Annotated in this window: 46 protein-coding genes and 2 pseudogenes (1 of these 48 running past the window's edge); 22 read left to right on the plus strand and 26 right to left on the minus strand. The window is 60.4% G+C overall.

The features are described from left to right. The 3 genes from BLV67_RS26875 to BLV67_RS26885 all read right to left on the minus strand — a co-directional run. On the minus strand, window positions 1-5,448 hold a 5,448-nt coding region (locus BLV67_RS26875; RefSeq protein WP_167365894.1), incomplete at its 3' end, for a non-ribosomal peptide synthetase. Further along, complete coding sequence (locus BLV67_RS26880; protein WP_069787457.1) at window positions 5,445-15,104, minus strand: non-ribosomal peptide synthetase; 9,660 nt, start codon at window positions 15,102-15,104, stop codon at window positions 5,445-5,447. The genes BLV67_RS26875 and BLV67_RS26880, both read right to left, overlap by 4 nt. A gap of 470 nt (window positions 15,105-15,574) precedes the next feature. Continuing rightward, the gene (locus BLV67_RS26885; RefSeq protein WP_065931235.1) at window positions 15,575-17,272 is read right to left on the minus strand and encodes a cyclic peptide export ABC transporter; all 1,698 of its coding nucleotides are present in this window, start codon (window positions 17,270-17,272) and stop codon (window positions 15,575-15,577) included. Window positions 17,273-17,593: 321 nt separating this feature from the next. On the opposite strand from BLV67_RS26885, the gene BLV67_RS26890 reads away from it, so the two are divergent. The 4 genes from BLV67_RS26890 to BLV67_RS26905 all read left to right on the plus strand — a co-directional run bounded on the left by BLV67_RS26890 (window position 17,594) and on the right by BLV67_RS26905 (window position 20,707). Continuing rightward, window positions 17,594-18,406, plus strand: a complete 813-nt coding sequence (locus BLV67_RS26890; protein ID WP_065931240.1) for a helix-turn-helix domain-containing protein — start codon at window positions 17,594-17,596, stop codon at window positions 18,404-18,406. 54 nt (window positions 18,407-18,460) lie between these two features. Continuing rightward, on the plus strand, window positions 18,461-19,900 hold the full coding sequence (adeC, locus tag BLV67_RS26895; protein WP_065931234.1) for an AdeC/AdeK/OprM family multidrug efflux complex outer membrane factor: 1,440 nt from the start codon (window positions 18,461-18,463) through the stop codon (window positions 19,898-19,900). Then, the gene (locus BLV67_RS26900; protein ID WP_065931233.1) at window positions 19,897-20,142 is read left to right on the plus strand and encodes a hypothetical protein; all 246 of its coding nucleotides are present in this window, start codon (window positions 19,897-19,899) and stop codon (window positions 20,140-20,142) included. The genes adeC and BLV67_RS26900 overlap by 4 nt, the downstream gene beginning before the upstream one ends. Before the next feature lie 133 nt (window positions 20,143-20,275). Beyond that, the gene (locus BLV67_RS26905) at window positions 20,276-20,707 is read left to right on the plus strand and encodes a MarR family winged helix-turn-helix transcriptional regulator (RefSeq protein ID WP_065931232.1); all 432 of its coding nucleotides are present in this window, start codon (window positions 20,276-20,278) and stop codon (window positions 20,705-20,707) included. On the opposite strand, the gene surE is transcribed toward BLV67_RS26905, so the two are convergent. The 3 genes from surE to BLV67_RS26920 form a co-directional block, all read right to left on the minus strand. Then, window positions 20,683-21,480: a 5'/3'-nucleotidase SurE gene (gene surE / locus BLV67_RS26910; RefSeq protein WP_069787456.1), complete on the minus strand. Its 798-nt coding sequence runs from the start codon at window positions 21,478-21,480 to the stop codon at window positions 20,683-20,685. The genes BLV67_RS26905 and surE overlap by 25 nt on opposite strands. Before the next feature lie 99 nt (window positions 21,481-21,579). Then, on the minus strand, window positions 21,580-22,755 hold the full coding sequence (locus BLV67_RS26915) for a sensor histidine kinase (protein WP_069787455.1): 1,176 nt from the start codon (window positions 22,753-22,755) through the stop codon (window positions 21,580-21,582). Between the two features lie 5 nt (window positions 22,756-22,760). Further along, on the minus strand, window positions 22,761-23,450 hold the full coding sequence (locus BLV67_RS26920) for a response regulator (RefSeq protein ID WP_069787454.1): 690 nt from the start codon (window positions 23,448-23,450) through the stop codon (window positions 22,761-22,763). Between the two features lie 97 nt (window positions 23,451-23,547). Here BLV67_RS26920 and BLV67_RS26925 point away from each other — a divergent pair, with 97 nt between their 5' ends. The 6 genes from BLV67_RS26925 to BLV67_RS26950 all read left to right on the plus strand — a co-directional run bounded on the left by BLV67_RS26925 (window position 23,548) and on the right by BLV67_RS26950 (window position 32,285). Next, entirely contained in the window at window positions 23,548-25,029 is a 1,482-nt protein-coding gene (locus BLV67_RS26925) for an efflux transporter outer membrane subunit (RefSeq protein ID WP_069787453.1), read from the plus strand. Further along, window positions 25,026-25,835: a MipA/OmpV family protein gene (locus BLV67_RS26930; protein WP_069787452.1), complete on the plus strand. Its 810-nt coding sequence runs from the start codon at window positions 25,026-25,028 to the stop codon at window positions 25,833-25,835. Before BLV67_RS26925 ends, BLV67_RS26930 begins: the two co-directional genes overlap by 4 nt. A gap of 16 nt (window positions 25,836-25,851) precedes the next feature. Continuing rightward, entirely contained in the window at window positions 25,852-26,970 is a 1,119-nt protein-coding gene (locus BLV67_RS26935) for an efflux RND transporter periplasmic adaptor subunit (RefSeq protein WP_069787451.1), read from the plus strand. Then, entirely contained in the window at window positions 26,967-30,035 is a 3,069-nt protein-coding gene (locus BLV67_RS26940) for an efflux RND transporter permease subunit (protein WP_069787450.1), read from the plus strand. Before BLV67_RS26935 ends, BLV67_RS26940 begins: the two co-directional genes overlap by 4 nt. After that, window positions 30,032-31,261: an alginate lyase family protein gene (locus BLV67_RS26945; protein WP_069787449.1), complete on the plus strand. Its 1,230-nt coding sequence runs from the start codon at window positions 30,032-30,034 to the stop codon at window positions 31,259-31,261. The genes BLV67_RS26940 and BLV67_RS26945 overlap by 4 nt, the downstream gene beginning before the upstream one ends. Window positions 31,262-31,565: 304 nt before the next feature. After that, window positions 31,566-32,285, plus strand: a complete 720-nt coding sequence (locus BLV67_RS26950) for a type 1 glutamine amidotransferase (RefSeq protein ID WP_069787448.1) — start codon at window positions 31,566-31,568, stop codon at window positions 32,283-32,285. A gap of 205 nt (window positions 32,286-32,490) precedes the next feature. Here the strand turns inward: BLV67_RS26950 and BLV67_RS33170 are convergent, their stop codons facing one another. From BLV67_RS33170 to BLV67_RS26985, 7 genes are read right to left on the minus strand one after another with little or no spacing between them, the layout of a single operon-like run. Continuing rightward, window positions 32,491-34,464 carry an SDR family NAD(P)-dependent oxidoreductase gene (locus BLV67_RS33170; RefSeq protein WP_069787447.1) on the minus strand — a complete coding sequence of 658 codons (1,974 nt, stop codon included), beginning with the start codon at window positions 34,462-34,464 and terminating at the stop codon, window positions 32,491-32,493. Window positions 34,465-34,488: 24 nt separating this feature from the next. Further along, window positions 34,489-35,109 (minus strand): hypothetical protein, encoded by a 621-nt coding sequence (locus BLV67_RS26960; protein ID WP_065931222.1) that lies wholly within the window; start codon window positions 35,107-35,109, stop codon window positions 34,489-34,491. Between the two features lie 10 nt (window positions 35,110-35,119). Next, window positions 35,120-36,601, minus strand: coding sequence for an aspartate aminotransferase family protein (locus BLV67_RS26965; RefSeq protein ID WP_065931221.1), 1,482 nt, complete (start codon window positions 36,599-36,601; stop codon window positions 35,120-35,122). Then, entirely contained in the window at window positions 36,598-37,275 is a 678-nt protein-coding gene (locus tag BLV67_RS26970; protein WP_069787446.1) for a class II aldolase/adducin family protein, read from the minus strand. The genes BLV67_RS26965 and BLV67_RS26970 overlap by 4 nt, the downstream gene beginning before the upstream one ends. Beyond that, window positions 37,272-38,900 (minus strand): xylulokinase, encoded by a 1,629-nt coding sequence (locus BLV67_RS26975; protein WP_069787445.1) that lies wholly within the window; start codon window positions 38,898-38,900, stop codon window positions 37,272-37,274. Before BLV67_RS26975 ends, BLV67_RS26970 begins: the two co-directional genes overlap by 4 nt. A gap of 10 nt (window positions 38,901-38,910) precedes the next feature. Continuing rightward, window positions 38,911-39,792 (minus strand): TorF family putative porin, encoded by an 882-nt coding sequence (locus BLV67_RS26980; RefSeq protein ID WP_069787444.1) that lies wholly within the window; start codon window positions 39,790-39,792, stop codon window positions 38,911-38,913. A 27-nt stretch (window positions 39,793-39,819) separates the two neighbouring features. Then, window positions 39,820-40,245 carry a DUF2147 domain-containing protein gene (locus BLV67_RS26985; protein ID WP_083269394.1) on the minus strand — a complete coding sequence of 142 codons (426 nt, stop codon included), beginning with the start codon at window positions 40,243-40,245 and terminating at the stop codon, window positions 39,820-39,822. Window positions 40,246-40,407: 162 nt separating this feature from the next. On the opposite strand from BLV67_RS26985, the gene BLV67_RS26990 reads away from it, so the two are divergent. From BLV67_RS26990 to BLV67_RS27000, 3 genes are all read left to right on the plus strand, one after another. Then, entirely contained in the window at window positions 40,408-41,085 is a 678-nt protein-coding gene (locus tag BLV67_RS26990) for a TetR/AcrR family transcriptional regulator (protein WP_069787443.1), read from the plus strand. Window positions 41,086-41,267: 182 nt separating this feature from the next. Next, complete coding sequence (locus BLV67_RS26995) at window positions 41,268-42,521, plus strand: pectate lyase family protein (RefSeq protein WP_069787442.1); 1,254 nt, start codon at window positions 41,268-41,270, stop codon at window positions 42,519-42,521. Continuing rightward, window positions 42,521-44,101: a rhamnogalacturonan lyase B N-terminal domain-containing protein gene (locus tag BLV67_RS27000; protein ID WP_069787441.1), complete on the plus strand. Its 1,581-nt coding sequence runs from the start codon at window positions 42,521-42,523 to the stop codon at window positions 44,099-44,101. Before BLV67_RS26995 ends, BLV67_RS27000 begins: the two co-directional genes overlap by 1 nt. A 112-nt stretch (window positions 44,102-44,213) precedes the next feature. On the opposite strand, the gene BLV67_RS27005 is transcribed toward BLV67_RS27000, so the two are convergent. Further along, window positions 44,214-44,924: a glycosyltransferase family 2 protein gene (locus tag BLV67_RS27005; RefSeq protein ID WP_065931213.1), complete on the minus strand. Its 711-nt coding sequence runs from the start codon at window positions 44,922-44,924 to the stop codon at window positions 44,214-44,216. A 191-nt stretch (window positions 44,925-45,115) separates the two neighbouring features. Between BLV67_RS27005 and BLV67_RS33425 the strand changes: the two are divergent. Both BLV67_RS33425 and BLV67_RS27015 read left to right on the plus strand, forming a co-directional pair. Next, window positions 45,116-45,335, plus strand: a pseudogene (locus BLV67_RS33425) (hypothetical protein). A 15-nt stretch (window positions 45,336-45,350) separates the two neighbouring features. Next, entirely contained in the window at window positions 45,351-45,629 is a 279-nt protein-coding gene (locus BLV67_RS27015; RefSeq protein WP_069787440.1) for a hypothetical protein, read from the plus strand. A 160-nt stretch (window positions 45,630-45,789) separates the two neighbouring features. Here the strand turns inward: BLV67_RS27015 and BLV67_RS27020 are convergent, their stop codons facing one another. Then, complete coding sequence (locus BLV67_RS27020; protein ID WP_256122276.1) at window positions 45,790-46,053, minus strand: CinA family protein; 264 nt, start codon at window positions 46,051-46,053, stop codon at window positions 45,790-45,792. A gap of 187 nt (window positions 46,054-46,240) precedes the next feature. Between BLV67_RS27020 and BLV67_RS27025 the strand changes: the two genes are divergently transcribed. From BLV67_RS27025 to BLV67_RS27040, 4 genes are all read left to right on the plus strand, one after another. Further along, window positions 46,241-47,002 (plus strand): OBAP family protein, encoded by a 762-nt coding sequence (locus BLV67_RS27025; RefSeq protein ID WP_141722741.1) that lies wholly within the window; start codon window positions 46,241-46,243, stop codon window positions 47,000-47,002. Between the two features lie 151 nt (window positions 47,003-47,153). Further along, entirely contained in the window at window positions 47,154-47,435 is a 282-nt protein-coding gene (locus BLV67_RS27030; protein WP_074854553.1) for a hypothetical protein, read from the plus strand. Window positions 47,436-47,535: 100 nt separating this feature from the next. Beyond that, window positions 47,536-47,790 (plus strand): DUF6555 family protein, encoded by a 255-nt coding sequence (locus tag BLV67_RS27035; protein WP_065931210.1) that lies wholly within the window; start codon window positions 47,536-47,538, stop codon window positions 47,788-47,790. Continuing rightward, window positions 47,790-48,029 carry a hypothetical protein gene (locus BLV67_RS27040; RefSeq protein ID WP_069787438.1) on the plus strand — a complete coding sequence of 80 codons (240 nt, stop codon included), beginning with the start codon at window positions 47,790-47,792 and terminating at the stop codon, window positions 48,027-48,029. Before BLV67_RS27035 ends, BLV67_RS27040 begins: the two co-directional genes overlap by 1 nt. A gap of 42 nt (window positions 48,030-48,071) precedes the next feature. Here BLV67_RS27040 and BLV67_RS32740 read toward each other — a convergent pair whose 3' ends face one another. From BLV67_RS32740 to BLV67_RS27055, 4 genes are all read right to left on the minus strand, one after another. Next, window positions 48,072-48,251 carry a hypothetical protein gene (locus tag BLV67_RS32740; RefSeq protein WP_122815505.1) on the minus strand — a complete coding sequence of 60 codons (180 nt, stop codon included), beginning with the start codon at window positions 48,249-48,251 and terminating at the stop codon, window positions 48,072-48,074. Window positions 48,252-48,500: 249 nt separating this feature from the next. Beyond that, entirely contained in the window at window positions 48,501-48,944 is a 444-nt protein-coding gene (locus tag BLV67_RS27045; RefSeq protein ID WP_065931208.1) for a DUF421 domain-containing protein, read from the minus strand. A gap of 9 nt (window positions 48,945-48,953) precedes the next feature. Then, window positions 48,954-49,469 carry a hypothetical protein gene (locus tag BLV67_RS27050; RefSeq protein ID WP_065931207.1) on the minus strand — a complete coding sequence of 172 codons (516 nt, stop codon included), beginning with the start codon at window positions 49,467-49,469 and terminating at the stop codon, window positions 48,954-48,956. Window positions 49,470-49,481: 12 nt separating this feature from the next. Further along, complete coding sequence (locus tag BLV67_RS27055) at window positions 49,482-49,703, minus strand: PLDc N-terminal domain-containing protein (RefSeq protein WP_069787437.1); 222 nt, start codon at window positions 49,701-49,703, stop codon at window positions 49,482-49,484. Window positions 49,704-49,921: 218 nt separating this feature from the next. On the opposite strand from BLV67_RS27055, the gene BLV67_RS27060 reads away from it, so the two are divergent. Beyond that, window positions 49,922-50,140, plus strand: a complete 219-nt coding sequence (locus BLV67_RS27060) for a hypothetical protein (protein WP_069787436.1) — start codon at window positions 49,922-49,924, stop codon at window positions 50,138-50,140. Between the two features lie 165 nt (window positions 50,141-50,305). Here BLV67_RS27060 and BLV67_RS27065 read toward each other — a convergent pair whose 3' ends face one another. After that, window positions 50,306-51,031, minus strand: a complete 726-nt coding sequence (locus BLV67_RS27065; RefSeq protein ID WP_069787435.1) for an SDR family oxidoreductase — start codon at window positions 51,029-51,031, stop codon at window positions 50,306-50,308. A 133-nt stretch (window positions 51,032-51,164) separates the two neighbouring features. On the opposite strand from BLV67_RS27065, the gene BLV67_RS27070 reads away from it, so the two are divergent. Further along, on the plus strand, window positions 51,165-52,076 hold the full coding sequence (locus tag BLV67_RS27070) for a LysR family transcriptional regulator (RefSeq protein ID WP_065931203.1): 912 nt from the start codon (window positions 51,165-51,167) through the stop codon (window positions 52,074-52,076). A 249-nt stretch (window positions 52,077-52,325) separates the two neighbouring features. On the opposite strand, the gene BLV67_RS27075 is transcribed toward BLV67_RS27070, so the two are convergent. After that, a complete protein-coding gene (locus tag BLV67_RS27075) occupies window positions 52,326-52,982 on the minus strand; it encodes a glutathione S-transferase (RefSeq protein WP_122528129.1) in 657 nt (218 codons plus the stop codon). A gap of 185 nt (window positions 52,983-53,167) precedes the next feature. Here BLV67_RS27075 and BLV67_RS27080 point away from each other — a divergent pair, with 185 nt between their 5' ends. Then, window positions 53,168-53,737, plus strand: coding sequence for a TetR/AcrR family transcriptional regulator (locus BLV67_RS27080; protein WP_065931239.1), 570 nt, complete (start codon window positions 53,168-53,170; stop codon window positions 53,735-53,737). Here BLV67_RS27080 and BLV67_RS32135 read toward each other — a convergent pair. The 5 genes and pseudogenes from BLV67_RS32135 to prpF all read right to left on the minus strand — a co-directional run. Beyond that, window positions 53,738-54,207: pseudogene (locus tag BLV67_RS32135) on the minus strand (thiamine pyrophosphate-dependent enzyme); the annotation flags it as partial. Window positions 54,208-54,221: 14 nt separating this feature from the next. After that, the gene (locus BLV67_RS27090; protein ID WP_069787433.1) at window positions 54,222-54,962 is read right to left on the minus strand and encodes a transporter substrate-binding domain-containing protein; all 741 of its coding nucleotides are present in this window, start codon (window positions 54,960-54,962) and stop codon (window positions 54,222-54,224) included. A 2-nt stretch (window positions 54,963-54,964) separates the two neighbouring features. Next, window positions 54,965-55,669 (minus strand): TerC family protein, encoded by a 705-nt coding sequence (locus BLV67_RS27095; RefSeq protein ID WP_083269392.1) that lies wholly within the window; start codon window positions 55,667-55,669, stop codon window positions 54,965-54,967. A gap of 30 nt (window positions 55,670-55,699) precedes the next feature. Beyond that, window positions 55,700-56,788, minus strand: a complete 1,089-nt coding sequence (locus tag BLV67_RS27100) for a lactonase family protein (protein ID WP_074854554.1) — start codon at window positions 56,786-56,788, stop codon at window positions 55,700-55,702. 219 nt (window positions 56,789-57,007) lie between these two features. Continuing rightward, window positions 57,008-57,671, minus strand: partial view of a 2-methylaconitate cis-trans isomerase PrpF gene (gene prpF, locus BLV67_RS27105; RefSeq protein WP_069787431.1) — the 3' portion only. The gene runs 485 nt beyond the window's last position; 664 of the gene's 1,149 nt are visible here — the last part of the coding sequence; its start codon lies off the right edge, out of view — the gene reads right to left on this strand; its stop codon occupies window positions 57,008-57,010.

Here is a 57,671-nt window from a genome sequence, read left to right on the forward strand (position 1 = left end):
GTTGGAGGCAAAGGCCACACGGTCGTGCTGATTGAAATCGGCGTAACCGTTGTTGATCACCAAGCGCGTAATTGCCCGGTGCGGCACCAATACGCCCTTTGGCATGCCGGTGGAGCCGGAGGTGTACATGATGTACACCGCCGTCTCGGCCGATTGCTCCAGCGCCGGGTTGCAGTCGGGGGTGTCAGTGAAATCGAGGCGGTCCAGGTCCAGACGACGGGCGCCCTCGGGCACCTCGATCGACGCCAACGTGAGCAGCCACTGTGAACCGCTGTCCGCAACCATAAAGCCCTGACGGTCCAGCGGCGCGTTGATGTCCAGCGGCACATACACCGCGGCGCACTTGCTGATGGCCAACTGGCTCACCAGCAGGTCCAGCGAGCGCTCCAACAGGATCGCCACACGCTCGCCGGGTGCCACACCCAGGCCGAGCAAATGGTGGGCCAGTTGGTTGGCACGCCGGTTCAACTGCGCATAGTTCAATGACTGCTCGCCCTGCACCGCTGCCAGTGCCAGCGGCTGCGCAGCAGCATGCTCTTCGAAACGCGCATGCAGGGTCTGCGTGCGCGGGTAGTCCCTGGCAGTGGCATTGAACCCCTGTAGCACTTGCTCACGCTCGGCCCCAGGCAGCATGGAAATGCGGTTCAGTGGCGCGAACGGCGAGTGTTCCAGGGCGTCGACCAAGCGCTCGATGACCGTATTGAAGTAACCACAGATTTTCTCTGCACCGATCTCGGCCACTGCCAATGCACTCAGGCTGAACTGCTCGCCCAGGTCATTGACGCTGACACTCAACGGGTAATTGGTGCGCTCATGCACGTCAATCACCTCTATGCCACGCCAGGCATGTTGGTATTCGGCCAGCGCGGCCGCTGATGGCTCGGCGCTGTGCCGGTAGTTGAGCAAGGCACTGAATAACGGCGTGGAGTGCGCGACACTGCTGCAGCGCTGCGCCAGGGCCAATGAGGCATGCTCATGGCCAAGCAAGCCACTGAGGCTGGCGTGGGTGGCCTTGACCGCCGCTTGCACCGCTTGCGCGTCAATATCGACGCGCAACGGCAGTGTATTGATAAACATGCCCAGTGCCCGGTCGGCGCCGTCACCGCCCTGCAGGCGGCCCATCATCACTGTACCGAACACCACGCGGTCGTTCTGCGCGACCACGCTCAATACCCGCGCCCAGGCCAGGTGGAACACGCTGGCCGGGCTGACGCCCAGTTGCCGCGCACGCGTGCGCAAGCGCTGACTCACCGTCGCGTCGAGGGTCAGGCTGGCTTCTTCAATGGCCTCCCCGTCCCCCTCGACAGTGTGCAGGCCAAACGGCAGGGTCGGCTCGTCGATGTCCGCCAACATCGCGCAAAAAAACGCCTCGTGTTCCTGCTCACTGACCCCCAGGCGCGCCTGGGCCACATAGTTGCGATACGGCACCGCCGCTCCCAGGCGGTCGGCGTGCCCGAGCAGATAGGCTTGCATCTCATGCTGCACCACCTCCACGGCGGTGTGATCAAGCACCAGGTGGTGGAACAGAAAGAACGCGACGACTTTTGCGTTCGCCGGGTCGTCGGCGTAGACCACGCGCATCAGCGGCGCCTGGTTCAAATCGAGGCGGGTATAACGGCGCTGCACATCCGCGCGCAACTGCTCGACGACCGGCACGTCGGCAAGGGTTGGCTTGAACGCCTCAACTGCCAGCTGGGCGTGACGCAACACCACCTGCATCGGCTGCTCGAGGCCCTCCCAGAGTACGGCCGTACGCAGGATGTCATGGCGCTCGATGACCTGTTGCAATGCTTGGCAAAACGCCTGCAAGCGCGCGAGGTCATCGAAGACGAACAGCGATTTGAGCAGGTAGGGATCACGGTGCGCAGCCGACAAGTGCAGGTAGAGAATGCCTTCCTGCAAGGGTGCCAGGGGGTAGATGTCTTGCACGTTGGCCACGCCACCGGGCACGGCTGCAACGATCAAGTCGATGTTGGCCTGGCTGAGCTGCGCCAGCGGCAACAGGTCCGGGGTGATGTGGCGCAGGCCCGGTACCAGCAGGTTGGCCGGCACCTGCACTTCGTGGCCACTGCCCACTGCCGCCGCGAGCGCTGCCAGGGTGGGTTGGCTGAACAGCACGCGTACGTCGGCATTGAGGCCGGCCTGACGCATGCGCTCCACCAGGTTGACGGCCAACAGCGAATGCCCGCCCAGCTCGAAGAAATGGTCATGGCGCCCTACTTGCTCGACCTTGAGCACCTGCGCCCAAATCTGCGCGAGGGTGGTCTCCACCTCACCCTCAGGTGCGGCATAACCCCGATTGAGCATCGACTCCAGACCCGGCTCCGGCAGGGCCTTGCGGTCAAGCTTGCCGTTCGCGGTCAGCGGCAGGCTGTCCAGGCGCACATAAGCGCTCGGCACCATGTACTCCGGCAACTGTGCCTGCAACGCGCTGCGCAGGGTTTCGATGTCCACGGGTGATGGTTGAGTGGCGTATTCAGTGAAATACGCCACCAGCCGACCGTCGCGCGCCAATACGACCGCTTCGCGGATCTGCGCCTGCTCAGCCAGTCGGCTTTCGATTTCACCCAGTTCAATGCGCACGCCGCGGATTTTCACCTGGTCGTCATTACGCCCCAGGTACTCCAGGGTGCCGTCCTCGCACCAGCGTACCAGGTCGCCGGTGCGGTACATGCGTGCCTGCGGGTCGCGGCTGAACGGGTCTTTGAGGAAGCGTTCGGCAGTCATTTGCACGCGATTCAGGTACCCGCGTGCCACCCCGGCACCGGCCACATACAGCTCACCGGCCACCCCTTGGGGCAGCAGTTGCAGTTGCGCATCCAGCACGTAGACCTGGGCGTTGGCCACCGGTTTGCCGATGTGCAGGGTCTTGCCGGCTTCGATCAGGCCAGAGGTCGCGACCACCGTCGCTTCGGTCGGACCGTAGTTGTTGATCAGCTTGAAGCGCCGTGGCGTATTGAACTGGCGCAAACGATCGCCGCCGATCAGCAGGGTCTTGAGGGTTGGGTGTTCCAGTGACTGGCTGAAAGCGTACTCGGCCACCGGGGTCGGCAAGAAGCTGACGTCCAGCGGCTGATCCAGCCACCATTGCAGCAGCGCATCAAGGTCTTCCTGGGCGTGATGGGCGGGAGGCAGGTGCAGGGTCGCGCCGGCGCACAAGGCCGGCCACACCTCCCAGGCCATCGCGTCAAAACCGAAGCCGGCGACACTGGAGGTATGGCTGCCGACGTGCAGGTCAAACGCATCGCAATGCCAGTTCACCAGGTTTTCCAGGGTCTGGTGTTCGACCATCACGCCTTTGGGTTGGCCGGTGGAGCCGGAGGTGTAGATCACATAAGCCAAGTGCGCCGGGGTCAGGCCGGGCACCTGGGGGTTGTCGGCGCAGGCGGCAAGCCACGCCGGGGCGTCAAGGTCGATGATCGGTACCGAAAGCCCGGCGACGCACGCGGCGGTGGCCGACTGCACCAGCACCGCCACGGGGGCGCTGTCCTGCAACAGATAGGCAATACGTTCCAGTGGGTGTGCCGGGTCCACCGGCACATAGGCGGCGCCAGCCTTGAGGATCGCCACCAGGCCCACCAGGGTGTCGACGCTGCGTCGAGCACAGATGGCGACGCGGTCATCAGGGCCGACACCCAGGTTGATCAAGTGATGGGCCAGTTGGTTGGCCCGCGCGTTAAGGTGCTGGTAACTCAGTCGCTGCTCGCCCTGGCACACCGCCGACGCGTGGGGCAGCGCCAACGCGCGGGCCTCGATCAAGGCGTGAATGGTCTGGCCGCGCGGGTAATTCCTGGCGCTGCGATTGAAACCCGTCACCTGGCGGGCACGCTCATCGTCGGGCACGATCGGCAACGCCTGCATGGATGTGGCATGGCCCTGTTCCAAGGCGTCAACCAGCGTGTGCAACGCGGTGAGCAAATAGCCGAGGATGCGCGGTAACGGCATGCTGGCCACACCTTGCAGCGTCAGGTTGAAGTCTTCACCGACGTCATCCACCGACAGCACCAGGGGATAGTTGCTGCGCCCCTCGCCGCCGAGCAACTCGATACCGTCCCATTGCGCCACGTTCGCCGTCGGCGCCAGGCTCTGGCGGTAGTTGATCAAGGCGCTGAACAACGGTGTAGGCGCGGCCACGCGACTGCAGCGCTGGGCCAGCGCCAACGGTGCGTGCTCGTGCCCCAGCAGGCGCGTCAAGCGCGCATGGGCAGCCTTGGTCGCGGCCTGTACGTCCAGCGCCCCGACGTCCAGCCGCAGCGGCAACGTATTGATAAACAGACCCAGCCCGCGCTCACTGCCTTCACTGCCGCCCATGCGCCCCATCAGCACGGTGCCGAACACCACATCATCGCGCCCGCTGATCCGCCCCAGCACCTGTGCCCAGGCCAAATGATGCAGGCTGGCGACGCTGACCACCTGTTGCCGGGCCTGGGCCCGCAGGCGTCGGCTCAAGTCCGCGTCCAACACGTGAGCCAGCTCATGCACGTGCGCATCGCCCTGGACATCCTGATGGCCGAACGGCAGGGTCGGCTCATCCAGGTCGCCGAGCATGTCGCGAAAGAACCCTTCGTGCTCTTGCACCGTCGTGCCCAGGCGTGCCTGGGCCACATAGTTGCGGTAGGGCACCGGCGCGCCGAGTTGCTCGGCACGGCCGTACAGACAAGCGTGGATCTCCTCGTACACCACCTGCATGGCCACGTGGTCAATGGCGATGTGATGGAACAACAGCATCGCCACCCAGCGCTGGTTGCTCGGGTCTTCGCTGAAAACCACGCGCAGCAGCGGCGCGCGGCCCAAGTGCATGTGCATGGCGCGGGCGTCGAAGCGCTGGTACAACTGCTCGGTAACCGGCCCGTCGGCCGGGTCGAGCGCCACCTCGTCGATCACCAGTTGCGCCTGGCGCCAGACCACTTGCACCGGCTCATCCAGGCCCTCCCAGACAATACTGGTGCGCAGGATATCGTGACGATTGATCACCTGCTGCAAAGCCTGGGCAAACGCCTCCAGGCGTGGCCGCGTGGTGATCGCAAACTGTGAGCGCATCAGGTAAAGGTCACCTTGGCGCGCCGTCACGTGGTGATAGAAGATCCCTTCCTGCAGTGCCGCCAGCGGGTAGATGTCCTGCACATTGGCCACGCCGCCGGGAACCTGGGCGACGATATGGTCGATGCTCGCCTGGCTCAGGTTCACCAGAGGCAGCATCGCCGGGCGAATATGGGTGCAATCGATAGCAATGGCATTGGCCGGCACGTCGACCTGCCCGGCGCGCTGCGCCGAGTAGTCGCCGGCCTTGATCAAGGCGATCAGCGCAGCCTTGTGTTCACGCAGCGAAGCCAGCACGCCCGGCTCGCTCAAGGCCAGCTTGTTGCCCTGCAACACCAGTTGGTCGCCTTTGACGGACAACTGCACGTCCTTTTCTTTCAGTGTCGCCAACAGTTCGATAACACTCACAGGACCATCTCCATTCTTTCCGTAATTGCGGCGTACTCCCACAGCGTGGAGTGTTCGAACAGCGCCTTGACGTTGGCTTCGATGCCTTCCTGGCGTAAGCGTCCGATCAGGCTGACCGCCAGCAATGAATGCCCGCCCAGTTCAAGGAAGTTGTCATGGCGACCGACGCGCTCGACGTTCAACAACTCCGTCCAGAGCCGCGCCAGGGTAGTTTCGATTTCGCCCTCGGGCGCTTCGTAGGCATGGCTGCGTAGCGCGCCCATGTCCGGCGCCGCCAGGGCCTTGCGGTCGAGCTTGCCGTTGGGGCTCAGCGGCAGCGCGTCGAGGTGCACGAACACCTGTGGCACCATGAACTCCGGCAATTGCTCCAATAAATGCGCACGCAAGGCCTCGGTGGCGGCCGGCACGCCGGTGTAATAGGCCACCAGACGCTTGTCGCCCGGCACATCCTCGCGGGCCAGCACCGTGGCCTCCTGGATGCCCGGGAATTGGCCCAGGCGTGCCTGGATTTCGCCCAGTTCGATGCGCACACCGCGGATCTTCACTTGGTCATCATTGCGGCCCAGGTACTCAATGTTGCCGTCCGGCAAATAACGCGCAACGTCACCGGTGCGGTAGATCCGTCCGGCGCTGTGCGGGTCCTTGAGGAAACGTTCGGCGTTCAGCTCGGGGCGGTTCAGGTAGCCACGGGCGACCTGCACGCCGCCAATGAACAGTTCACCGCTGACCCCCAGGGGCACCGGCTGCAAGTGCGCGTCGAGCACGTACATGCGCACGTTGCCTATGGGCTTGCCGATCGGGGTGTTGTCCGGCGTGACGGCGCCGTTGCAATCCCAGGCCGTGACTTCCACTGCGGCTTCGGTCGGGCCGTAGTGATTGAACAACGCACTGCCCGGCAATTGCGCCTTGAAGCGCCGCACCAGGTGGCCTGGCAACGCTTCGCCGCTGCACATGACCCGCACCAACCTGGCCGCCTGGCTGACGTCGCCATGGGCCAGAAATACATCGAGCATCGACGGCACGAAGTGCACCGTGGTGATCTGTTCGGCCTCGATCACCTCACACAGATACGCCGGGTCCTTGTGCCCGCCCGGACGGGCCATCACCAGGCGCGCACCGGTGAACAGCGGCCAGAAGAACTCCCACACCGACACGTCAAAGCTGAAAGGGGTTTTCTGCAGCAGGGCATCCGAGCTGTCCAGGCGATAGGTGTCCTGCATGCACAGCAAGCGGTTGACCACCGGACTGTGCTCGTTGATGACGCCCTTGGGCTTGCCGGTGGAGCCGGAGGTGTAGATCACGTAGGCCTGGTGTTGCGGGGTCAGCTCGGCAATCAACGGGTTGCCGGCAGGCTGGTGTTGCCAGGTGACGCGTTCCAGGTCAATCACCGGCACGTCGATGTCACCCAGCAAGGCGCGGGTGGCGCCCTGGACCAGGACCACGGCCGGCGCGCTGTCTTCCAGCATGTAGGCCAGGCGGTCCAGCGGGTAAGCGGGGTCGAGCGGCACGTAACCGCCACCGGCCTTGAGGATCGCCAGCAGTCCGATGACCATCTCGGCGCTGCGCTCGACGCAGATGCCCACACGCGACTCCAGCACCACACCCTGCTCGCGCAGATGATGGGCCAGGCGATTGGCGCGCTCGTTCAGCTCGCGGTAGGTCAGGCGCTGGGCATCCGCCAGCAACGCAACGGCGTCCGGTGTGCGTTGCACCTGAGCTTCGAACAGGCCGTGAATTGTCTGCTGCAGCGGGTGATGCTTGACGGTGTCGTTGAAGTGCTCCAGCAGGGTTTCACGCTCCGCCGCCGGCAGCACCGAGAGTTGCTCAACGGCGGTGTGCGGCGCGGTCTCCAGCGCCTCCACCAAGTGTTGCAAGGCGGTCTGCATATAGGCCGCCACACGCTGGGCATCCACGCCGCAGGTTTGCACGCTGAGCAGAAAGCCTTCGCCTTGGTCGTCCACCGACAGCATGCACGGATAGTTGGTGCGCTCGCGCACCTCCAGCACTTGGGCACCGGACCAATACTGCGGCCCTTGACTGTCCTGCAACGGGCTGTGACGGTAGTTGAGGATTGAACTGAACAACGGCGACGCCGCCGGCACGGCGCTGCACCGCTGGGCGACCACCAGCGGTGCATGCTCGTGGCCCAGCAGCGCGGAGAGCCGGGCGTGCACGGCGCGTACCCCGGCCCGCACGCCTTGTTCGCCCACGCTGACTCGCAGCGGCAAGGTATTGATGAACATGCCCAGGGCACGGTCGGCGCCATCGCCACTTTGCATGCGGCCGAGCAACACGGTGCCGAACACCACCTCATCACGCCCACTGACGCTGGCCAGCACCCGCGCCCAAGCCAGGTGGTGCAGGCTCGCAGCACTGACGCCCAGATGGCGCGCCTGCGCCCGCAGGCGCCGACACAGCGGCGCATCCAGTTGGAGCTTGGCCTCCTCGGCCGACAGCCCATCGCCTTGCACTTGCTGCAAGCCAAACGGCAGGGTCGGCTCATCGATGTCACTGAGCATCTCGCGGAAGAACTGTTCGTGATCAGCCTGGCTGACGCCCAACAACGCCTGCGCCACGTAATTGCGGTACGGCATCGCCGCGTCCAATTGCGCGAAACCACCGCTGCGGTAGGCGAGCACTTCTTCGCTGATCACATCGAGTGCGGTGTGGTCCATGGCAATGTGGTGGAACAGCAACATTGCCAGCCAGCGCTGGTTGGCTTCATCGTGCACATACGCCAGGTGCAGCAGCGGCGCCTTGCTCAACACCAGGCGCGCCTGGCGCGGATCGAAGCGTGCGTGCAACTGCTCCAGCATACTGCCCTGGGCGGGGTCGAACTGCAGGGCTTCGCGGGGCAGTTCGGCGCGGCGCAGCACGACCTGCACCGGCTGTTCGAGGTCGTCCCAGAGGATCGCCGTGCGGGTGATGTCATGGCGATCAATCACCGCTTGCAGGGCCTGGGCGAAGCTGTCGAGTTGCGCGCGGGTTTCCAGACTGAACGTGGCCTGCAACAAGTAGGGGTCACCCTGCTCGCTGGTGATGTGGTGATACAAAATGCCTTGCTGCAACGGCGCCAGCGGGTAGATGTCCTGCACATTGCGCGCGCCGCCCGGCACCCGTGCGACGATGCGGTCGAGAGTCTCCTGGCTGAGGTCGATCAGGCTGAGCATGTCGGCACGAATGTGCGCGCAGTCAGCCGGGATACGGTTGGCCGGCACCTGGACTTCACTGCCACCGCCCACGGCTGCGGCCAGGGCCGCCAGAGTCGGCTGGCCGAACAGCACGCGTACATCGGCGCTCAGGCCCAATTGACGCATACGCTCGATCAGCTTGACCGCCAGCAGCGAGTGACCGCCCAGTTCGAAGAAGTTGTCCTGGCGCCCTACCCTGGCCACGCCCAACACCTGGCTCCACAACTCGGCCAGGGTGGTTTCGATGGCATTGTGCGGTGCTTCGTATTCACGGCTGGCAAAGGCCTCGACATCCGGCACCGGCAATGCGCGGCGCTCGAGTTTGCCGTTGGGCGACAGCGGCAGCGCGCTCAGTTGCACATAGGCCGCCGGGATCATGTAGTCGGGCAGCAGCGCTTGCAAATGCGCGCGCAGTTCGTCGGCCCCGCTGGGCGCCGCTTCGGCGTGAGCGGTGAAATAGGCCACCAGGCGCTTGTCGCCAGGGCTGTCCTCGCGCACCAGCACCGCCGCATCGCGTATACCCGGGTGCTGAGCCAGGCGCGCTTCGATTTCGCCCAGCTCCACGCGAAAGCCGCGGATCTTGATCTGGCCATCGTTGCGGCCCAGGTAATCGATCTCGCCGTTGCGTTGGTAGCGGCCCAGGTCACCGGTTTTATACAGGCGGCCCTGAGGTACAAACGGATCGGCCAGGAAGCGTTCGGCGGTCAGGTCATCGCGGTGCAAATAGCCACGGGCCACGCAGGCGCCGCCAATGTAGATCTCACCGGCGACACCCAACGGCACCGGCTGCAGGTGTTCGTCGAGCAGGTAGATACGCGTGTTGGCCACAGGCACGCCAATCGATGGCAACACCGGCCAGGACGCCGCATCGCCGTCCAGGGTCAAGGCGGTGGTGACGTGGGATTCGGTCGGCCCATAGTGGTTGTGCAGGCGGCAGTCAGGCAGGCGTTGGAACAGCTCACGCATCGGTTCGCTGATACGCAGTTGCTCACCCGCGGTGATCACATCGCTCAGCGCGCAGGGCAAACGCCAGAGCTCAGGCGTCTGGGCCACGGCTTCGGCCAAGGCTTGCAGGGCGATGCACGGCAGGAACAGACGCTGCACGCCGCGTTCGCAGATATGCCGGAACAGTTCGCGGAAATTGAGCCGCAGGTCGCCCGGAATCAACGACAGTTCACCACCGGCGCACAGGGTGCTGAAGACTTCCTGGAAGGCCACGTCAAAGCCCAGTGCGGCGAACTGCAAGGTGCGTTGGGCCGGGCGGCCATCGGCCAGGGTTTGCGCAATCTGCCAGTGCATCAGGTTAACCAGCGGCCCATGGGGCATGGCGACGCCCTTGGGCTGGCCGGTGGAACCGGAGGTGTAGATCACGTAGGCCAGGGCTTCGGCGCCCAGATCACTCACGTGCGGGTTGTGTGCAGGGTAACCATCGCCAACGTTGGCGGCATCGAGCAGCAAGATCGACACGGCGGACAGGCTGAAGCGCTGCACCAGGCGCTGCTGGGTCAGCAGGGCCTTGGGCGCGCTGTCTTGCAGCATGTACGCCAGGCGCTCATCCGGATAAGCCGGGTCCAGGGGCACGTAGCCGGCGCCAGCCTTGAGTATCGCCAACAGGCCGGCGACCATTTCCACGCTGCGTTCGGCGCAGATGGCCACACGGTCATTGGCACCAATGCCATCGGCAATCAGGCGGTGGGCAATCCGGTTGGCCAGGGTGTTCAACTCGCCATAGCTCAGGGATTGGCCTTCATAGGTGACGGCAACCGCGTCAGGCTGACGCTGCGCCTGCGCTTCGAAGAGCGCGTGCACCGTCGCGGTGGCCGGGTAGTCGACCGCGAAGGCGTTGAAGTGGGCGAGCACTTCCTGGCGCTCGGCATCCGGCAGGATCGCGAGGTGCTGCAGAGGTTGTTCCGGCTGGTGCTCCAAAGCTTCGGCAATGGCTTCCAGCACACGGTGCATGTAGCCGCAGACGCGCTGCGGATCGACACCGGCCACGGCCTGCACGCTCAGGCCAAATGCGTCACCGAGGTCGTCCACCGACAACATCAGCGGGAAGTTGGTGCGCTCTTCGCCACCGGTCATTTCCACCCCGGCCCAGGTCAGCGCCTTGCCGGCGTCCTGCGCCGATTGTGCACCGACCGCGGCATGGCGATAGTTGAGCAATGCGCTGAACAACGGTGTGGGCGCTGCCACACCGCTGCAACGTTGGGCCAAAGACAGCGGCGCATGTTCATGGCCGAGCAAGGCGGCCAACCGTGCATGGGTGGTCTTCAGTGCGTTTTCGACGCCTTGGTCGCCCGCTTCCACCCGCAGCGGCAAGGTATTGATGAACATGCCGAAGGCACGGTCAGCGTCCTCGCCACTGCTCAGGCGGCCCATCAGCACGGTGCCGAACACCACGTCGCGACGCGCGGCCAGATGCCCGACCACCTGGCCCCAGGCCAAGTGATACAGGCTGGCATTGCTCACCCCCAGGCGTCGGGCCTGGGCACGCAGGCGCTGACCGAGCAGTGGCGCCACGGGCAGGCTGGCTTGCGTGACACCCAGCCCGTCACCCTGCACATCCTGCAGGCCAAACGGCAAACTCGGCTCGTCAACATCGCCGAGCATCTCGCGGAAGAACGTCTCGTGAGCGGCCTGGCTGATGCCCAAGCGCGTCTGTGCCACGTAGTTGCGGTACGGCACCGATGGCGCCAGCTGATCACCACGACCTTGCGCCAGCGCCTCGATTTCCTGGCCCAACAGCGCCAGTGAGGTGGCGTCATCGATCAGGTGATGGAACTGCAGCACTGCCACCCAGCCTGCGCCCGGCTGGTCTTCGGCAAAATGCAGGGCCATCAGCGGTGCGCGTGTCAGGTCCATGCGCGTGTGACGCGGGTCCAAGCGTGTGCAGAGTTGCGCGGCAACATCACCCAGTGCCGGGTCGAACTGCATGTGCTGCACCGGTAGCCTTGCTTCGCGCCAGACCACTTGCACAGGTTCGTCCAGCCCCTGCCAAGCCATTGAGGTGCGCAAGATATCGTGGCGGTCGATGACCTGCTGCAGGGCGTCGGCAAAGCCCTGCACGTGCTCGCGACTGTGCATGCGCAACACCACCTGTAGCAGGTAGGGATCGCCTTCGGTGCTGGTCTGGTGATGGAACAGGATGCCTTCCTGCAACGGCACCAGCGCGTAGATGTCCTGTACGTTGGCGACACCGCCGGGGATGCCGGCGACGACGCGGTCGAGCTGTTCCTGTGGCAACTGCGCCAGGGGCAGCATGGCCGGAGTAATCCGCGTGCAACCGGCCGGGATCGCATTGGCAGGCACGTGCACCTGATGTCGGCTGCCGGCGGCGGCGGCCAACGCCACCAGGGTCGGCTGACCGAACAGTACGCCCACATCCGCGTTCAGGCCGACCTGGCGCATGCGCTCGATCAGCTTGACCGCCAACAGCGAATGACCGCCGAGTTCAAAGAACTGGTCGTGGCGCCCTACCCGCTCGACACCCAGCAGTTCACTCCAGAGGCGTGCCAGGGTGGTTTCCAGCTCACCCTGCGGCGCTGCGTACTCGCGCCGCGCATAGGCCTCGGTATCGGGCGCCGGCAAAGCCTTGCGATCCAGCTTGCCGTTGGTGGTCAGCGGCAAGCGCTCCAGCACCACGAACGCGCTGGGCACCATATAGTCGGCCAGCGACGCCAACAACTGCGTGCGTAACTCGCCAGCCGAAGGTTCGGCACCCTCGCAGGCAATGAGGTAGGCCACCAGGCGCTTGTCACCGGGTGCGTCTTCGCGGGCAATCACCACCGCCTCGCGCACGCCGTCACAGGCAGCCAGGCGCGCTTCGATCTCACCCAGTTCGATGCGGAAACCCCGGATCTTCACCTGGTCGTCATTGCGCCCCAGGTAGTCGATGCTGCCGTCTGCCAGCCAGCGGCCAAGGTCACCGGTGCGGTACATGCGCGCGCCCGCAGTGCCATCGAACGGGTCGTTGAGGAAACGCTCGGCATTCAATTCAGGCCGGTTCAGGTAACCGCGAGCCACCCCTGCCCCGCCCACATACAACTCACCTTCCACGCCGTGCGGGACGGGCTGGCCCTGGGCATCGAGGATGTACACGCGCAGGTCCGGAATCCGCCCGCCAATCAGGCTGGTACCGACCCGGCAGGCGTCTGCGGCGGCCAGCGCGCGATAGGTCACGTGCACGGTGGTTTCGGTGATGCCGTACATGTTCACCAGTTGCGTGCCAGCGTTGGCCATGCGCGCATACCAGGGTTTCAGAATGCCCGGCTCCAAGGCTTCGCCACCGAAGATCACCTGACGCAGGGAGTGCTTGAGCTCGCTCTGGCCCTGGGCCGCGATCAACGAACGAAAGGCACTCGGCGTCTGGTTGAGGACGGTGACGCCGGCGCTGCACAGCAGCGCATAACAGGCGTCCGGCGCACGGCTGGTGAGCTGCGGCACTATCAGCAACTGCCCGCCATGGATCAGCGCACCCCAGATTTCCCACACGGAGAAGTCGAAGGCAAACGAGTGGAACAGCGCCCACACGTCCTGATCATTGAAATCGAACCAGGCCTCAGTGGCGCTGAACAAGCGCGCCACGTTGCGATGCTCAATCATCACGCCCTTGGGCTGGCCGGTGGAGCCAGAGGTGTAGATCACGTACGCCAGGCTCGCCGAGGTCAGGCCGGGCACCTGTGGGTTCATCACTGACTCGACTTGCAAGCCCGCCGAATCCAGGTCGATCACCGGCACCGACAACTCGGCCACCAGGGCGTGGGTCGCCTGCTGCACCAGCACCGCCACCGGTGCGCTGTCTTGCAGGGTGTAGCTGATGCGTTCCTGCGGATAGGCCGGGTCAATCGGTACATAACCGGCCCCGGCCTTAAGGATGCCCAGTAAACCAACGATCATTTCCAGGCCACGTTCGACGCAGATCGCCACGCGATCATCCGGGCGCACGCCCAGGCTCAACAGGCGATGCGCAACCTGGTTGGCGCGCCGGTTCAGGTCGCCGTAGCTCAGGCGCAAACCTTCGAACATGAGTGCCGTCGCATCGGGGCGCGAAGCCGCCTGGGCCTCAAACAGCGCATGAATCGTCTCATGGCTGGGGTACGTGCCCGCGCCCGCATTCCAGTGCTGCATCAGCGCGTGGTCCGTCTCGGTGATCAACGAGAACTCACTCACCGTACGCGCGGCGTTCTCCAGCGCTTGCTCCAGCACATAGGTAAAGCGCTCGGCCAGGGCCTCGATTTCATCGGCGTCGAAATACGCTTCGTTATAGACGTAGTGCGCCCACGCCTTGTCCTTGTGGTTGCTCGCCCGCAGGTGAAACGCCAGGGGCATCTGCTCGTGGTTGTTGGTGACTTTGACCGTGTGGCCACGCTGCTCGGCAAACTGGTACAGATGATCGTCCTGTTCGTAGGACAGCGTCAGGTCGAACAGTGAACCCGCTTCGGCGCGCAGGTTCATGCCGCTCAGCGGGAAACGCTGATGGCGGTAGTCCTGCTTGAGCGCATCGCGTACGGCACCGACCAGGGCGCTGAAGGTCAGCTCGCGACCGAGGCTGAAGCGCACGGCGCTGACCTGGGTGAACATGCCCAGGGTGGACTTGAACTTGGCCGAGCGGTTGAGCAACGGCAGGCCCACCACCCACTCATCGCGCTGGGTCACGCGGGTGAAGTAGACATACATCGCCGCCAGCAGCACATGAAACGTCGAGGCTTGGCAGGCTTTCGCCAGTTCGCCCATGCGATCGTGCAACACCACCGGGAACGGCCGAATGTAATGCCGGCCAGGGGCCTTGCCGTTGGCGTGCTGGTCCTGGTGACGCGGGGCAAACAGGGGCTCGGGCAGCGTTTGGTACTTGTGCTGCCAGTATTCGCGGTCCTTTTCATAACGGGCCGACTCGCGGTAGCGCGCGTCGTCATGGATGAAGTCGACGTAGGAGCTGGTCTCCATTTCGGGCTGCCGACCTTCAACCAGGTCGCTGTAGATGTCGCCCAGCGATTGCAGCATTTCGCCGAAGGCCCAGCCGTCGAGAATCAGGTGATGGGCCTGGTTGGCGAAGTAGTAATGCGCCTCGCCCAGCTTGATCAGGAAAAAGCGAAACAGCGGCGCCTGGGTCAGGGAAAACGCCCGGCCCATGTGCTCCTCCATCAATGCCAACGCAGCGCCGACAGGATCGGCCTGTTCAGACACATCAAACAGCGGCACCGCCGTCGGCACGGCAGGCGCAATGCATTGCAGGGGGACGCCATCGGCATCGGTAGCGTCCAGCAGCGTGAGGCGCAAGGTATCATGCTTGGCCACCAGTACTTCGACAGCACGGTGCATCCGCTCCGGGCTCACCGGACCGTTAAGTTCAAGGTAGGTGCCGATGTTGTACAGCGGCGAATCACCCTGGCTGATCTGGTCCAGCCAGATCGCTTTCTGCGCGGCGGTCAGGGGGAAGGTCTGCGGTGGCTGCAGGGACGAATTCATGCGGTCACCTGCGCGACAAAACCGATTAAGGCAAGGTTGCATGACGGGATTTTTTTCGCGACAAAGTCGCCCAGGGCCACTGCAGAAAAACGTTTCATAAATGCCTTCTCAGAGTTTTGTCAGTGCCGCCTGGGTCACAGCGCAGCAGCGAGGGAAGTTGAGGCGAACAAGATCAGGAAGTGTGGAAAAGGTCAGACTTAAAATTAATTAAAGTCCCGCACCCGACAGTTTAATTCCGATAAAAACAGCCGCCCACCCGTCACCTGACGACCTTATTGGCAAATTTAAGCACTGGCACTTTGGACTGTATGTCACCTGAAACCCGGACAATCGGCGGACATTGAATTATTTCGCAATTAAAAATTTAACTAGCTGTTTTATATAATTTTTTTAAGATAAAAAAGCACGAAACCGACAACCAAAAAGGTTGCCGGCGGCGTGCTTGGGGACAGGTTACGGCGATGCCAGGATCAGGCGCGACGGTCTTGGGCGACCAGGTTTACATCGGAGACAATATGGCCATCGACCAACTTCACAACGCGATCAGCCAATTGGAAGTATTGATCGTCATGCGTAATGATCAGCACGGTCTTGCCACGACGTTTTAGTTCCGGCAGCAACTCCTCGTAGAAGAAACGCTTGAACGGTGGGTCTTGATCCGCCGCCCATTCATCGAGGACATACACCGGGCGGTCTTCCATGTAGGCACACACCAGCGCCAGGCGTTTTTGTTGACCGTAGGACAGCTCTTTGGTGGTGGAATACCCCAACCCCTCGATCTTGATTTTGTCGGCCAACCCCAAGGCGGCGAGGTACTTCTGAGCCAGTTCCGGATTAACCTCCTCGCCTTCCGGACCAATGAGCCGGTTAAACAAATGGAAGTCGCTGAACACGGCAGAAAACAGGTCGCGGTAATCACTGCGGGTCTCATCGTTGACGGCGACGCCATCGAGCAGGATCTGCCCGGCCTGGGGCACATATAGACCGCACAACGCCTTGACCAGGGTGCTTTTGCCGCAACCGTTGCCACCGATGATGTAGATCAACTCACCGCTATTGATGGTCAGGTCGACTGGCCCCAGCGCAAAACCGCTCTCGGCATCCGCGCCGCGATAGTTCATCACTACGCCTTTGAGCGCGATCTGGTGCCAGTGCTTCTTGTGTTCCAGGCGCAGCACATTGGTGTTATCCGACTCGCCCTGCTCGGCATGGTGCTCGTTGATAAAGAAGCCAAACTCGGCGAGACGGTTGATCGCCACCCGGCCTTGCGCCATGACCGGCATGGTGCTGATCAACAAGCCCAGCGGTCCGAGGATGTACATGACGGTCAAGACGCTGGCGGTCAGCACCTGGCTGCTGGTGACCATCAACAATGGCAAAACGAAAACCAGGCTGCCAATCAGCAATGACTGGGTGACCAGCCCCATGTTCTCGGCACCGAGGTACCACATGTGCTCGATAAAGTTGAAGCGTGCGACCCGCGTGGACGACTCTTTGATGGCGGAGCGGCCAAACCAGCGCCGGCGAATGCCGTTGAGTTTGAGTTCCTTGAGGCCGAACACCAGGCCGTGGGTGTGCTCGTTGAACGCGGTGAACTCATCACGCACGCGGCCGGTGAACTTGACGCCGCCAAGGAACAGGAAGACGTACAGCATCGCGCCGACCGCCAGCAGTGCCAGGGTCAGCGCAAACACCGTCCATGACAGGTAAGCCAGGTAGGCCAGGCCGAACATGAACACTGTGGACTCCACCAGCATCACCGGCATTACCAGCAGCGTTGCATTGAGCTGCGGAATGTCGGTGGTCAACAGCGTCAGCACGTTGGGCGGGCCGCGCCGATCAACTTCTTCGAGGGGCGACGAGAGGATTTTCTGGCACAACGCAATGCGCAAGCGTGTCATCAACTTCATGTTGGCGTAGGCGGGAAACAAGGTCGCCCCGTTACGGAACGCCAGCGCCACCACACTCAAACCGACGAACCAATACAACAAGTGCACCCGCGACCCTTGCTCGTAGATCGCCAAGTTGATTACGTTGACCACCGCAATTGCCGCCACGCCGCTGATGATGCCAGTGACCAGTGAAAAGAAGGCCAGCCAGGGATGGTTTTGCCAAAGCAGGCGCAAGACCGAGCCCGGCTTGGGCGGCTTCTCATGCTCTTTGTTCATGGATTAACTCCTCAAATACACTCAAGACCGGGTCTGGCCCGTCAGGCAAAACACTGCATCCGGCCGGGGTGCCGGAGCCGCCAAGTGTACGGATTGCCCGCAAATCGGCTGTCCCAGAAAGCCTGTACAAAACACTGACCGAGGCAAATACGCGGTCGCCACGCCGGCGTGGCCTGAATGTCCCCGCTTTCCATTACAGACCGGCACACAATGAATGGGCCTAATACGGACCCGAGCCAGGCCCTTCAGGAGTGAACGATGGCAGCGCTGATCGCCCACCCCCCAACTTATAAAAACGTGGCTATCAAGGATGATTGCACTATGGATTTAAGCAGCATTCGAAATGCGGAAAGCCCGCACTTCTACTTCATCCTCGGTGAGCTGATTTCCAGCACTGATCAGGATCACTTTGCACTCAACATGCTTAAGCTGATCGACAAGCTTGTGCCGGTCACGGCGTTGACGCTCAGCGAATGGACCTTTGATAAGTCAAATACTCACCTGATCGATATCAAGGCCCTGGGCAGCGCCGGCGACCCTGCCGACATTCCCGCGCCCGACGCTTTGCGCCCCACCGCCAACGACTCGCTGCTCAAGGAGATGCTGGACATGGAAGGCTCGCTGCTGATCCGTCAGAAAACACGCACCAGAGGCGCGGCAAGCAAGGCCTCGCGGAATGCCACGCACCAGTGTGCGCTGGTGTCACGCGACGGCAACCGGCGCTGCGTGGTGAACCTGTATCGATCGCACACGCATAAAGACTATTCCCTGAGCCAATTGTCGCAACTCAAGAATCTCTCCGATGCCCTGCTGCCGCTGATTGAAAGCTATGCCCAGTTCAGTCGTCAGAGCACGCTGCGCAAAATGGGCAGTTGGATGGCGACCCCGATTGCCGATCAGGAACCGACGCACATTCAACGCGAGTTTCAAAAGCGCCTGGCCCTCTGCGACATCACGTTGTCGACCCGCGAACAGGAAGTTTGCCTGGGCTTGCTCAACGGCGGAACGGTGCCGGAAATAGCGCAAAAACTGCACCTCAAAAACAGCTCTATCGAAACCTATCTCAAGCGTGCAACCGCAAAGCTTGGGGTGAGCGGCCGACACGGATTGACCAAATGGATGGTCGGCGCCTAGCACCACTCAAGAAACGGGTTGTAACCCGTGCTCCCCTTCAAATGAGGCTGGCCAATGAACAAGTTTGCTTTCTCCCTGGTGACGGTTGCAGTGACGTTGGGGGGATGCTCGCTCATCCCCGATTACCACCAGCCTGCGGCGCCAGTCGCGTCTGAGTACCCACAAGGCCCAGCCTATGCCGCTGGCGCAGGCGCGGTCGGTCAAGACGCTGCACGCCAGGATTGGCGCGCGTTGTTTCACGACCCGGCGTTGCAGCAACTGATTCAGACTGCCCTGACGCAGAACCGCGACCTGCGTGTGGCGGCCCTGAACGTCGAGGCATACCGCGCGCAATACCAGATTCAGCGTGCAGATCTGTTCCCGGCTATTTCTGCGAATGGCAGCGGCAACCGTCAGCGGGTACCGGCGAGCATCACAAAAACAGGCAAGCCGGCGATAACCTCTACCTACTCGGCAACGCTGGGCATCAGTTCGTATGAACTGGATTTCTTCGGGCGCGTGCGCAGCCTCAGTGAACAGGCAATGCAGGAATACCTGGCCACTGAGCAAGCGCAGCGCAGTGCGCAACTGAGCCTGGTGGCCAGCGTCGCCAACGCCTACCTGACCTGGCGTGCCGACCAGGAACTACTGGAACTGACGCGCCAGACCCTGGCCTCCTACGAGGAAAGCCTGCGCCTGACCACGCGCAGCCTGGATCAGGGCGTGGCGTCCTCGCTGGACGCTGCGCAGGCGCAGACCAGCGTCGAGAGTGCCCGCTCCAACATGGCCCGCTATGAACGCCAAGTCGCACAGGACCGCAACAGCTTGACGCTGCTGGTCGGCACCGCGTTGCCCGAGTCCCTGCCGGTCCGGCCGCTGGCCGGCGACCTGATCGCCCAAGTGCCCGCGGGCCTGCCGTCGGATCTACTGCAGCGCCGACCCGATATCCTGCAAGCCGAATATCGGCTCAAAGCCGCCAACGCCAATATCGGCGCCGCCCGCGCGGCGTTTTTCCCCAGTGTCAGCCTGACCGCCAATGCCGGTGCGTCCAGCGCTCAACTGTCCAGCCTGTTCAAGGGCGGCTCGGGCAGTTGGACGTTCCAGCCGCAAATCAACCTGCCGATTTTCAACGCCGGCAGCCTGCGCGCGAGCCTCAACTACGCCAAGCTGCAAAAGGACATCGGCGTCGCCCAGTATGAAAAAGCCATCCAGACGGCGTTCCAGGAAGTGGCCGATGGCCTGGCGGCCCGCCAGACCTATAACGACCAACTGCGCGCGCAGTCTGATCTGGTGCGGGCAAACCAGACATATTACGACCTTGCGCAACGCCGTTATCGTATCGGCGTGGACAGCAACCTGGTATTTCTCGATGCACAACGCTCGTTGTTCTCCTCCAAACAGGCGCTGATCACTGACCGCTTGGCGCAGTTGATAACGGACGTCAATCTGTACACCGCCCTGGGCGGCGCATGGGGAAACCCGACGCAGCTGGCCGTTGCCGAGACGCACCCGTGAGCACCTTCGAGCCTGGGCAATATGTGCGCCTGCGCTCGGGGGGCAAGAGAATGCTGGTCAAACCTGCACTGGACACCTCGCAATTGCCAAACACCGAGCTAGTGCTCTGCGAGTACGAAGAGAAAAAACGTAGGGTCCAGGGGTTCTATATCGCCGCGAACCTGACGTTGGTGAATGCTGCGCCGAACGCTCAAAATGCTGAACGCGAAGCGTCACTGCGGAGCAAGATTGCGCGAGGGTGACCTTAAAATGAGTATGACCCTTGCGCTTCTCATCAAAGCCCTCGACACGTCTAACCGGGCACGCGAAGGCAACCGCAGCGCACCGCGCCCGATTTGGTTACAATCTCATAGGTTTTTTCCACGGTACCGCAGCATGGATATTTCACTGTTTCGCGGGCGCTTGACGCGCTTGAACAAGCGTCTGCGCCAAGAGGCGCAGAATCATCCCGAGACCTGGTCGCAGATGCTGGTGCTGAGCGCGATAGATCAAATGGACGGCACGGCAACGCCGTCAAAAATTGCCGAGGCAGAAAACATTCGTTCGTCCAATCTTGCGGCGCTGTTGAAGGACTTGGAAGCACGAAACCTGATTACTCGCACGCCAGATACCGAAGATCGCAGGCGCACCTGGATCGGGCTGTCGGAACAAGGCCAGACCGTTTTGCAGGCAAGCCGTCAGCGCCGGGATGAGTGGCTGGCTGAAGCAGCGAACGCATGCCTGACGAGCGCGGAACGCAAGCAATTGGACGCGGCCGGGCTGCTGATGGACAAGCTCAGCCACTATGGCCGCGACGAGGAGCGCTGAAGCGTTTTTTCAGATACCACGCTTGCGATCGCGTGCGTGCGCTCGAACTGCAAAGGCGTTGCTGTAATGTGCCCCGCAAGATTTTCCGCCGTTTCGGTGCCTGGCTCATCAGCCCCCTGATGCCGCTCCAATTGAAGCCAATGGTATTCCAGGCCGCGCGGGTCATCTCCCGAGCGCATGGACACTCCCTCCAAGCGCCCCCTGCCCTGGCGCGTGATCTTAAGCGGCAGTACGGCACCGGGTGCACAGCTGGGAAAATTAACGTTCAGGCAAACGTCCTGCGGCCATTCCATCGCCATGAGTTGCTCAATGACGGACGCGCCGTGGGTCAGCGCGTTTCCCCAAGGCACAGCGGTGCGGTCGGTAAACGCCTGGCTCAGCGCGAGGGAGGGAATCCCCGACAGTAACCCGGTCATCGCGGCGCCGACGGTGCCCGAAAACACCGTTTCCGTGCCCAGGTTCGCCCCGCGATTCACACCGGATAAAATCAGGTCCGGCTTGTCATGACTGAGCAGATGCCCGAGCGCTACGGCAATGCAGTCACCGGGTGTGCCGGTGACCGCAAACCGGCGTGTTCCGTGATAGCTCAAGCGCAGGGGGGCGTGCAGGCTCAACGAATGAGAGGTGCCGCTTTGATCAAGCAAGGGCGCGACGACCCAGACCTCATTCGCCAGTTGGCACGCGATACGCTCCAGCACCTTGAGCCCGGGGGCATCGATGCCGTCGTCATTGGTCAGAAGGATTCGCTCGAATCGATGATCACCGTTCGCCATGGCAATACTCCGTCAATGCAGGCGCTCGGATGACCGCCATTAACGGCATAATTACCTATATTTAAATAGTTATCCAGAAATAGCTATAAACCCGAAAAACTACAGCGGAAACTCCGCCCGGATCAGCGTACCCCCTTCGGCGCGGTTGCTGGCGGTAACGGCCCCGCCATGGGCCTGGCAGATTGCACGAGCGATGGACAAGCCCAGCCCGCTGCCGCCCGAATAACGCGCCCTCGAGCGCTCCGCTCGCCAGAAGCGGTCAAATACGCTGTCCAGGTGCTGTGCCTCGATCCCTGGGCCACGGTCACCGATCTCTATCACTACACGGTCTTCGACGCGACGCGCCAGCACACTCAATTCGCCTCCCCCGGCCGCGTAGCGCAGCAGGTTATCCACCAGGATATTGATCACCTGGCCCAGGCGATCGCGATCGGCATGCAGACGAAACCCGTCGGCAATACTGATCTGGGTGCGCACGCCGGCCTCATCCAGCTGCGGCTGGAACCAGGCCAGGCGCTCGGCGACCAGGGCCGCCAGGGAAAAATCGCTGCGCTCCAGCACCAAACGGCCGGCACGGGCCATCGACAACAAGTGCAGGTCATCCACCAGTTTGCGCAGTTGATCGAGCTGCCGTTTGACCATGCCCAACTGCGCGGTATCGCTGGGGAATACCTCATCGAGCATGCCCTGCACGCGGCCCATGGCGGCGTTCAATGGCGTGCGCAGTTCATGGGCGATGACCGCGCTGGACTCGCGTACATCACGCTCATAGCGCTGCAGTTGCGTGGTCATGCTGTTGAAGTCACTGATCAGGCGCTGCAGCTCATCGGGTGCGTCGCGGTGAACCGGCAGGCGCGTCAGGAAATCACCGCCGGCGACCCGCCTTGCGCCCTGGGCAATCGCCGAGAACTGGCTGGACAAGGGTCGCGAAAACCACAAACCACAGACGATGATGATCGGAATAGCCGCCAGCACCAGGCACGCCAGAATCAGCCAGTCTCGGTTGGCCATGTCCGGTTGGAAGAATTCCACCGGATAATATTCGGCAACCAGTTGACGCAGACGTTTTTCGTTTAGCTGCGGTTCGGCGCGCAGCTGCAGCAATTCCTCGCGCGCCGCTGGCGGCAGGTGCTGCAAAAAATACCGGTCCGACAGCCTGAAGTTGATCCACATGCAAATGGCAATCACCACCACCGCGCCAATCGCCAGCAGGCTCATGCGCATGCCGACCCAGCGCCACAAGGGTTTGTCGTTGACCCGTGAGTTCTCAAGCATAGTGTTCACCTGAACCGATAGCCGATGGAGCGCACCGTCACCAGTACCCCGGCGACGCCATGGGTTTCGAGCTTGCGCCGCAGGTTGTGCACATGGGTGTCGACGACGCGAGCCAGGGCTTCGCTTTCCGGCAGGCAGATTTCCAGCAGCTCATCACGGGTGAACGCCTTGGAGGGTGTCTTCAGCAAGGTGACTAACAATTTGAACTCCGTGGGCGTCAGGTCCAGCAGCTGCGAGGGTGCATCCCGATGTTCAATGGCCGCGGTAAAGGCGACGAGGTCCACTCGCAGGTTTTCATGGCGCAACAGCTGTTCCACCGGCTGGCTGCCCATGGTGCGCCGCAACACCGCGTGCACCCGCGCCACCACCTCGCGCGGGCTGTAGGGCTTGACCACATAGTCGTCGGCGCCATAGCGCAAGGCGCCGAGTTTTTCCGGCTCGTCGCCCATGGCCGTGACCATGATCACGGGCGTGTCACTGCTGCGCCTTACCGCAGACAACACCTCAGTGCCACTCAAGCGCGGCAGCATCACGTCCAGCAGGATCAGATCGGGACGCCAACTTTTGTGCAGGTCCAGACCGCGCTGGCCGTCTTCGGCCAGGGCCACCTCAAAACCGTCCCGCAGCAGATAGGCTTCGAGAATGTTGGCGCTGTCAGCGTCGTCTTCGACGATGAGGATACGTTTTCCTGACACAAAGAAGCCTCTTGATGAAACCTTGATAATTCGCGAACGGTTTATTGAGAGTCCACGGGCAGTATTGCCCTACGCCCGACTTTCGCGAACCGATCCTATGCCGACCACCGCCCCGCTGTCCAAGCCTATCCAGCCGCCCGAACGCCTCGGCGCGGTTTTGCTGCTGGTCGGCATGCTGACCGGCTGTTCGCTGGCGCCGATGTACCAGACGCCCGCGTTGCCGGTGCCGGACAACCTGCAAGGCACACGGGTAACGGGCACGCCCTCCTCCACGATCAACAGCGTAGAAGCGCTTAGCGAAGAGGAAAAACAACTGCTGGCCGGCCTGGACCCATCGGCGCAGTTGCAGGCGATGGTTGAACAAGCCTTGGACTACAACCGTGACCTGCGCCTGGCGTTGCTGCGCGTAGAGCAAGCCCGCGCCCGGTACGGCATTTCCCGCGCCGATCGTCTGCCCACCGTGGCCCTGGGGCTGCAACGCAACCGCCAGCACTTGCACGACAAGGCTGCCGACGAGCGTTATGGGCAGGACATCGCGGTGGCCTCCGTGGGGATCTCGGACTTCGAGCTGGATTTTTTCGGCCGGGTGCGCAGCCTGTCCGAAGCGGCGCAGCATGACTACCTGGCCACGCGCTACGGCGCCCTCGCCGCGCGCAAGGCGCTGATCGTTGAAGTGGCGCGCCTGTATTTGCAGGAGCGCTTGCAGGCAGGCGTGCAGGCCGACACGCAGTCCATGCTCGACAATCAGAACCAGTTGCTGAGCGTTTTCGTCGGCCAGCAAACGCAGGGCCTCATCGCCCAGGACATGGTCGACAGCCAGCGCATGGAAGTTCGGCGTGCCACCCAGCAATGGCAGAACGCAAGCGCCGATCACGCCAGTGCACGACAGGCGTTGGCGTGGGTCAGCGGCTATCAGGCCGCGCCTTCGACCGCTACCGCGACAGACCCCGCAATTGACTTGGAGACTCCGCCCTGGCTGATCGAGCTCTCATCCCAGCGGCTGTTGCAGCGCTTTGATGTGCGCCAGTGCGAACAAGCGCTGCGCGCCGCGAACGCCAACATCGGCGCCGCGCGTGCGGCGTTCTTCCCCTCGATTACCTTGAGCACCGGCGCGGGCATCGCCAGCCCGCGCTTGAACACCTTGTTTTCATCCGGCAGCGGCGCCTGGCTGTTCACCCCGCAACTGAACCTGCCGCTGTTCGACGGTGGCCGCAACCAGGCCAACCTGGACCTCGCCACCGCGCGCCAACAGTCCGCCGTCGCCCAATACGAAAAGACCGTGCAGGACGCCTTCCGCGAAATCGCCGACCTGTTGACTCAACGTCAGCAAGCGTTGGCCAACGCCGCCACGCAAATTGATCTGGCGGCATTGAGCGCATTGAAGACCAAGCGTCTTGACCAACAGATTGTCGCCGGTGCGGCGGCACGGTCGGAGCACCCGGCGGCGGCCATTCGCCTGACTGAATCGGCCATCGAATTACGCAAGGCCACCTACCAGTTGTTGTTCAACCGCCTGGCGCTGTATCGCGCGCTGTCCGGCGCACCGTTATTTTCCTCCGTTGAAAGGGCTTCACCATGAACTTGAACACTCCCCCTACCCGCACCGTGCTGTGGGGCGCCGTCTTGATGGCCTGCACGCTGGCGGCCCCGGCACAGGCGGCCGACGCCAGCCCGGCAGCCGACAAGACCACCGCCACCCTGGGCCTTGGCATGGGTGTCACGCCGCGCTACATGGGTGCCGACCGTTACCGCGCGCTTGTGCTGCCGATGTTCAGCATCCAGCACGGCGTGTTGTTCGCCGACACCACCCGTGGTGTGGGCCTGCAATTTCAATCCGACAGCGGCTTTGGCGCCAGCGCGGCGATCAACTACGACCTGGGCCGTAAGGAAAAGGACAGCACCAGCCGCCCGGGCGACCGCGAACTGAACGGCATGGGCGATGTCAACGGCGCCACCGTCGCCGACTTCACCCTCAGCCAGCAACTGCTTGACTGGCTGTCGGCCAGTGGCGAAGCCGAACTGCGCATGGCCGGCGAACATCGCGGCAACCGTTACCGATTCGGCCTGGAAGGCATTTTATTCCACACAGGCAGCGACACCCTGGCCCTGGACATCGACGCCCATGCCGGTGATGGCCGCTACAACCAGACCTTCTTTGGCGTCACCCAGGCGCAGAGCCAACGTTCACTCTATGGGCGCTACGACGCCGATGCCGGGATTTACGCCTACTCCGCCGCCTTGAACTGGCAGCACAGCCTGGACGCGCATTGGTCGACGCTGGCCAGCCTGACGCTGACCCAGTACGCCGACCAGGCGCGTAACAGCCCGCTGGTCCGACGTGAAAGCGCCGGCCTGGGCATGTTCGCCATCAACTACACCTTCTGATAACGAGGCGCCAGGCATGCAGGGTTTTGCTCAGTTGTTCCGTCCTTGGGGCCGTCCCCTGTTGCTTGGCGTTGCCTGCCTGATGGTGGCGGCCTGTTCGCGCGAGGAACCGATGCCGGAGCCGGCCGTAAGGTCGGTGAAAGTCACCAGCGTGCATGCGGCAGAGGCCGACGTTGCGCCGTTGACCGGTGTGGTGCGCCAGCGCCAACGCGCGGCCCTGGCCTTCGAAGGCGCGGGCCGCCTGGTGGCGCTGAACGTCGACGTCGGCGATAGCGTAAAACAAGGCCAGGTGCTGGCAAGCCTGGACACGGCAGCCGTGCGGTTACGTCTGAAACAATCGCAAGCGGCCTTGTTCGCCAGCGTGGCGCAAACCGGCGAGCGCAAGCGCAACAAGGACCGCCAGCAACAGCTATTCGCCCAGGGCAGCGTCGCGGCCAGCGCCGTGGAGCAAGCCGACGCTGCGTGGCAGGCCGCCGTTGCACAGCAGACCGCCGATGAAGCGGCGCTGGACCTGGTACGACGCGATCAACGCCAGGGCCAACTCGTCGCGCCGTTTGATGGCCGCGTCGTGGCCAGACCCGCGCAGTTGTACAGCGAGTTGTCGCCCGGCCAGGTGGTGATGGAACTGGAGGCCGGCGGCGCGTTACAAGTCATCGTGCAAATCCCGGTGGAACAGGCCGCCGGCCTCAAGCCTGGCGACCACGCGGTCGCCAACGACCCGGCAGCACCCGGCTCAAGCCTGCCGCTGATACTCGAAGGCCTATCGACGCGTGCACAGAACGGCCTGTTGCAAAGCGCGCGTTTCCGCCTGAACGCCCGCGACCTCGCGCTCCCCAGCGGCGTGAACCTCAACGTACGGTTGGCGGCCCCCGCCGCGCTCACGCTGTCGATTCCGACCCAGGCGCTGCGCATGGGTGGCGACGCAGGCCAGGTACAGGTGTTCGTCTATGACCCGGCCCAGGGCAAGGTCGCCCTGCGTGAGATCAGGATCGGCCTGATCGACCAGGGCCGTGTCGCCATCGACAACGGCCTCAAGGACGGCGAGCAAGTGGTCGTCACCGGCGTGGCGTTCCTCACCGACGGCCAGCCCGTCAACCTGCTCTCGCCCTCCAGCCGTTTGAGCACACCCGAATGATCAACCTGACCCGTCACGCCCTGGGCGCGAGCCGCCTGACCTTATTCACTGCCTTGTTGATCCTGCTTGCAGGCGTGGCCACATTCCTGAGTTTCCCGACTCAGGAAGAACCCTCTGTGACGATCCGCGATGCGCTGGTGAGTATCCAGTTCCCCGGTCTGCCCAGCGAACGCGCCGAGGAGTTGCTGGCCCGCCCCACCGAAGAAAAACTGCGCGAGCTGTCGCAGATCAAAAACATCGTGACCACCGTCCACCCTGGCAGCGTGATCATCCAGGTGACGGCCCGCGATGAAATCAAGGACCTGGGCGTGCTGTGGCAGCAGGTACGCAATAAAGTCGCCGAGGCCGGCGCCAGCTTTCCAGCGGGCACCCAGGGGCCGTTCGTCGACGATAATTTCGGGCGTGTCGCCGTCGCGTCCATCGCGATTACCGCGCCCGGCTACAGCATGAGCGAGATGCGCGGACCGCTCAAACGCCTGCGCGACCAGTTGGGCGGGTTACCGGGCATCGGCCAGGTGACGCTGCACGGCGTGCAGGACCAGCAGGTGTCAATCGACTTCAACCCGCAGCGCCTGGCGGGGCTGGGCTTGTCCCCGCAGCAGTTGTTCCAGCAATTGCAGCAACAGAACGTGCTGGCGCCCGGCGGTATCGCCGACATTGGCGGGCAGATCACCACCCTGACCGTGACCGGCGAAGTGCTCAACGTGGAGCAACTGCGCCAGTTGCCGATCCAACTGCCCGGCGCCGACGGCACCGCGCAATCGGTAGCACTCGGCGCCATCGCGCAGATCTCGGTCATGGCTACCGACCCGCCCCAGACCGCTGCGGTGTATCAAGGCCAGGACGCCGTGGTGCTGGCAGTGTCGATGGCGCCAGGACAGAACGTTCATCAATTCGGCGTGGCCTTGCGCGAGCGCTTGGCCCAGCTGGAGGAGCAACTGCCGTTGGGTTTCAGCACCCATAGGGTGACGTTCCAGGCGGATGTGGTCGATCAGCAAATGGCCAAGATGAAGCATGTGATGATCGAAACCGTGGTCATCGTCATGGCCGTGGTCATGCTGTTCCTGGGCTGGCGCACCGGGTTGGTGGTGGGCGCGATTGTGCCGCTGACCATCCTCGGTACGTTGATCGCCATGCGCATGCTCGGGGTCGAGCTGCAAACCGTGTCGATCGCCGCAATCATCCTCGCGCTCGGCTTGCTGGTGGACAACGGCATTGTGATCGCCGAGGACATCGAACGCCGGCTGCACGCCGGTGAGGATCGGCGCCAGGCCTGTGAGGACGCCGGGCGCACCCTGGCGATTCCATTGCTGACCTCGTCGCTGGTGATTGTGCTGGCGTTCTCGCCGTTCTTTCTCGGCCAGACCAGCACCAATGAATACCTGCGTTCATTGGCCGTCGTATTGGCCCTGACCCTGCTCGGCTCGTGGCTGTTGAGCATTACCGTCACGCCGCTGCTGTGCCTGTATTTTGCCAAGCCCCCACGCCATAAGGCCGCAGAGGACAGCTACGACAGCGGTTTTTACCGAGGTTATCGGGCGGTCATTCGCCGGGTGTTGCAACACAAGGTGCTGTTTCTGATTGCCATGTTGGTGTTACTGGGCGCCGCGATCTTCGAACTGATGCGCGTGCCCTATGACTTTCTGCCTCAGTCCGACCGCTTGCAGTTCCAGGTGCCCATCACCCTGGAGCCCGGCAGCGGTTCGCGCAAGACCTTGCAGAGCGTGCGCGAGATCAGCCTGTGGCTGAGCAAGGAACCCCAGGTGGCCGACAGCATCGGCTACGTCGGCGATGGCGGGCCGCGTATCGTGCTGGGCCTCAACCCGCCTTTGCCGGCACCGGAAACCGCGTACTTTACCGTCAGCGTCAAAAGCGGTACGGATATCGATGCGGTGATTGCTAACACGCGCCGCTATCTGCTCGAGCAACACCCGGAACTGCGCGCCGAGCCCAAGCGTTTTTCCCTGGGCACCACCGAGGCCGGTGTCGCGATCTATCGCGTGCTGGGCCCGGACGAACAGGTACTGCGCAACCTCGCCGGCCAGATCGAAAAAGCCCTGCGTAACGTGCCAGGCACACTGGATGTGCGCAATGACTGGAGCACCCGCCTGACGCGCTATACCGTCGAGGTCGACCAGCACAGCGCGCGCCGAGCCGGGGTCGACACCCAAGCCATTGCCCAGGCGTTGCAACTGCATTTCGGCGGCCAGCAGGTGTCGTCGTTGCAGGACAACCAGACCCGCGTCCCGCTGGTAGTGCGCGAGCCGTCGACCACAACCGATGCCTCCCCCGATCTGCGCGGCATCCTGGTCTATCCGGCCGACGGTTCACCGCCCGTGCCGTTGGCGGCCGTTGCCCGCATCGTCGCGTCGAGCGAACCTTCGACGCTGATGCGGCGCAATCAGGAACGCGCCATTACCGTGGTCGGACATAACCCTTCTTTGACGGCGACTTCCATCGTCGAGCAGTTGGCGCCACAGGTGGCGGCATTGCCCCTGCCGCCGGGCTACCGCATTGAACTGGGCGGCGAGATCGAAGACTCGGCGGATGCCAACCAGGCGTTGCTGCAATACCTGCCCCACGCGCTGATCGCCATGCTGTTGCTGTTCGTCTGGCAGTTCAATTCGTTTCGCAAGCTGCTGATTGTGGTCTCGGCGATCCCCTTCGTCCTGATCGGCGTGGCTGTTGCGCTGCTGATCACCGGCTACCCGTTCGGCTTCATGGCCACCTTCGGGCTGTTGTCCCTGGCGGGGATTATCGTGAACAACGCGGTGCTGTTGCTCGAACGTATCGAAGCGGAACTCCACGAGGGCTTGCCGGTGTACGAGGCTGTGGTGAATGCCGCCGTCAAACGCCTGCGCCCCATCATCATGACCAAACTGACCTGCATTATCGGGCTGGTGCCGCTGATGCTGTTTGCCGGGCCACTGTGGGAAGGCATGGCGATCACGCTGATGGGCGGCCTGGCACTGGGCACGTTGGTCACTCTGGGGTTGATCCCCGTGCTGTACGTATTGCTGTTCACACCGCGTAAACATTCACACATCAAGGCGAACACACCATGATTTTTTCGTTGAAGGCAAAGCGCACTATCCAGCGCATAAGCCTCGGGGCCGTGCTGCTTGGCGCACTGTCGATGAGTATCGGCGCTCAAGCCTCCGCGTTCGTCCACCCAGGCCTGTTGCAGACCGAACAGGACTTCATACGCATCCGCGAAAAACTCGCCAACCATAACCAACCGTGGCTGGCCGGTTGGCAGAAGCTGATCGCCAACCGACACGCATCACTGGCCTGGAACCCGAGCCCGGTCGCGGTGGTGTATCGGGGCGCGGATGGCCAGCATCCGGAAAACTACGCCAGGTTATTCAACGATGCTGCTGCAGCGTACGCATTGGCACTGCGCTGGCAGCTCTCGGGCGACCCCGCGTATGCCGACAAAGCCGTGGCGTTGTTGAACCAGTGGTCCACCACCCTCACGGCCATTGAGGGCACCTCGGACCGATTCCTGGCATCAGGCCTGTACGGTTACCAACTCGCCAATGCCGCAGAATTATTGCGCGGTTATTCGAAGTGGAAGGCTGCGGACTTTCGTCAGTTCCAGCACATGATGCTCACGGTCTTCTACCCGATGAACCATGACTTCCTGGCGCATCACAATAACGCGTTGGTCGATCACTATTGGGCGAACTGGGACCTGGCCAACATGAACGCGATGCTGGCAATTGGCGTGCTGACCGACCGCCGCGATATCTATGATGAAGCGGTCAACTACTTCAAACATGGCGCCGGCAACGGTTCCATTGAACACGTGGTGTGGAAGCTCTACGGCAATGGTCTCGGCCAGGTCCAGGAAAGCGGGCGTGACCAGGCGCACACCCTGCTCGACATTGCCTTGCTCGGCAGTTTCTGCCAAATGGCCTGGAGCCAGGGCGATGATCTGTTCGGTTATCAGAACAACCGCGTACTGCAAGGCGCCGAGTATGTGGCCAAATACAACCTGGGCCAGGACGTGCCGTTTACACCCTTTATCAACAGCAGTTTCCAGCAAAGCGTTATTTCGGCAGAGCATCGCGGCGACATCCGTCCGATCTGGGAACTGCTCTACAACCACTACGTGGTGTTTAAAGGCCTGACGGCGCCGAACGTGAAAGCCTTCGCGCATAAAGTCCAGGTGGAAGGCGGTGGTGGGGATTACGGTCCAAACAGTGGCGGATATGACCAACTGGGTTATGGAACATTGCTCTACTCGTTGGGCGAATACGGTCTGTCACCCAGTGAACTGGTGCCCTGAAAATCCATCAATGCGCCGTTACGGCAACCACGACTGCGGGTCAATACGGCACTGCCAGCCTGAGTTGATGTTTTCCAGTGGGACAAGACATGACTCTCCCAGGTGCTCCTTGAAGGCAGCGTGGCCGAATGAGCGCGGCCCGTTGCTCCAGGGTTATTTCCAGCTTCTTGCGCACAATTCTCAGTTGAACCGCCATCGACCTTGAAAGTCATGACACTTGACTTGCATATGACACTACGTGTCATTAAGATCACCCTGTGTTCTGAAGTCACCTTGAACCTATCTGGAACCTGAGGGTAAACCGTTGAAAGTCCATTTTGTGATGCACGAGTCCTTCGAAGCACCGGGTGCGTTTGAGGACTGGGTAAACGCCCGGGGTTATCAAGCAACCTATTCACGCGTATACGAATATGCCGTCCTCCCGGACGACGCCGCCTCATTCGACCTATTGGTTGTGCTAGGCGGGCCCCAGGACCCTGGCACATCGCTTGAGCAATGCGCCCATTTCAACGCATTGGCCGAGCGCGAACTCATCAACAAAGCCATCACAAGCGGTCGGGCGGTCGTCGGTGTTTGCCTGGGTTCGCAACTGATCGGCGAAGCGCTGAATGCGCCTTTCGCACACAGCCCCGAGAAAGAAATCGGCAAATTCCCTATTCACCTGACCGAGGAAGGCTTGGCGAATCCAAAGTTTTCCCATTTCGGCAAGACGCTGGACGTCGGTCATTGGCACAACGACATGCCTGGCCTCACCGGGAATGCCAGGATCATTGCGTACAGTGAAGGCTGTCCGCGCCAGATCGTTGAGTACAGCAACTTGGTATACGGCTTTCAGTGCCATATGGAACTCACCCAAGGCGTTGTGGACTTGTTGATCCAAGCCTCTGAAACGGAACTGGCGACATTGACTGACCGCAGGTTTGTCCAACAGCCAGCAGCATTGCGGCAGAACAACTACGACGAGATGAACCAGAAGCTGTTCCTATTTTTGGACAAGCTCGTTGCGGATTACCTGACCCAATAGGGCTTAAATAAAACGAGTAAAACTCTCCACAGTTTTTACAGGGTGTCGTGCGCATCGTCTTGGCCCATTGTCGGTGTGGGTAACGGCAATCAAATTGCCCGATTCAAGGTGCTGCACCTGTAAAACCCTCGGCAAGGCGATGTGCTACAGGCTTGAGCATCCTATAGCCAACTGCTTGCCGAGCGAGCGGCGCCAGCACTGAGGATCAGCCGGTTTTATTCAGCGGCACGGCCGGCTCATAACGCCTGTCAACCGCCTGCGCGCCTGGCAACTCCTTACGCAACACCCACAACGTGACCGGCTTGGGCAGCACCCTGGCCAGGCGGATCACCCACCTCATCGGCCAGGGAAACAAATAATCCCATCGGCGGCTGCGCATGGCGTACAGCATATGGTCGACCGCCACGGCCTCGGATATTTCCAGCGGTGCCGGCATACCATCGTTGGCGGTTTGCGCGGTGGCGACAAACCCTGGGTAGAGCGATAGAAAACGAATGCCACGGCCACCGAACTCGATGCGGCACGTATCGATCAACAAGCGCAGGGCGCCCTTGGCGGCGCTGTACGGTCCCTGCAACGTCACACCGAGAAAACCCGCGAGTGAATTGGTGTGCACCACAAAACCATGCCCCTGGCGGCTCATCTGCTCCAGGGCCGGGAACAGGTAGTTGACCACCACATCGTAGTTCGAGCGCATATACGCCGTGACATCTGCGGCTTTCATCTCGCGCATATCCAGCGCGGGCGCTCCGCCGGCATTGAGCACGACCACGTCGAGGCGACCATACAGCTTGACGATTTCATCCACCAGGCCGGCCGCCGCCTGCTCATCCAGGGCATCCACCGCCGAGACAAGGCATTTGCCGCCCTGGAGTGTAATTTCCTGTTGCAGGTCATTGAGCAGCTCCTTGCGCCGCGCCGTGGCCACCACCCAGGCCCCCTCCTGCGCCAGACGCACCGCCAGGCCCCGGCCCATGCCGGAGGACGCGCCTACCACCAGCACCACTTTGCGCGCAAAGCTTGCGGGCTTGCTCGCGGGGCATCGGCGCAGCAAACCGACCAGAGTCAGTGCAATCAGCGAGAATGTGGCACTGACCAGCAACACGTACTCGGCGTTCTCTCCCACTACCCACTGCGAGGACATCAAAGGGCCGAAGGCGCACCCCAGCAGTTGCATGCCTGGAACCAGCGCCGCTATCCGCCCCGAGCGATCAAGTTGCAACGCGATACGCACCTGGAACGGCGTCAACATCAGCCAGATCAAGCCAAACGCGCCGCACAACACCAGGAAGACCTTGACGCCCATATCAGTCGAAAAATACATCCCCAGCGCGATGCCACCCAACAACGAAGCGGCGACCGCCAACATTGAATAGTCCGAGACTCGACGCACCAGGATAATCCCCAGGCACCCGCCCAACACTTGCATCAGTAACGTGCCAGAAACGAGCAATTGTGCGCTTTGCGCATCCATTCCCACGTATTTGCTCAATGGCTCCAGGTAAGCCCAGAGCCCACCTATGGCGCTGAGCTGCATAAAGGCCAGCCCCAGCAGCAGCACGTGGTTAAGGCCCCAACCGAACTTGGTACTTTCCGCGTGCTCTGCCTGCTGATTCGTCAGTCGACTGGGTTGCCAGCGGACTAAGAGCAACGAAGCGCCCGTCAGCACTCCCAGAAACACAAAACCGTAAGACGATGTGCTCTGAATCGGCAGTACCCAATATGCCAACACGGCGGCTACCGCCGCCTGACCCAGTGTCTGCACCACCATGAACACACCCGCCACACGATCAGGCGCGGGCCCCTGGACGATCAGGTTGACGGTGCCCCATAACAGCAGGCCTTCGGCCAATCCGGCCAGGGCCCGCGTCAGTGCCAGGGCGCCATCGCCAGTGGTATTGGCCGTGATCAGGTCCATCCCCGATGCTGCCAGGATGGCGACGACCGTGATCACTCGCAGACTGAACACCGACCGCAGCAAATCGCCCAGTACTACGCCCAACCCCAACGACAGAATTTCACCCATGGCGACCAAGCCGACGCCCTCAAGTGAGAGGCGGTTTTGCGCCAGCAACTCTCCCAGCAACAAGGGTTGCAGGCCCACCATCAGCACGGCGATCGAGCCCAGCGCCAAGGCGACACTCAGGTGTTTACGGGAAACAGCGGACGACATGTGCATGGCGTTACACCTCTTGAAGGGTTTTCAGTAACCACGGTTTTCGGGCGGAATCTCGCCTCGGGCAAAACATTGCGTCGCGCGTTTTTCATCTTTCATCAGTCGGCCGTTGGCGACGAGCACCACCCACCAGGGCAACAGCGTCATCTTGGCGCCAGACGCTTTGGCGAGGGTGAAGGCCTTGGCGCACTTTTCAAACAGCTGCGCATTCATCGCCATCCGAGTACCGGTGGTGCCCAGGGTCGCGGGCACGCCCTTGATCAACACGGCATTGCCACCCCGCTGCAAGGCGCCGGGAATGTCGTGGACTGACGCCGCCGGCGCCCCCATATGGCCAATATGCCGTGCCTGCTCATCAAATAGAATGGGCATGACCCCGCCAAAGTCTGCCAGGCGCTGGGCGAAGTCCCCTCCGCCCAGCAAAATGGCGCCGACGTCACTCCGGGCACGGTAGATCGCCTGGTGGGTCTGGCTGTCACCCAGCACATGCACCGGCCAATCGACGTGAGTGGGGGCCAAGTCATCCAACTGGCCCCACCATATGCTTTGCTCGCCCGGTATGCGCAAGGAAAAACTGCTCCCCTCCTGCACCAGACCCACCAGCCGTTGCCGGATTTCCAGCCATTGTTGCCGCAGTACATCCTGCATCACGCTCACCTCACACCAGTTGAAAAACGGCGTCGAATCGCTCGAGCGCGTCGTCGATGACGTCGTCGGTATCCGCCAGGCTGGTATAGATCCGACTGCCGGCCAGCGTGATCACCCCGTGGGCCGTATAAGCAGCCCCCATCTCTTCCATCATGTGCTTGCGCGACTTGGCTTCGTTACGTGCACGCAGCAACTTGAGCGGGTTGCTGGTATCCAGCAACAACACGCCTGAGGTTTGCAGGTGCACGATCGAGCCCATGTTATAGGCCACATAGGGTAAGCCACGGCGGTTAATGATTTCGTCCAGCCCCTTGCGCATTCGGTCACCCGCGCGTCCCGCCAACGCCGGCGCATTCAGTTTGCGCGCCTCGATCAAGGCGTAGTAACCCGCGACGCAGGACAACGGGTTGGCCGATAACGTGCCGCCGACAAATGCGCGCCGTGCACTGGTGCCGATGCCACCGGCGAGCAATTGCATCACGTCCCTGCGCCCACCGATCGCACCCGCCATCGGGTAGCCGCCGGTCAGGCATTTGCCCAGTACGGTGATGTCCGGCATCACGTTGAAATACCCTTGCGCGCCGCCCAAGCCGGCGCGGAAGCCGGTGACCACTTCATCGAAAATCAGCAGCGTGTCGAACTCATCGCACAGCTTGCGCAGTTGGCGGTTGAAGTCCGGGTGCACCGGACGCGTGCCACTTTCCGGGCCGAAGGGCTCCACCATGATCGCCGCCGTGCCGCCGCGCAGACGGTTTATCTGCAAGCGCCGACGCAACGCGTCCAGGTTATTCGGTGGGCTTTCCTGGGTGTGGGCCGTGGCGCCGCGCGGAATGCCGACGGCCTCCATACGGCCGGTGCCCGGCAACCGCATGCCGTATACCAACTGGTCACTCCAGCCGTGATACGCCCCGCCGATCTTGATCACCCATTTCTTGCGGGTATAGGCACGCGCCAAACGCACCGCCGCCATGACCGCCTCGGTGCCGGAGCCGAGCAGGCGCACCATGTCGACCCCGGGCATCACTTCGCAGACCAACTGCGCCAGCTTCACCTCGTATTCATGCAGCAGGCCGGTGACCGGCCCGCAGTCGTCGAGGATCCGGTTGACCTGCTCACGAATCGCCGGATGGTTGGAGCCCAGCAAAGTCGGACCGCCGGCCTGTAGAAAATCGATATAGCGGTTGCCGTCCACATCGGTCAGGTGCGCGCCCTTGGCCTGGGCGATGGCGAGTGGGAACGGGTGATTGAACGCGAGGTTATGCTGCACGCCCCCCGGTATGAATTTCTTGGCCTCCTCGGCAAGCCGCCTCGAACCCTGGCAGCGCTCGTCGAAGTAGCCCATGACCTTGTTCAGCGCCTCACGCTTCAAGGGGCGAATCGGCTGCTTGACCAGCGCATCGAAGCGCCGATACAGCGAGTCGACATCAGGCCATTGCGAAACCGCTGAATCTGCCGGTGCAGGCAATGTGACGGGATCAAGGGGTTTGTTCATGATGGGGTCTCGGAAGATGAGTGGGCTTGGGCAGCGCTGGAACGCACCAGTGCGTCGACCAGGCGTGCGACGGCGGCAGGTGACTGTGATTTATGCCGGGACTGTTCGGTGATTAGGCGTAACAGGTAGTCACGGCAAAAGGTCTCGAGGTCCTCAAGGCGCGACAGGGTTGTCTCGACATCCGGGCCACAGCACAACACTCCGTGGTTGCGCATCAGGTACGCGTTGTAGTCCCAACGAATGGCCCGGCCGAACTTGCCGGCCAGCCAGTTGGAGCCTGAAGGTGCGTACCCGACCAGGGGAATATGTTTACCCAAGGAATCCCACAGTTCAGGGTTGGGCACATCCATCGGTTCGCCGAGCAAGGTGCAAGCACTGGCTACGGGTTGATGCGTGTGGATGCTGCACTGCACGTCCGGGCGCGCCCGCAGGATTTTTGCATGCAACCCGCTTTCAACCGTGGGTGCACGTTCACCGCAGAGCTGCGCCAGATCCTTGAGGCGCAGCACGCAGACATCCTCGGGGCGCATGGTGAAATAGTCAGTGGCCGACGGCGTGACGGCGATGTGCTGCGCATCGATGCGCAGCGCGAGATTGCCGCCGGTGGCCGCAAAAAAACCGCGGCGACACAAATGCTGCGAGAGCTCGACAATTTGCTCTTGGACATGACTCATGAGGCAGTCTCCTGTGGAGGGTTCAGGCGTCGGTAAAGGGGCGCGAGGCGTTTGCGAACCTCCTGAAACGTGGCGAATTGATCGTCGTACAGCGCGCGAGTGGCACGGGACGGTTCAAACAGGCGGTGCGGGCGTTTGAGACTGGGTAGGTCGTGAAACTGCAGCTTGCCCAACGCCACCGCCGCAATGAACGCCGCACCGCGTGCATTGGTCTGGATCGCGTTCTGCGGCTGCTGGATAACGCGCCCACAGACGTCAGCCATGATCTGGCACCACACGTCCGATTGGGCACCGCCACCGGTGGCCACGATCACATCGCTGGGCTGGCCGAGAAAGCGCGCGAACGGTTCGAACATCCAGCGCGTATTGAGCGCGACCCCTTCCATGAAGGCGCGAATGATGTCTTCCCGTGAGTGCTCCAGTTTCAGGTTGAACAAACCGGCACGCAGGCTCGGATCACTGATCGGCGAGCGCTCGCCACACAACCAGGGTGTGTAAATCAACCCTCTGGAACCTGGCGGCACCCGCGCGGCGATGCGGTCGAGCAAGGCGTAGACGTCCGGTTGCTGTTCATCACTGAGCAGCTCATCCGGGTGATACAGCACCTTGTCACGCAGGAATGAAAGGTTAGCGCCCGCCGCCGACTGCATCGCCATCGCCAGGTAGCGACCGTTGACAGCACTGGGTACCGCCGCAATGTGATGACGCACGCTGGTTTTCTTGAATGGGACGTGTGCGCCCACCCACGATGAGGTGCCCAGATAAAGGTGTGGGGCAAAGTCGCTGACAGTGGCGCCAACAGCCACCGCCGAGGTGTCGACGGCGCCCGCTACCACTTGCGTGGTGCGCGCCAAACCGAGCGCTTCGGCAAGCTCCGGGCGTAAGGTGCCGATAACATCCGTGGAGCGGACCAGCTCAGGCAGTTTGCCCGCCTCGATGCCCAGCGCCTTGACCAGGCCGTCGTCGTAACGGATGCGGTGGGGATCGCGGTTGTCGGTGATCCAGGCTGTCAGCATCGAGTCGTTGGTGGCGCAATAGCGGCCCGACAGGCGCAGGTTCATGTAGTCGAGTACGTTGAGGAACTTGTGGGTGCGCTCGTAACGCTGCGGCTCATGATCGTGGATGTAGGCCATGTGCCCGGCCGAATCCATGCCGGACAAAGACGCCACGCCACCGGTCAAGCGCAGCGAACGCCAGAGTTTGAGCGGCCCGTACCCGGCCAGGCTGAACCGCCCTCCTCCCATGCGTTTTTTAACCGCACCGGCGCCGCGTTTATCCAGCCACAACATCGCGTGCCCAATGGCCGTGCCGTCCCGATCCACGCACACCGTGCCTTCGCTCTGTGTCGAACAACACACCGCGATCACTTGGCGGCGCCTGACGGGGTCGGCGCCCAACAGTTCGTTGGCGCCGCGCAGGAAGGCATCCCACCAGTCCTGCGGCGCCTGCTCGACGCTCAACCCGTTCACATGCAGCGGCACGCTGTGAAACGCCCATGCGCGAATATCGCCTTCCAGTGAAACCAGCGCGCACTTGCAACCGGAGGTGCCGAGGTCCACCGCGAGGACGAGTTGCTCCAGACCGGTGGCCGCCTGAGGCGTCCGGGATAAGAAAAGCGAAGTCATAAAGGTCTACTCAGAAAGTACGCGAAATCGATGCCACCCAACGGTTTTCATCCGTGGCGCGCACATGGCCGTCGTCCTCGGCCATGTACAACTCGCGCGCGCGCGTCTTGGCGGTGACAAAGTCCAGCCCCCAATCGAAGCCCCACAAGTGATGGATCAGGCCGATGTCGTAGTCCGCCGCGTTCGCTTCGGAGAAATTGACGATTTGCTGATAGCCCGCATGCAGCTTCAGCGTGGTGTTCATGCCGAGTGCGTATTTGTAGTCCAGGTCATAGAGCATGCTGCCACGGGAGTTGCGGTCACCCTTGGCGTAACATTCCAGGCCCTTGGTGGGATCGTCGCGGAACTGCAACTGGGCCCCGCACACGCCGCCGGTGTTGGCACCACGGTAGGTTTTTGACAAGACCCGCGCGACCCGACCTTCAAGCGCGCCGTAACCGATTTCCAACACGGCGAACTGGCTGTTGTAGTTGGTCGTACGCTCATCGGTCGGAGTGAAAGTGTCGAAGTCGAATTTGTTCGGTGCCTTGAACTGCGCACCGGGGAACATTTCTGCCGCCAAACCCACGCCGTAATGCCACGCCTCCGGGTCGCCGAAGCGATAACCGCCGGCGAGCAGGACGCCAAGACCATCACCTTCAGGAAATTGCTTTTTGTTGACGGTGGTGAATTCGGCCAGTGCCACCAGCCCTGATTCATGGGCGACTTGAATGGTGACTCGGGCACCCGGCCGGTTCAACGAATCCGACACGCCCCGGGTCCTGACATCGGATACGGCCTTGGCCGTGACATCGATTGCATAGCTGGCCATCTCGTCGGCGAACGCCAGGGATGGGCTGACAACGGGCCACAGCAAGGCAGCCATCAGATAATGGTGTGTTGTTGCACGCATGGGGCTCTCCTACAAGAAAGGTCGGATTTACAAAGCGCAAACCGGTGCAGGAGGCAGTGAGGCAATGCGTTCGAATTGCTCTGTCTTGCCGAGAATCTCGGTGCCGACAAAAGCCCGGACATTGAGGATTCCCTCTTTGACCCGAACGACGCCTTTGTATTTTTTATGATCACGGGGGTCGAACACCCAGCCATCGCGCCACGCTTGCTGGTCGAAACGCTCCAGTTGCATGATCTGTACGCCGCAATCGCTGGTGGTGGAGGCCACGTCCTTGACCCAGACCACCTTCCCACACAGCGCGCCGGGCTTGTCGGCGCAATCGTCAACCTTGACCACCGCATCCTTTTCCGACGTGAGCCACAGGCCCTTGGCCTCCTGTGGGCCCGTCGCCGCATAACCGCTGGAACAGCACATCAGTGCCAGTGAAAGGAACAGCCATTGCCGAGCGTTCATAGTCATCACCTGTATTTTTTGTTTTAAGAGACCGTCACACCAGCGACGCATCGGTTATGATAGTCATCGCTACACGATAGTTATAACTACCATTATCTGGCTCAGCAACATTTTTTTTCATTTTGATAAGCTGACTCTTCAACCTTTTTTTGCTAGGTGCCTATGGCCAAGCCCAACACTGCCAGCGCCCGTGCCGCTACCACCGCCGGGAAAACTCAAGAACATAAGAAACCACCTGCACAACAGCGCAGCACTGAAACATACGAGCGGATTCTGGTCGCAACCGCACAAACCCTTTGCGATGTGGGAATAGAGCGACTGTCCACCAACCTGGTCTGCGAATGTGCCGGGCTCACCCCGCCGGCGCTTTACCGCTACTTTCCGAACAAATACGCACTGCTGTCGGTACTGGGTGAGCGTTTGCTGGAAAAACAGAACGCGCTGATCGATAACTGGATCACGCCGCAGCTGTTGTCCGGACCGCCCGAGGCTCTGGAGTCGGCGCTGGCCGATCTGATCCTGGACACCTACCGGGTCACCCAGGCAACGCTGGGCGGCATGTGGATTCTCAAGGGCTTGCGCGCCGTACCGGCACTGAAGCACGTGCGGCTCAACTCCCACCGCAAGGTGTCCGCCGCACAGGCGCAGATCCTCGCAGCGATATTTCCACAGGTCGATCCTCAACAGCTGAACACCGCTGCCCGTGTCGCGGTGGAGATGATTCACGCCACGATCGAACTGCTGTTTGACGAGTCCATGGACCCCAAGAGCGTCTGCGCTATGGTCGCGTCGATGATTGTCAGCCATCTGGACCGGTTGGCGCCTGCTCCAAGCGCATGAGGTGAGAGCGAGCATGGCCGGCGCGAACCCGCTGCTCCCTGCCTGCGGACAGCGCGCGCCTGAACCTCAGCTGAAGACAATGACTGTCGGGCTAAAACCGTTTGATAAATACCCGCGCCTATTCAGATCATGGCGGGCCTGTTTGACAAGGTTTGGCCGCCAGTATTGAACCACTCAGGAATATGCCGTTGACGCTCCCGTCGCCCCAGTGTCTTTCAGCCCTCGTGTTAGCTGCCGCTGCGCTGGTGGCGCAACCGGCTCTGGCGGCAAGCCATGCCGAAGGTTTTGCCAAAGACGTGACCGGCGGTGGCCAAATTGCGGCCGTGCGCCCCAGCACACCGGCCGAACTGAAAACAGCCCTGTGTGCCAGCTTCGACACGCGCGGCAACTGCACCGATGACACACCGCGAGTCATCGCCCTGGACCATACCTTTGATTTTCGCGGTTCGGTTGTATCCGACGGCAGCGCCCAAGTAACAGAAGCCGGATGCATAGCCAACGCCTGTGCCCATGGCGGTGGACAATGGGCGATCGACGGTGCCAACCATTTCTGCCAGTCAAAACCACCGGCCACGGTGACGTATGACAAGGCCGGGTTGCAGCGCCTGAAGATCGGTTCGAACAAGACCCTGCTGGGCGTGGGCGCTCATGCCGGTATACAGGGCATGGGGCTGTTTATCGGGAGCGGCGCGCACAATGTCATCGTGCGTAACCTGACCCTGTCGGACATCAACCCCCGTGTGGTCTGGGGCGGCGATGCACTCACGCTCGACGATGCCGATGGCGTTTGGATCGACCATGACACCTTTACGCGCATCGGCCGGCAGATGATCGTGACCGGTTGGGGCAGCGCGACCCATGTGACAATTTCCAGCAACGAATTCGACGGCCGCACGCCCTACTCCGCAACGTGCGATGGTCACCATTACTGGGTGTGGTTATTTCTGGGCCATCACGACACCCTGACCCTGCTCAACAACTATGTGCATGACACCTCGGGACGTGCACCCCATTCCGGCGGCATGGGAAATGCTGAAGTGCGCGCGCAACTGGTCAATAACCTGTTTGTTCATCTGACATACCAGGGCGCGGTCATGTCGCGTACCGCCAGCTCCTATCTACTGGTGGAAGGCAATGACTTCGAAGACGTATCCCACCCGCTGTTCAACGATACCCAGCAACCTGGCAGCGCGTATGCCCTCTTCACGCCCCTGCCGCCGTCGGCCGACGATACCTGCCAGGCTGCGCTGGGCAGGCCCTGTGTTGCCAACCGGCAGCGTCTGAGTGGCGATGATTATCGTCCCCAGGATGCTTCGGTGCTGGAGGCCTTCAAGGCCTACCGTCAATACCTTGTTGCGCCGCAGCCGGCCGACATCGCGCGAACGGGCGTGCTGCGCGATGCCGGTGCGGGCCACCTCCCTTCAGGAAACCACTGATGCGACGTTTCCTGATGCTAATGCTCTGCTCACTGGCGACGCCTGCCTTCGCCGGTTTCGGCTTCACGCGCACCGACTCCCGCATCGTCGTCGACACCGATGCACAGTTGCTGTTCAGCGTGGACACCCGCAATGGCGACTTGGTGTCCCTGCGTTATCGCGGCAGTGAATTGCAGACCACCGAACCCAAGGCCTCGCAGATCGCCTCCGGGCTGGGCAGTGCACAGGTCGAGGCGCATACAGTGGGTGATGTGATCGTCATCAGCGCGCGGGCGGGTGATTTGATCCACTACTACCTGGCCAAAAAAGGCCGCGCGGCCATTTACATGGCGACCTATGCGCCCACCTTGCTGCCTGTGGGCGAGCTGCGCTTCGTGGCGCGGCTCAACGTTAACAAGCTGCCCAAGGCCGACCGTGGTACCGACTCCAACGTCGGCACAGCGATCGAGGGCAATGATGTGTTTTTGCTCCCCAACGGGCGCACCAGCTCCAAGTTCTATTCGACACAACCGATGATCAACGACCCACTGCACGCGGTCAAAGGCCCCGGTGTGGCGGTTTACATGCTGATGGGCAGTCGTGAACTCAGCTCTGGAGGTGCGTTTTTCAAAGATATTGCCACCCAGAAAACGCCGACCACCCATGAGCTTTACAACTACATGTTCTCCAATCACACCCAGACCGAGCCCTATCGCGGCGGCTTGCATGGGGTTTACGGCTTGTTGTTTACCGACGGTGGCACCCCTGACGCTGCCTTGATCGACGTGGGTTTCGTCAATAACAGCCTGGGCCTTGTGGGGTTCGTGGACAGCGCTGGGCGCGGCGCGGTAGCCGGTCACGTTTACGGCGTGACCAGCGCACTGCCGGCGGTGGTGGGTTTGAGTAATGCCAACGCCGAATATTGGGCGCGCGCCGATGGTAGCGGGAGGTTCCAGTTGACTGCGGTACGCCCGGGGCAATACCGGATGACGCTCTATCAGAATGAATTGGAAGTCGCGCAGCGCACGGTTGATGTCAAAGCCGGCACCATCAGCCAGGCGAGCTTGCAGGCGCAACCGCTTCCAGGCCAGGTGAAATGGCAAATTGGTGTGCCCGATGGCACTCCAGCTGGTTTTCTCAACGCGCACCTGGTGCTAACGGCACATCCCAGCGATTCACGCATGGCGTCATGGGGCCCCGTCACTTACACCGTAGGCACTAGCACTCCTGATGAATTCCCGGCGGTGCAATGGCGCGACGTTAACAGCCCCACGCGCATCCAGTTCGTATTGGCCGCCAACGAGCTGAGGGATTACCGGCTACGCCTGTTTATTTCGCTGGCCCAAGCCGGGGGGCGTCCAGCAGTGATCGTCAATCAGCACTGGACCGCGCCAGTGCCACCCGCGTCGAAGCAGCCCGACAGCCGTGGCATCACTCGAGGCACTTATCGCGGCAACAACAGCGTGTTCGAGGTCAGTATTCCGGCCACAGCGCTGCAGGTAGGCGTTAACTCACTGGAGATCGGCGTGGCGTCAGGTAAAACGGGAAATGGCTTTCTTAGCCCGGGCTTTGTGTTCGATAGCGTGCAGTGGGTGCAGTGATGATCACGGGCACTCGATCGGCTCACTCACCTTCGACAAGCACACCGAAATGATAGCCCGCGAGTGGCTGACAGGGGCCGGCCATTGCACCCAATCAATCAGTTCCATAAGGTCACCCAACCCCAAGACCAGAATCTGAACCTATGGACGGCTCCACACCTTTGTCGGTATTGGGAGGCATAAGGGAAGCCAGATAATCTCCAAATCCACCCTGGCACTTGTAGTCCCGGCGCGCGCTGGTGACCACAGGGTTGGTGGCTGTCCAGACAATACGTGCTCCAATCCTCTGGAGGTCTGCAACCAGTTGAACATCCTCGTGTGCTGCCAAATGCTGGAATCCACCAGCGCTCTGATAAGCCTCGGCACTCAAGCCCAGATTGGCCCCATGAATATGGCGATGGTTCTCGATGAAGTTGTACAACGAGAGGTACTGAGTGCGGACTACCTCTCCATATTCCCTCCAGCTGTCGACCTCAACTGTTCCACACACCGCGTCAGCGTCAAACTCAATCTGACGCGCCAGCCAATCGGGCGGTACAACGGTATCGGCATCCGTGAAAGCAAGCCACCGTGCACCAGCTTTCAGCAAATGCTCAGCCCCTACAGCTCTTGTCTTACCCACGTTTTGAAAGGCGACATCAATCGACTTTACGCCCATCGCCGCGACTAATGCCTGCGTGCTATCTGAGCAGTCATCCAAGACGACGAGTACCTCGACCGGCTGACTGTTTAGTGACGGGTGTTCAACGGCGAGGAGTACGGACTCAAGGCATTTGCTGATATAGCGTTCTTCGTTATGAGCAGGTATCACGATCCCTATCATCTTCTATCCCTTTCCTCGCGAAGTGTGCCCAGGAATCGACACCGCCCTGATAAGGAAGGTTTAAAGAATCTATCGTTACGAGAACAGTTACCTCTAAAGGTACGTCGCGCAACGCCATTATCTTGCCAGCATTTACGCCGCGGCATTTTGAACTAGCCTTGTCGTGTTCGGGCTTTTAATCCGGTGAACTGATGGACACGCTAACCAAAGTGGAGGTTGAAACAGCCCTTTGCGCTCGCCTTCCTAACTGCGAAGTTAACTGTGACGGCGCACGACGCTGATCAGTTCACCATCGCAAATATCAATCGCGCCCACTATCACGGGGAACCAGGAATCAATAGGCTCATACGGGAAATACTGGAAGAAATGGTCATGTCGAGACAGTCTTCCAGGCGTTCATCCGTGGGGTAACAAACAGGACTTCATATGCCGGACTCTACTGAAGCGACGATGCAATCAATCAAAATTGCTTACCTGATGGACACGCTGTTCGGCGTGAACCCACTCGCGAGCGAATGCAGAGCACGCATAATGCGCACAGCGTCTGGATTTCAGCTGCAACTCGCACGGCCTTGGCCTAGCCAGCTACAACAGGCTCACACACTGACCTTCGAATGGGAGGGCGGCACCTGCTGTGGGGTGGTGCGCCACACTGAAAAACTGCCCGGCGGAGCACTGCTGCTGGACGTCGACCCACAACCCTAGTGGTGATGGCGAGGAAATTGCGCCTGCCGCTGCTGTTACGCTTAGGGAGCCTGCTGCACGCCACTCGTCGAGGGATATGCACAGCGTTAAAACTTTATTTCATGTTGCCCTCTCCCACTCTTTGAGGAGAAAAGTATTTGCTCCTGGATATAACCGGATTTCAAATGGCCCATCCCCTATGAACGGCTTTGAGAATGGTACAGCCGCGCCAATACCGCTTATGTTTAAGCGCAGTGATACGGTGCCCAAATAGTCGGTGTTTCGCTTCTGCCGAATAGACAACATCGCCACTCTCAATACATGCCCCTCCGCCGTCGACCTCCGAAAGCAGTGTGATAATTTTTGCCGCGGTACAGGACTCGGCTGTCGCAATGACCGGTCGATTGCGTTTGAGGTACTCCACGATAGAAGCGGCGACAAACATGATAATTGCTCCTGCGCACGAGCGATTGCGCTATCACCCTGTTCCAAAGACCACCTTTCAGATCAATCAATGTTCAAGCGAAAGTGTTTTGAACGTGCACAGCGTCCCGTTTTCCAACGTCTACAGAGGTTGAACCTGACTTTCCCCAGTCAGCTTGAGAGAAAGCAAGAGGATGGAACCTATGACAATGATTATCAAGACAGCCCGCATGGCCAAGTCATGTTCCCTGGCAGCAACCTTTACGCTGCTAAGCGCCTGCGCTGGCAATGATTCCCCCTCGAATGTGGGGGCACCCGGCGAACCCACTACTGCATCTACCCGAACCCTGGAAGCCGGTACAGCCCTGCTCCAATCTCGTGCGCCTATTGATGCATTGAACGCCTATCTGGACGGTTTTCACTTTTATAACGGCCATCCTGAGGTACAGATGGAAGCGCATCATTACTGCGCGATTCTCAACGAGGAGGTGATTCAATGCGTGATCTACGACGGTAATCGCAAGGATGCAAAGTTGATGGGCGTGGAATACATCATCAGCGAACAGTTATTCAACACGCTGCCAGCCCCTGAAAAGGCGCTTTGGCACAGCCACGTGCATGAAGTGAAATCAGGACAACTTATCGCGCCGGGCATCCCCGAAGTGGCCGAGCACGCCCTGATGGAAAAACTGGTACACACCTACGGTAAGACCTGGCATACCTGGCATACCGATCTCCACAAACGTCTGCCGCTGGGTGCGCCGCAACTGATGATGGGGTTTACCACCGATGGCCAGGCCGACCCTGGGATGGTCGCCGAGCGAGATCAGCGAATGGGTATCGACAGCACCGAAAAGAAGCAGACTCGCATCGATATAGTTGCGCCACCCATCGCACCCGGTGCGGACGCATGGCAACAGGGCACCGTTATTCAGATCACCGATCCGACGATAACGGCCCATCAGCACTGAACGCACCACTCAGTCATTTGGATTGAACGATCATTTGCGAGCCCTTCTCTATCGCAAGACCAGATTCAAAACCGTGCACGCATTCCCACAAACAACGCGCCGCATAACTGAAATCGGAGGCAGCCGCCCCGTTTAGATGAGGTAAATCAGCATGTCTTACGACTTCCAAGGTATTGCCAGTGTGATGACTGCATCGCGCCATTTGGGGACACCATCAGATGAACGCTTGAATGATCCAGTAAACATCCGAATGAGCAGTAGAGGCAAGCCGACCATTGCGCGTTTGGATTTCGACACGCCACTGGATTGGCCGGGCAATCCTAACTTTGTCGCGGTCAATTTACCCGGTGGCGCCACCGTCAGTGGCGTCATCGTCGACATAGAGCGACCCACGAATGCGGCCGGGTGGGTCACTTTTACAGTAGATGATTGAGGTGTGATAAGCGCCGGCGCTCACCCATCGAATTGTCGGACAATTTTTTGAATTTTTTTTGACGTCAAATATCTGTAATTCATGAGCATAAGGAGGCCTCATGAAAGATAACAATCTATTTACCATCGAGTATCAACTTCACGGCGAACCGAAGTCGTTCATCCTGCGCGCATCGCAAATGAACAATGCCGAGGCTTGGCATTGGGCCAGTTGCGATGCAGGTGTCGCCGTCATACCCAAATTTGGCCAACACACCCTCAAGCGTGTTTCCAAACCGATGGCGGAAAAATACGGCATCACACAGGTGCGCTGGAGCGCCGCGACGCAGGTGCAATGGGCGCAGGGTCTCGCATGATGAACAGCCAGACGCTTGGTTATACGATGAGACAAGCACGCGATGATGAGGTCGCGCGAAATAACCAGATGTTTTTCGAAGCCGACCGGCTCGATGCGCAAGCGTACAAAATCATCGAGTCCTACAGCGGCGATGCCCAGACGTGGGCGCGCTTCATCGAAGCGAAGAAAGTCGCAGATGCGCAACGCACCGCCGCTTACCAAGAGTGGATGCGCATTCACCGCGCCAAGCGAAGGTAGCTGACAGCCCTGTCGAAAACAGGGCTGACGCACGGCCAGGTATCACGCCCCTGACTCAGGGTCTTTTGAAGGCCCTCCAGGTGCGACGCCGCCTTGATCGACGTCCACCTCCCAGGGGCGGTTGACCGCCGGGTCCTCCGATTTGTCGTTACGCTTTGCCGTATCGGGACGCACCTTTTGCTCGGTATGCCCCGAGGTGTGGGGTTTGGATGTTTCCCTCATGACGCCTCCTCAATCACTGATATGCAGCACGACCTTTACAGCAGGTACACCCAGCCAAACAGGCGTACCCAGCCCCGGTGCCGGTAAAGCCCTGAATAGAACAGCAACAACAGCAGGAACTGGCCGGCGGCGGCGAGCATGATCACGCCGCCGAACCCGGCTGATAGCGGACGCTCAGCAAACCGGTCGCCCACGAGTCGTTGATTGATCTCATCGAAAAACTGTGTTTCTTACGGCGTTAGTCTGGATCTATTCAGAAGGAATGACGGAAATTTTTCCGTTGCGCTCAAGGATCGCGAATTTGATCTGATTGATCTCCACGATGCCTTGAGCGGATCGGGCGGCTTCAAGAATATCGCTTTCATCCAACCGCGCACGCTTGAGGCGCTCATGGAGCACATTGCCATGCTCGACGACTATCGTCGGGCCGCCATCAAGCAGGCGGGAAAACCAGCGTGAACGCTGTTTGCCCAGTGAGAAACCAATGTCTATTGCAATCAGCGTTGCGATCACCAGCACCGCGTTGGTCAGCGAAAAGTCATCGCCCAGCAACGCCTGCTGGGTCGCCTCGCCAATCACCATCAACAGCACCAGGTCGAAAGTGGTCAGCTCCGCAAGCGAACGCCGGCCGGCGATCTTGAACAGGATCATCAACACCAGGTAGATAGCAGCTGCCCGTAACACCGAATCCATGATGCCCCCCTAGGGATAGATGAACTGTGAGAAACCCAATGAGGCGCCGGTTGGCAGCGAAACGCGCGTCGTAAAAGTGCCCACACCATCGCTGTGCACCGTCAGGTGCACGATCGCCTGCCCTGCGTCGTCGCTGAGCACCCACAGCCTTACGCCCTCGCCTGCGGCACTCGCCTTGAGTGGCTGCGGTTGAAGCATTTCAATTTCAAAGCCGCGCAATAATTCGCCACTGATTTCGACTTCAACCGGTTCGCGGGGTTTGCCCTGAAGATGGACGATCAACTCATCGGAAGAGCCATTGCGCAGGAACCGCTGGTACTCGACCCGCAGTTGTCCATCGGCACTGCGTGCCTCTGCGCTGCTCAGGGGGCCTTTGGAGAACAATCCTGCCAAGGTGAGCCCAATCAGCACAACCAAGCCGTACCAGCCCCATCGCTCGAAACGCCAGACCTTGCGTTGCAAAACCATGTCTTCATCGACGGGGTAATTGCGACTGTGCAGGTCCCGATGAACAGGCTCCTTCATACGCCCCCTTGATCAACCCTTACTGTGTTCTGGAGAGGACGGGCCTTTGGTGATGCCGCGCGGACCCGCAATCGCCCAAATAGCCAACCCCACAAACGGTAATACCAAGACCAACGCCGTCCAACCCGCCTTGCTGGCCGTGCTGTTATCGCTACGCCAGACGCTATTGAGGACCCATAAGTCCAGCAACAACAGAATGACCATCAGGCCAATCCAAAAATAGGTCACTTGCATGACGCACCTCCCGGTTACTGGTTATAAGTTGTTAGGTTTGAGGCGCGGCGATGAGGTTCATATTTTTTGAAATGGCGAAGCGTCGATCTAAAAAGGCGATAATTCAGGCGCAGCTGAATCGCTGAATTAATCGATATCTCAGGAAGAACCAATTTGATACGGCGGCTTTGCAAGCGGGTCACACAACCAGAGAGACCTGCTGACGAAGGATTTAAGCCATGCGATACAACAACACCCACACCACAATGATGGCCTGCCGCCAGTTGGCCATGGAGCAGAATCAAAAGCTTTTCAACGAGGCCAATGCCCTAAGCAAAAGCGCATTCGAATTCTTGGAGCACCCTGATTTCGATAGCGAAATGTTTGATGAATATCTGCGACTTCGCGGCAAAGCTGAAGCGCTTTTCCATGAAGCGATTGAACATCTCTGTTTCTGACCGACCGGGGCCGCCTACAGAATACCGTTACCCAACATTCGGAGAGCCGGTGAGCGTCCGGCCAACTCACTTACCGAGCTCGATCATTAGCGACGATGGTGGAAATTAGAGGGCGCTTGATTCAAGCGATCTTTCCCGTCCGTAGGCCCTAACAAAAGGTTTCAATCACCACGGTGCACTTTCTTGGTCAAAAAAGAATTTCCCAGTGATGGCCGACGAATCAAGACAGGCTAGCCACACGATACCCGAAGTTGCCTGGGCCACTGTCCGGTAGCCCGAATGCCCATTAAAATCGGTGGCGGTATAGCCTGGGTCAACGGCGTTCACGCGGATGCCGAAAGCAGCGAACTCTTTGGAAAATGCAATGGTTACCGCATTCAACGCAGATTTTGAACTGTTGTAACCCATCGCATCGACCCGAGAGTACGGATGTGCTGGATCAGAAGTCCAGGTCAGCGAACCCAACCCGCTACTCACCATCACCACACAGGCCTTCTGCGCTGCTTTCAGAAGAGGAAGGAAGGCTTGAGTAACCCGGATCGGCCCAAACACGTTGGTGTCGTAAACATTCTGGATGTCGCCAATGTCTTGCTCACTGGGTGCGATGGGTTGAGCGCCTGATATACCCGCATTATTAATAAGGACGTCCAGCTTGCCGTCTTCCTCCAAAACCCGTTCAGACGCCGCCCTAATGCTATCGATGTCGCGCACATCAAGGATGACCAAGCGGGCATCTATACCATCGGCCAACAGTCGGGATACGGAAAGCGTACCCAGACTTTCGTCGCGGCTACCTAGCCAAACTCGATAACCCAGCATGCCCATTTCACGGGCGGTTTCGAACCCGATACTCTTGTTCGCACCGGTGATAAGTACGTTTTTTTGGCTCATTGCAGAACTCCATTGGCTATCCGTTGAGGTCTATCAACAACACGCTCGACTGGAGCGCATAGCGTGTACGCACTCTTTGTATCGCGCGTGCGGATGATTGATAACCCGTTTGAATCCGAATAGTCTGATCGCTATGGCGAACAATATTGATCAATGCTCTCTGGATGACCTATCGATTTTTCTTGCGGTTTTCCACGAAAAAGGTTTTCGGACGGCAGCCAAGCGGCTTGGCTTGTCGCCATCAACCGTGAGCGAACGGATCTCTGCGCTGGAGTCGGGCTTGGGCGTTCCCCTGCTCATCCGTACCACTCGAAGCGTTGTCCCGACGGCGGCAGGGCTTGAGCTGGCAGAGCGAATGACTCCGCTTCTCGGAGAAATGAGAGCAGTGTTCGCAGATGTCGCCAGTTCCCTTCAAGACGTGCGAGGCGCGTTGAAGTTGAACGTGACAGGCGCGGTCATGGTAGACATCCTACCGCCACTCATTGATCGCTTTCTCGCACGTTATCCAGAAGTTCGGATCGAGATAATGGTCGAAGATCGCCTTGTAGACGTTACCGCAGCAGGCTGCGACGCCGGGATACGCTATGGGGAACACCTTGCGCAGGACACCATTGCCGTTCCCATAGGACCAAGGTTGCAGCAACTTGCCTTGGCTGCCGCCCCGTCCTATCTAACGTCGCGCGGCATCCCCTCACATCCAAGTGAGTTGATGAATCACGATTGCATCCGTCTACGCTATTCCAGCGGAGCAATGGTCAGCTGGGACTTTGGAAAGAATGGGGAAACCCTGAGCGTCGACCCGCCCGGCAGATTGGTCATTGGCGTCGATGGAGCTGCAGCGGCTATTGATCTGGCGCGAAGTGGCAAGGGCATAATCGCAACCTTCGAAAACTGGCTGCACCCGCATTTCCAACGGGGTGATCTTCAGCCAGTTCTACATGAATGGTGGGATACCTTTGAAGGGCCGTGGCTCTATTTTTCCAGTAGATTGATGTCCGCTCCATTACGGGCATTCGTTGATTTCATTGGGCAAGAACGTCAGTGATCGCCGCCGTTCGTTTCCCCGGTGCCCTCGATCACTCAAGCCAGCTGTATGATGGCCACCGCAAGGCTCCTGCCTCGTGCGACGGAGAAACTGTGGCTCTGTTTCACCACTTCCATTGATAGTCGGCAACCAAAGCAAATGGGGCGTTCCCCCTGCTTTGGGAGACGCCCCTGATCGCCATGCCTTCTTTGAAAAAGAGTGAGTCACATCTACCAATAGCGCTACGGTGGATGCATTACCCTTAACTCTTTAGCTCTTCGGTGCCCCTTGCTCGACCAGCGCGCGCCACGTTTGAACGCTTGGGCGTTCCTGCATTTTGGCGTGCCAGGCTTTGAGAGCAACGCATTGCTCTGGAACCGCAAGCTTCACCAGTGATGCGAAGATCATCCCCCCCAGAACGGCGATATCGGCCATGGAAAATTTATCGCCAGCAACGAACGGCCGAGACGTTAAAAGGTTGTCGAAATAGCGCATACCGCGTACGGCTTTCTCGCCCATTTTCGCGCCCCACTCAGCGTTTTGATAGCGCTCGACCTTTGGCCCCAAGCCAGGGGTGGCATGGTGGAAGTAAACGCTCACCGCATCGAGAAACTCGATCTCTGCGCGCTTGGTCATCATGTGGATGAGACCCTTCTCCAACGGCGTCTCTCCGGTGAGTGACGGATTGCCATCCAGAGTGTCCAGGTACTGCGTGATCGCGGTGCACTCTGCGATCAACGTCCCGTCGGCAAGTTCAAGCACAGGAAGCGTTCCTGAGTAGTTGATTGCCAGAAACTCAGGCTGTTTGTGTTCGCCCGTCCAAAGATTCACTGACACGAAATCAATCTTCGGCAGCAGCCCTTTTTCGGCCAGCGCGATGCGCACCCGAGCTGGATAAGGGCCGTCGAACCAGTCGTAGATTTTCATCTGTGGGATGGATGAAACGTCAGCTTGTTGAGATGCAATAGTCATATCCAGCTACCTGCCTGTCAGTTGGTAGGTGGATATTGCGACCAGAAATTCCCTTTGTCAACACCCTACCTGTCAATTGGCAGGTGCTGTACGTTGGAGTAGGATTGGCCTATACCTGCAGGAAATCAGAGAGGTGCAAGGTGAGCGAAAACGCACGGGAAGCTATCCTGACAGCGGCGAAATCCGCTGCGCAGCTACACGGCTATAGTGGGATCAATTTCAGAAGCATCGCAGATGAAGTCGGCATCAAGAACGCGAGTATCTATTACCATTTCCCTAGCAAAGCGGCCTTGGGCTCCGCGGTTGCTCGCCGTTACTGGGAAGACACATCGGCTGCGCTGTCACAAATCCGGACGACTCATTCTGATCCGTGGGAATGCTTGCAGCTGTTTCCTTCAATCTTTCGGACGTCGCTGGAAAATGCTAACCGACTTTGTCTTTCCAGTTTCATGGCAGCCGAATACGAAGATCTGCCTGAAGAGGTTACGGCTGAAGTCAGGGCATTTGCAGACATAAACGTGGCGTGGTTGATCCAAGTGTTGGAAGACGCTGAATGGGGGGATGTGTACTCCCGCGAGCGACGGGCACGTGCGATCTACACGGCCGTCGCCGGTGCGCAACTCATTGCGCGAACGCGCACGGACATTCACCAATTCGATGATTTGATAGAAAGCTATAAGGAATCAGGACTGATCCCATCCCCCTCTTGATCACGCGTCTGGGCCGTGGCCAGTGGCCGGCTTGAATAATACCTTCTGCATCGCTTGGCGACGGCTTCCGAAAGCGCGCAGAAATGCTTGATTCAGGATGCGGTCGTTCTCGGAGTAGTCCACTGGGCAGTCGATGACGTGTACACCGGGCGTCTTGATGCCGTGCTCCAGCAGGGGCGCCAGGCCCTCTGCGCTCTCCACGCGGTGACCAAAGGCGCCGTAGGCTTCGGCGTATTTGACGAAGTCTGGGTTCCCGTATTCCAAGCCTTATAGATGCCGTTGTCCAACGCTACGATGCCTTCAGATGGCAGTACACGGCGAATGTCAGCGACCAGCCGCTGCGGGTAGATCGGGAAGCGATTATTGTCGCCACCTTCGGCAATCTGCTCCTCATTGGCATTGCGGATTTCCAAAATGGCACGATGTACGAAGTCACCAGACGACAACGCCGCATTGCCCAAAAAGCGCGGAATGATTTTTAGGTCTACCCCACGTAGGGCTGAGCAACTCGCGCATCCGGCTCGCCACTGTCGCCCAGCGCTTTGGCAACGAGTCCGCTGCGCAGACAGCGATTGATGAAGTTCTGGACGTACTCAGCAGAAAGCGCTCTGCCTTTCGGAACAGCCATCGCCTGACGAATTTCCGTAAAATTGTCACTCAACACCCTGACGCCTGTCGTACTTCGGGCGAAGCGCTCCAGCGGCTGACGAACACCTGCAGCTGCATCGAGTCCAAGCTTCAAGAACTCGTCAACGGCGGCGGCTGAAGTGTTCGCTCGAACCAACTCAGCATTTTTCAACGTCCGGGACAAGAACAGGTCATACGCCGCTCCCCTGCCCACTGCGATCCTGCAGCCGACCGAGTCCAATTCAGAAGCTCGATCAGACTTGCTTTGCGTTCGCACCAGATAGGTGCCATCGATGCAGACGTAGGGGTTTGAGAAGGAAATTTTCTCAGCCCTGACTGGCTCAATGGCGAGAAACGCAAGATCCCAAGCGCCTTCCTCAAGTGCTGCGAAGACCTTGCCGGCGGCGTCATAGGCGGTCAGTGAAATAGCAATTCCAAGCTCATCAGCGAGTGCATTGGCCAACACGACCGACACGCCTGAGAAAACCTGGGTCTTCTCGTCAAGCTTCGCCAGTACAGGATTACCGAGGTTAATTGCGACCCGCAGCTTTCCCTGTGGAGCGATATCTTTTCGTACGGCGGCAAGATCAAATTCCACGGCTACTCTCTCCTCTCTATTTCTGATTTATCACCCGCAGCTGCATTCGAACTGACAATGCATTTTCCGATGATCAATACTATTGTCACGCCGACGATGCCGGCACCGTAATGAGCCCAGGCCGGTACCGCCGGCAGGCTTATATCAGTGATCGCCATACTGCCCGCGATCCAACCGAGCAATGCAGCTCCAAGGGTGATGACAATCGGATATCGATCCATGAAATGCAGTACCAACTTGCTGCCCCAGATGATGATCGGGATACTGATCACGATACCAAAGACCACCAGCTCAATCTGCCCGCCGGAGGCCCCTGCTACTGCGACCACGTTGTCCAGACTCATGACCGCGTCGGCAACGATGATGGTCTTGATCGCGCCCCAAAGCTTTGGGCTCGCCGTCATGTTGTCGTGTGCATCCTCATCCTCAGGAACCATCAGCTTGATACCGATCCAGAGGAGCAATAAGGCACCAATGAGCTTGAGCAAAGGCCATTCCAACAGCTGAAGTGCGAAGAATATCATCCCTATTCGCAATAGGATCGCGCCCAGAGCACCGCCAATAATGGCGCGATTACGTTGTGCTTCGGGGAGCTTGCGACACGCCAGCGCGATTACAACCGCGTTGTCGCCGCCCAACAAAATATCGATGGCGATGATTTGCATCACGGCCAGCCAGAACCCTGGCGAGTTTATGAGTTCGATCAAAATGAGCTCTCAAGGCCAGGGGCCGGTCAATCAGATAGTTTTGAAGATCATGCACACAGGGCTGCCGGTCTTGATGACTTGGCCGTTCGCGGCAAGCTCTCCAGTAACCTGATCGACGTCGAAGCTGACAATGGTGTCGCTTTCTTCGTTGGCAATAAACAGGCGCGTGCCATCCGGCGTGAGATTCATAAAGCGAGGCTTACGACCTTGAGACGCAGTGTGCGATTTGGCGGCAAACGCACCATTTGGCTCTATCGCGAAGGTCGTCACGCCGTCCTGCCCCCGATTCGACACATAGAGATAGTTACCGGAAGGCGCCATCACGATGGCCGCCGCACGGCTATTGCCTGTGAAGTGGGATGGCAGTGTGGAGATAATCTCCTGAGGCTGGAGCGAACCTTGATCGGCATCGTAGGCGTACCCTGTGACGCTGCTGTCGAGTTCGTTCACGACGTAAGCGTTTTTCCCTGCCGGTGTAAACACCACATGACGCGGGCCCGCCCCCTCACGGGCTTTGACCATGCTGACCTGGGTAGCACCATATTTCGCGTTGTTCTGCTGCACGCGATAGACGAAGACGCCATCCAACCCTTTGTCGGGGATAACCAGGAATCGTCCGGACGGGTCGAACGGGATCATGTGTGGATGAGAGCTGCTTTGTTCCACTTTATGGGGCCCAGGTTCGCCGGGCAGAGACTCCAGATGAGCCAGCTCGCCGAGGCTACCATCATCCTGAATCGGGAAGATCGCAAAGCCGCCAGTGGCATAGTTTGCAACAGCCAGGAACTTACCGGTCGGATCGACGCTGAGATGAACGGGGTTTTTGCCTTGGGTGCCAACGGTATTGAGCCTGGTCAATTCACCGGTCTTCTCGTCAATGGCGAACGAGCTCACTTCGCTGAGATCACCATGCACGCAGTAAAGATGGGTCTGCGAGTGATTGAAGGCCAAAAACGATGGGTTCACCAGATCATTGAGCGTCTGAACCAATGTGCACGCGCCGGTTTCAGGCGCATAACGGTAGACGGTAATACCTACGCCACGGGCATTTCGCTCTTTGGTTGTGCGCGATCCAACGTAAGCAAACCGAGGGGTCTGCGAGGGTTTGTTATTCGTCATTTTACTTTCATCGCTGGTAGAAGCAGCATGTGCCGGGAGGGTGAAGCCACCCGCTAAGACACCGCCCGCCGCTAGCGCAGAAAGCTGTATGAATTGACGGCGGGGCATCGAGTGCCTAGGGAATTGGGATGAACTCATGGAATGGTTCTCTGTTGTTTTTATTATTGAACGGGGCGGTGTGCTCATGCCGGGCGCAAACCGACATGAACACGGGCTGAATCAGAGAACTTCAGGAACTCGTACCCAACCTTCCATCAGCCGGCGAGCACTGCGGCTCATCACAGCCTTGTCCACACTCCAGCCACCATCTTCCAGCACGGTTTTCGCGCCTACTGCCACGCTGCCGGCGGTATGCCCCATACGAACTTGGCGATCCCCAATGTCGCCAACGATACGATTCACCAGCGTGCCATCAAGAGCAGCCGCGACAGCAACCGCGACTGCGCCAGTACCCGTTATCGCGTGGTGCAGCTTGCCCATCGACAGGATCCGGGCGATCACGTCGATATCACCTGGCTCGACGAACTTGCCACCCGCAGCCTGATAGCTCTGAGGCTTGGCCACAAAGCAAAGCTTGGGCGTATGCGGACGCAGACGAGTTGCCTCTTCGGCGGTTGCGGCCAACCCCATCGCAACAGTGCAATGCGCACGGATGGTTTCACAGCGCGCCAGGAGCTCGGCATCGCCATTGACCTGATCCTGAGTTTCGGTACCTTTGAGACCCACTCGGTCAGCCTCAAGGAAAATGGTGGGGTTACCCGCGTTCAACAACGTGACGGGCATAAGGCCAATGCCTGGAATTTCCAGTTCATCGACGGCGTTACCGGTGGGCAGAATGCTGCCGTCCGACCCGCCAGGCTTGAGAAACTCCAGCACGATTTCA

The organism is Pseudomonas salomonii (assembly GCF_900107155.1).
GTDB classification, from domain to species: domain Bacteria; phylum Pseudomonadota; class Gammaproteobacteria; order Pseudomonadales; family Pseudomonadaceae; genus Aquipseudomonas; species Aquipseudomonas salomonii.

Bases quoted from the DNA above. Each gene is read 5' to 3' on its own strand.
- BLV67_RS26880 (WP_069787457.1), bottom strand. From the start codon at position 15,104: ATGAATTCGTCCCTGCAGCCACCGCAGACCTTCCCCCTGACCGCCGCG.
- BLV67_RS26885 (WP_065931235.1), bottom strand. From the start codon at position 17,272: ATGAACAAAGAGCATGAGAAGCCGCCCAAGCCGGGCTCGGTCTTGCGC.
- BLV67_RS26890 (WP_065931240.1), top strand. From the start codon at position 17,594: ATGGATTTAAGCAGCATTCGAAATGCGGAAAGCCCGCACTTCTACTTC.
- adeC (WP_065931234.1), top strand. From the start codon at position 18,461: ATGAACAAGTTTGCTTTCTCCCTGGTGACGGTTGCAGTGACGTTGGGG.
- BLV67_RS26905 (WP_065931232.1), top strand. From the start codon at position 20,276: ATGGATATTTCACTGTTTCGCGGGCGCTTGACGCGCTTGAACAAGCGT.
- surE (WP_069787456.1), bottom strand. From the start codon at position 21,480: ATGGCGAACGGTGATCATCGATTCGAGCGAATCCTTCTGACCAATGAC.
- BLV67_RS26915 (WP_069787455.1), bottom strand. From the start codon at position 22,755: ATGCTTGAGAACTCACGGGTCAACGACAAACCCTTGTGGCGCTGGGTC.
- BLV67_RS26925 (WP_069787453.1), top strand. From the start codon at position 23,548: ATGCCGACCACCGCCCCGCTGTCCAAGCCTATCCAGCCGCCCGAACGC.
- BLV67_RS26930 (WP_069787452.1), top strand. From the start codon at position 25,026: ATGAACTTGAACACTCCCCCTACCCGCACCGTGCTGTGGGGCGCCGTC.
- BLV67_RS26935 (WP_069787451.1), top strand. From the start codon at position 25,852: ATGCAGGGTTTTGCTCAGTTGTTCCGTCCTTGGGGCCGTCCCCTGTTG.
- BLV67_RS26940 (WP_069787450.1), top strand. From the start codon at position 26,967: ATGATCAACCTGACCCGTCACGCCCTGGGCGCGAGCCGCCTGACCTTA.
- BLV67_RS26945 (WP_069787449.1), top strand. From the start codon at position 30,032: ATGATTTTTTCGTTGAAGGCAAAGCGCACTATCCAGCGCATAAGCCTC.
- BLV67_RS33170 (WP_069787447.1), bottom strand. From the start codon at position 34,464: ATGCACATGTCGTCCGCTGTTTCCCGTAAACACCTGAGTGTCGCCTTG.
- BLV67_RS26960 (WP_065931222.1), bottom strand. From the start codon at position 35,109: ATGCAGGATGTACTGCGGCAACAATGGCTGGAAATCCGGCAACGGCTG.
- BLV67_RS26965 (WP_065931221.1), bottom strand. From the start codon at position 36,601: ATGAACAAACCCCTTGATCCCGTCACATTGCCTGCACCGGCAGATTCA.
- BLV67_RS26970 (WP_069787446.1), bottom strand. From the start codon at position 37,275: ATGAGTCATGTCCAAGAGCAAATTGTCGAGCTCTCGCAGCATTTGTGT.
- BLV67_RS26975 (WP_069787445.1), bottom strand. From the start codon at position 38,900: ATGACTTCGCTTTTCTTATCCCGGACGCCTCAGGCGGCCACCGGTCTG.
- BLV67_RS26980 (WP_069787444.1), bottom strand. From the start codon at position 39,792: ATGCGTGCAACAACACACCATTATCTGATGGCTGCCTTGCTGTGGCCC.
- BLV67_RS26985 (WP_083269394.1), bottom strand. From the start codon at position 40,245: ATGAACGCTCGGCAATGGCTGTTCCTTTCACTGGCACTGATGTGCTGT.
- BLV67_RS26990 (WP_069787443.1), top strand. From the start codon at position 40,408: ATGGCCAAGCCCAACACTGCCAGCGCCCGTGCCGCTACCACCGCCGGG.
- BLV67_RS26995 (WP_069787442.1), top strand. From the start codon at position 41,268: ATGCCGTTGACGCTCCCGTCGCCCCAGTGTCTTTCAGCCCTCGTGTTA.
- BLV67_RS27000 (WP_069787441.1), top strand. From the start codon at position 42,521: ATGCGACGTTTCCTGATGCTAATGCTCTGCTCACTGGCGACGCCTGCC.
- BLV67_RS27005 (WP_065931213.1), bottom strand. From the start codon at position 44,924: ATGATAGGGATCGTGATACCTGCTCATAACGAAGAACGCTATATCAGC.
- BLV67_RS27015 (WP_069787440.1), top strand. From the start codon at position 45,351: ATGCCGGACTCTACTGAAGCGACGATGCAATCAATCAAAATTGCTTAC.
- BLV67_RS27020 (WP_256122276.1), bottom strand. From the start codon at position 46,053: ATGTTTGTCGCCGCTTCTATCGTGGAGTACCTCAAACGCAATCGACCG.
- BLV67_RS27025 (WP_141722741.1), top strand. From the start codon at position 46,241: ATGATTATCAAGACAGCCCGCATGGCCAAGTCATGTTCCCTGGCAGCA.
- BLV67_RS27030 (WP_074854553.1), top strand. From the start codon at position 47,154: ATGTCTTACGACTTCCAAGGTATTGCCAGTGTGATGACTGCATCGCGC.
- BLV67_RS27035 (WP_065931210.1), top strand. From the start codon at position 47,536: ATGAAAGATAACAATCTATTTACCATCGAGTATCAACTTCACGGCGAA.
- BLV67_RS27040 (WP_069787438.1), top strand. From the start codon at position 47,790: ATGAACAGCCAGACGCTTGGTTATACGATGAGACAAGCACGCGATGAT.
- BLV67_RS32740 (WP_122815505.1), bottom strand. From the start codon at position 48,251: ATGAGGGAAACATCCAAACCCCACACCTCGGGGCATACCGAGCAAAAG.
- BLV67_RS27045 (WP_065931208.1), bottom strand. From the start codon at position 48,944: ATGGATTCGGTGTTACGGGCAGCTGCTATCTACCTGGTGTTGATGATC.
- BLV67_RS27050 (WP_065931207.1), bottom strand. From the start codon at position 49,469: ATGAAGGAGCCTGTTCATCGGGACCTGCACAGTCGCAATTACCCCGTC.
- BLV67_RS27055 (WP_069787437.1), bottom strand. From the start codon at position 49,703: ATGCAAGTGACCTATTTTTGGATTGGCCTGATGGTCATTCTGTTGTTG.
- BLV67_RS27060 (WP_069787436.1), top strand. From the start codon at position 49,922: ATGCGATACAACAACACCCACACCACAATGATGGCCTGCCGCCAGTTG.
- BLV67_RS27065 (WP_069787435.1), bottom strand. From the start codon at position 51,031: ATGAGCCAAAAAAACGTACTTATCACCGGTGCGAACAAGAGTATCGGG.
- BLV67_RS27070 (WP_065931203.1), top strand. From the start codon at position 51,165: ATGGCGAACAATATTGATCAATGCTCTCTGGATGACCTATCGATTTTT.
- BLV67_RS27075 (WP_122528129.1), bottom strand. From the start codon at position 52,982: ATGAAAATCTACGACTGGTTCGACGGCCCTTATCCAGCTCGGGTGCGC.
- BLV67_RS27100 (WP_074854554.1), bottom strand. From the start codon at position 56,788: ATGACGAATAACAAACCCTCGCAGACCCCTCGGTTTGCTTACGTTGGA.